This is a genomic window from Metallosphaera javensis (ex Hofmann et al. 2022) (assembly GCF_022064045.1).
GTDB lineage: Archaea > Thermoproteota > Thermoprotei_A > Sulfolobales > Sulfolobaceae > Metallosphaera > Metallosphaera javensis.
The window spans coordinates 1-57375 of sequence record NZ_JAKNCW010000015.1 but is presented as its reverse complement, the minus strand read 5'-3'; the positions used below and the strand labels follow the sequence as shown (position 1 = coordinate 57375).

The following is a 57375-nucleotide window of genomic DNA, read 5'->3' as shown; positions in this document are numbered from 1 at the left end:
TCCTCCTTGAGAAGCTCGTACCAGTATTAAAACAGAAACGGGAACATCTCGTACGTGGTCACTAGGTTCTCGTCGTACTTCCCCAAATCCCTCGTGAGGGTGTCCGGATAGCACAGAATTCGGCTTATTTTGATAGAAAAGTATAAATAAATAAGTTGAATTAAGTAGTCATCTTAATTCCATGGAAGGCCCAGTAACTTCACGTGATTCATGGCACCTTAAACTAATGCTTTGCTCTGATTCGGCGAAAACCTCGAAACTCAATGACTTCTCGTTGAATTTTTCTCAGTCTGGACAGTCTCTCGTGTATCTAATCTTCTCGGAGGGTTGCTATCATGGGTACTATACATCTTTAAGGTTAGCTCTTCAGAAACTCCACAAACTATCCTTTCTTATCTGAAAATAAGATTCGCTTTGGTTATCATTTGAACGCTTCAATCTACACAGGAGCTCAAAAATAGAAGACCAACCTTGAATCAATATAGAAAATAGGCATCCATTTTACACATAAGGGTTATAAGTATTCTGTAATCAAATATAGTATGCTCCTACCAAGAAAAAAGAGGACCAAGTATGATATAGAGTACGATATACTTACCGCGTGTAAAAACGGTATAAGGAAGACCGCATTAATGTATAAAGCTAATTTAAGTTATGAATTAGCAAATAAGTATATTTCTAAACTTAAAGGTCAAGGGTATATTAGCTTTGATGGAATCCTTTATCATACAACTGAAAACGGCCTGAAGCGACTTGAAGATCTAGAGAAGTTCCGGAAAGCAAGGGAAGAATTTCAGCAGCTATCTGAGAGTCTGAGGAAATCGTCTTATGAAATGCCTGAAGAAGATACTACGAAGAAGGGAGGCAAGTTTTTTGGAAGAGACAGAAAAAAAGAGGGGAGTCACAATATTCACCAGGGATAATCGTCGTATAACTGAAAATGACCTGAAGCGATTTGAAGATCTAGAGAGGTTCTTGAAAGCAAGGGAAGAGTTTAAGCAGGTATCTGAGAGGTTGAGGCAATTGTCTTACGACGTTGATAAGCGCAGAGAGGAGAAGGACCATCATAACACTGACTAGGGAGAATAATGTTTTTTCAAGATATTTCGATTATCATTTTTATTATCACAATTCTCTTCTCGCTAGTAGTGATAAAGGTCTATTGGGATTTCATAGTATATCTGCGAAGGATAAGGGAAAAATACAGGATGCTGGCTATAGCCAATTTCATTGACGAAGTAAGTAAATTCTTCACAGGCAACACTGCAGATCTCCTTGAGGAAGTTCTAGTCTTCTTTAGAATAAAAGGGGGAAAGGTGGAGGCCAGGGAAGTCGCCGATACGGTATATAATAAAATTGGCCCAGTAATAAAAGAAATTGAGACACTCCTAAATTCAGCTAAGGATACATACAAACTTGAAATTGTCGAGAGAAGGGTAAGGGATATTATGTTTTTCTTCGTTACACTTTCCAGTTTATCCATACTTTTCTCTGGATTTATAACGTTATATCCAGGTTTAATCGAGGGTGTCAGCAATACAATATTCCTTTTTTTCGAGTCTCTTCTATTCTTATTTTTTATTATAAGTTATGTCTTTATTACTAGAGAAATTTCGCAAATAAGAAGAGAGCTTAAGCAGATTAAATAGAGGCTTACGGACACTTACTACAGCAATTGGAGAACTGAAGGTACAGTCTTAGTCGTCATATCCGAGGTCATCATCCCGTGGAAAATCTGGTTGTTTTACGTTACTTTTCATTCTAACTATTCTATCATAACCCCAGGCCCATGATAAGAAGGTTTCTTAGACTGTACCATAGTGTCGTCATGTCAGAGTATTTTAATAGTGGAGCTAGGTATAAAGTCACTGTATCACAGAATGAAACTATACAACTTTGACATAGTGCCGTCAAACTTGCATAAATTTGTTTTACGGCTTCACGACTTCGCATCGAACTCCTTAAACCTTAAAATATGCCAATATGATGACACTATGAACTTTGACAAGTATAACCACGACAATGATAATACGTCTGTTTGACTAATCATTTACAATCGGGATAGAAAATGAGGATTGGATCTTCTATATAGTCAGTGGAGACTACCCGAAAATGCCCACCTTTCTAGTTTACAATAGATTGAATATTACCCACAGGAGAACCTACCTTAGACAAAACCGATTAAGCCACTGAAATGTCCTGGTTTAGACTATTATTGTAACAATGCTAAACAAATATGGCAAGGTTTTTAATGAATAGAAACCATTTTATTATGTGGGTCCACTCAGTGAGTTAGAAGGAAGGGAGTGCAAGGTAACTCGATGTTTCGCTAAGGTTAGGAGCACAATTAATTATCTCCGCTACCTCTTTAGTAATCTCATTAGTTTACAAGAAAATAGGTATAACGGCAAGGAAAAGATATTCTTACCCTCACGTTACATTAAAACTCATTTGTTAATTTTCCCCAGGTGATCAAGGTGCTTGTAAACGAGAGAATCCAGGTAGACCAATCAATTAGAAGGTTTCTAATGAAGCCTGAGTTCGTCGTCCCTCTCACATTCCACTTTCACCTGGTTAAGAATGACGGAAAGCTTACCGCCCTCTTTTATCCCAGTGAGAAACCTCAGGAGTTTTCTATCTTTGAGTTTCACCAGAAATTCCTAGTTAATCTAAACCTTTCCTTCAACGAGTATCTATACACTTTCAATAATAATAAAGGAATAATTTACAGGATCAGGTTCATTGGCACCTCCGGTTTCAGAAACTTGGATATCTCTGTTGAGGTTGAAAGGAATGGTCCCATGAAAAGGCTTCCCATAACTGAAGATCATCTACTGCAACATGTAGTGGCTAACCTTAGGCAGGTCGCGGACTAGTTTTCGCGAATTACGTTTCAAGTAGTGGATGGTTATCTTACACTCTCTGGACTTTGGAGACTGAAATGTAAGCAAATGACTACCACAGTAAATCCTTTCAATCAAACTAAGTTTCCCATGATAGCCCTCTCTTCATGAACAAAAAGATTAAACCATTGGACCTAGTTCAGTTTGTTGTGTATTTCACGCTAAAGACTAGTGTGTGGAGTATTTGAATGAATCACGTCAGGATAAGGCTTGGATGAGCCATGGTGTCTCGATAGATAAGGGCTTAGTTTTCAGAAAATCCACACACAGTTAAAGACTCCTCAAATACACAACAATGTGGGGTTAGCCAACCATTGCACCAGCTGGTTATTAGGCCGAAAGGAAAAATCTGTAACATCAAATTTAAAATAATGGTTAAACTTGTCTTCTCGGTCCTACTCCTCCTGTACTCCATTAAACATCTTCTTAAGCGACTCAGAATTATTCTTAATCACCTTGACACTCTTACCGTCACTATAGACCAAGAACTTCTTTCCAACCTTAATTCTTGGCCTATCCACAAAGATGGATTTTCCGCACTCTATCTCCTTACAGATCTCTATCTTCCCAATCATGAGCGAATCTCCTTCTGCATCATAGGGTATCCCTGTATCGTCTAGGACTCGCTTCATGGTTTCTAGGGAGTCTTCCACATCTCCTGGGATCATCTCACTGAGCTTCCTTCTCAGATATTCTTCCTCCCTCTCAAGTAAATTCAATCTATTCAAGAGTTGTAAAGTAACCGCTCCCTTAGGTGTTAGGCGTATTATCCTGTTCTCCTCTTTGACGAGATCAGCGGACTCCAATAAGGAGAGATACTTCTTCAACAGGTCAAAGCTTATTCGGGCCCCTATCATCAGATTTGTCTTTCTTATTCCATCGCGGGCCAACTCTAGCATATCCCTGACGATATCATGGGTTGTCCTTTTCTTCGCCATTAGTGATCACTTACTTCCTTACGTATTACCCAATTATAAGGATTGTGCACAAATATCCAGCGTAAAGAAGGTATTTCGATTTACCCTTTGAGCACCTCTATGGCTAGAATTTCTATGTTCGTCCAAAAGGTTTCCTAAGTTTTACCTGCGTGCAAGAGACTACTAATGATCCTGACGACTGAGCTCTTGCAATTTTGCTTACCATCTGGACAGGAGATTCAGGGAAATTATACTTTAAAATCCATAAAATATTATTCCATTTTTTATTACTGCTTACAGATCTGTTACCACTGTCGTTATTGCTCTCAAAAGTTATAGGGTGATTCAAAATCTTATGAATTTTCAGTGAAAATGAAAGGTATGAACTGTATAACGTAAAGCCAAGACTATGCCTTACTCTTAATGGAAACATTTTTCAGTATCTAGAAATTAAATGAAATCATGCTTGGTCCGTGACCGGCTAAAAAGAGGAAAGCAAACCTGTTCTAAACACGTGTAACGCCCTCACAGCATGTTGAGGTTCGCATGGTTTAAGTGAATTTCTGATATCACAAAAGTTACTCAGAACAAGCACACTACACATGAAGATCATAAGGCTTCTCCAATCTAGATAGTAAAGTTTTTCGCCATCAACTCATAGAGTAAATAATGGAAAGGCCTTCAAGCCATAAGATTTTCCTGGCAAGACTTCTTCACAGGTTATACCTTGAAGGAGAAGTGAAGAAGGACGTGATTGCTGGGAGGCCAAATAAACATCTTGACGACCTGATTAAATCATTGGCACAATTAGGTGTAATTGAGATACGGGATGAGAAGATAGTTAAGGGTAAGGCATATGAGCTAGGTAGTGAAGTTCTCTTCACTTACACTGTCCACAAGGTCTCCATGTCCGAGAAGGGGGACAGGAGCTATAGAACTAAAAAGGAGTTTGTTTCTCTAGTTCCCATCTCCACTAGGTACCACGCTATACATAGGTATCACTACACAAAATCACCCAAGGTCTTGAGATTGGGCAAGGTGAAGATTGTAAATTACATTCACGAAAGGAGAGTTACAGGCAGATGGGAGATAGTAGAGAGAAGTCAGAACGTGGAACTTCGCATAAATTTCGATCCCCCTCTTGAGCCCGGAGAGTTTGTAAGTTACGGTTACTCAACTTGGGATGGTAGGTACTATGGGACGACTGTGGAGGAACTGAGGCGAAAATACAACATAGACTTTTCATCAGAGGGAGTAGCGGTGACCAGTCCTACCCTCTACGTCAAGTTATCAGTATCCTTACCATGGAAACCGAGAAGTGTTGATGCATATACCACGATGAGGAAACCAGATAATACGCTCGTTTTTAGTAAGATTGACCAAGATCACGTGTTTAGAGGTGATCTCAACATGTTCACCCTTGAGATGAAAAATCCCGGCATGAATATGTACAGCATAAGATGGACTCCTCCACACTAGTCCGGACTTCTATGACTATTCTGGAATCACTTAAGCTTTCTAAAGGTAAGTTAGATTAATCCATAATGTGTTAAGGACCGATAATTCGAAATCATGTAGTATTAATTCCGTCTCTTCCAACATATGTAAAATCCCAACGCAAAGAGCATTGATCGGGAACCATTAGCTAACTGAAATATAGATCTATTTATTTACAAAAACTCCATACATATGTCTTTTCGTCTGATATCTAAGCCCATTGGCTCTCATTTTTCCGAAAATTCCAGGAAGACGTTTTCACAGGATGGAAACTCACCAGTTTGTGAAGTTGTAATTAAGGTAATGTGACTCTTACCAATTCTTGAATTGAAAGGAAATTTGCTACGTTAGTTAAAAGATACTCTACACACTAGGAATCCTGTAAAATAACGACACTTTCAATCAGACGCTATAAAGGGATTCATGCTTAGGTTACGTCGGAAGGCTGGCATGCAGTGGAAGACATCTTGATTAGTCCCTCCGTATTAACCACTTTCTAGTACCATGAGTCTTCACCAACTCTTGAAGAGATTTATCTCCTGCCACATCCATTTTTCTCAAATAAATCTATTAAGGATTAGTGTGTGGATTTTCTGAAAACTAAGCCTTATCCATCGTGACACCATGGCTCAGGTAAGCCTTAATCCTGATGTGATTCATTCAAATACTTCACACACTAATCAAGGATGAACATAATCAAGATGATAATAGCAGGATAGTCATCTCCCAAATCAAAAGCATTACCAACCTCTAACACTCCCACTGGCATGAGCTTCAACACTGGTCCAATCGCAGATAGAACGGTCGATATGTCAAGGAAAGTCTTGGGACTTCCCTGGCTTATTCTACGTTCATAAATGAAGAAAAGAATCGATATGATAACACCTAAGATTAGTACTAGGAAGTCATTCGATGCGTTCAATAATCCATCACCCATCTTATCGTAACCTGATACCGAACATAACAGAAATATCTCTTACTAGCTCATCCTTATCTCAGTTATCTCACTACTTTAATTTAATTTCTATTTTCCCATTTGTCCACACTGCAATCTCCCTTTTCTATTTATAAGTTTTAATCCTAACTAAGTCTGTACTGTGCGACCTTAAAAGAGGAAGTTCTCATTAGTCTAATTTAACGAAGGTGAAGTTAAGTACAATCTGTCCTTATAAAGATTTTTGTACACATGTGCAAAAGGTTTCACCGCCTGGAAATGCATAGCAGAATCTTTCATAAAAATGAAATGAGTAAGTCCCGTTACAGTAATCAAGATCAATATAACATCTGTGAAAACACAACGCATCCACCTTCATGTGTAGAACACCTGAAACATTGGACCCAAACTTACCTGAGATTACGGCATAACTAATTAATGCCGATCAATCGTATCTTATACTCGTTAACTAGATATTTCCACGCAATTGAAAATAGAATCTCAAGAACGGATCCCTAAATGTGAAATTGACCGTCTCTACCCATTATTTGATTAAGATTTTGATTTTGATGTTAATCAGGGTAAGTAAATTCTGTGAGTAAACGACAGATCAAAATCCAAGTAATGTTTTTAATCGAAAACACAGTATTATCCTCATGAATCGGGATCAAATTGCCTTGATTAATGCCTTCATGGACCTTGAACCGGTGTTCTCTGAACCTCTCATTGCCTCAGGGAAGATCCTCTGCTCCAATGGTCACATTAATGAGGCACTTCACCTTTTCAGGAGAGCCCTAGTTATAGATCCGGATTCTGAGGAGGCTCTACTTGACATGAATTTATGCCTGAATGAGAATAGGAGAGAGAACGAGCAAGTTCACACAAATGATTGGATAAAAAGATTGATGAAACTACACAGCCTAAACTCGCTAATAACATGGATATCGCAAAACTACAAAAACTCGAACTTTTCAACAGAATTCTTGAGATTACTTGATTTACAAATTGAGAAAACTAGGAATACGGACGAGTATCCCCTTCTCTTGCTTTTCAAGGGGCAATTCCTCTTAAACCAGTCATATCTACGTTTGGTGGATAGGGACTATCTTAGGGAGGCGGAAAGATATTTTGAAATGGTAATTGACCAAGGAATTAAAGAAATCTCTACTAGAGCGTGGAGAGCCATGGCCGAGATTAACTTTCTCTTGGTTAGGGAGGATTTAGCTTTAGAGTATTCGTTGAAGGCCCTTGACGAGCTATATTCGTATACCTTTCTCACACGGGCCGTCATACTCTGGAGGCTAGGGAATAAAAGCGAGGCTATTGAATACGTGAACGACGGAATAAGAATAAGGAGCAGGAATTATCAGGTTACCACAGTCGACGAGGAGGTGAGGAGTTATATAGCTGAGGCACTGGACAACCTTCAGGAATCAGGAAGGCAGGATTTTAGAACAGAGATGAGGAAATGGGAATTGAGCTCCTACTATCTCGGATACTGTCCCAAGCACAGGGAGTTAAAGCCATATTTTACAGTTCAAAAGAGGGGCGGAAGTAAATCGCTGAAAGTCACACACTACGTTCCTGGAAAGGGTGAGAGAATCGAACATAGGTGAGGGGAGGGACCTGACTTTATACCCTTGTGCCGAGTAAATTTCATCGGTATTACATCCTCATGATTGATGATCATTTTCCTCTTGACCTCTGTTCATGTGGCGTCTAATAAGCGAGGATCCAGCCATTGTTCGGTCGGGTCATGGTAGATCATAGGCTATGTCTAGATTACAGAAAATCCACTTCATGCGTCCTTTTCGATAAATCGTATACTTTTACATTGAATCTTTCAATAAGGTCAGCATACACTCCTTTAACATTACATGCTCTTTTTAAATCGCTATTGGACCGTATAACGATATAGTATAGTTTATATTTGTTCTTTCACCAAATAGTTATATATTGGTAACTAATCAGTAAAAATCAAACAAACACTTGCCGATTGGGAAGGTTGTATGCCGAGCCTGGAAGTCTTTCCCGTAAACTGCTGATCGCGTGGTAAAATAGTTTTACTAGAAGTGCGGGAAAAATAAAATTTATTTAGTAGCAGATGACTCCAAGTTGAGGAAAAGGAGTCTAAGGCAATTTAGTCGTAATTTCGTCCTGATTATTACTGGATTTTTCATGAGCTCTATCCAATAAAAACTTTTATAGGTTTACCATGAAGAGTTTTGACACTTTTCTAGAGTTTATCCAGCCTCTAGATTAATTACTAGTACTCACAAAATATTTCTGGCCTTAATGCATAAGTAGTCTCCCCTATCATATCCTGGAGTGGGCCTCTCCATCTCACTGTTGGAGTATTTGGGATGCCTCGTCAAGGTTTGCATTATCCCAATTTCTTCGAATCCTGCATTTCTTAACAATGACCTTACCTCGTCCACTGTTTGCCATTTGGCCTCCTTAACGAACTCCAGAGGATAGGGAAATTGGGGTGAGACGCCTTCAAGTTTCTCCCAACCCAGGATTGAGGCGAGTCTGTAAAGCAATCCATACGAACCTTCACCCGTCACCCAGCACAGTATGAGGTGGCCATTCTCTCGCAGGACTCTTTTGGCCTCGAGCAAAGCCCTCAATGGATCCTTAAGATAATGAATTACTCCATTCATGAGCACAGTATCATACTTTTCCTGAACGGGTAGTTCCTCGGCGTAACCCTTCCTCACGTTGAGTCCCCTGGCCTCAGCAATTCTCCCCATCTCCGAGGGCTCCACGCAGTCATTGATCACTATTCCCCTCTCTCTCAGTAGGGTCTCGAAGAGTCCACTGCCGCAACCCACGCTGAGCACTCTCCCCTCTCCCCTGAGCATTTCCTCCACGAGCAAAAGCTCTGACATTAACACGTTCCTGTTCTTGGTAAACCAGGAATCGTATTCCTCAGCGAACTTGTCGAAACTTGACATGATATAAATTGGGTAATAACCAGGTTATAACCATTGTGTCATATTATTGGGACGGAAACTCAGATGGGGTAGTACGTACCCAACCAAGACGCTGATACGGTGTGGATGTCCTGCGTTAACGAGGTGAGGGCGAGATGGCTAACTTGTGAGGACAAGCTAATCCTTATATAATTAAATAATTACATGATTACATGTGGGTCACACTACCATATCGGTTAGGGAGGACACAAAGAGGAAGCTGGAGCTCATAAAAAGGAAGCTGGAGATTAGCGAGGGAAGGACCCTGAACTGGGACGATTTCTTCAGGGAATTGCTCAGGGGCATGGACTCAGAGAAGGAATCCATTGCACTGAACGATGACGAGGCCAGGATCCTTCTAGAACTCACCAGAGAGGGAAGGAAGTCGTGGAGAGCGAGAAATGTTTGGACACGAACGCATTAATCCTTGTTTACAATAAGGGCCTCAAGGACAGGTTCGCAGGTAGTAACACCACTTGTATATCACTTTTTGAATTTTTGAGAGGTATTTCGTTTCTGGGAAAAGACGTTGAAGGGTTTAAGAGGGACGTAGAGGAGAACTTTCAGATCCTGTGTCTGGACAACGAATCCATCCTTATTGCCTCAAGGATTTACGCTGAGCTCCGCAAGGAGGGATACCTGATTGACGATCCTGACCTGATCATAGGTAGCATCTGCATATCCCGGGGCAACACCCTCGTTACAAACAACGTCCGTCACTTTTCCAGATTGAGGAAATATGGACTGAAAATTGTTAAAGCGAGCGAGATACTATCCTGACGCTCACTTCGCCTCAGCAACCACCTCCTTCATGGGTTTGGCCTGGAACCTGTAGTTCTTCACCGTCATGGCTATCAGCAGGTTGAGGATCGCCATACCTATTCCCACGGTGAAGATCAGGTTGAAGGCCGTGGAATTCGGCAGAATCTCCACCATGTAGGTACCGTCGAAGGGCAGAACGAATGCCCCCTGGTAGCTGGACATTATTGAGGTGGTGATCACGGGACCCACCGCGCTCCCTATATTCCTGATGAGAGTGTTCATACCTATCCCCACACCCCTGTCCTCCGGGGGAAGGGAGACAGAGATCATGTTAACAATGGGTATCATGAGGCACAGGAGGCCCACCATGCCCACCACGGTGTCCAGTGTAACGTCCAGGGGAGTTGCCCTGTTCACTATGAGGAGATAGAATCCCAGCATCATCACCAGGGAACCCGAGGCTATGATGGGCTTGGGACCAACCCTGTTTATCATTCTTCCAAGGAGGGGCCCAACCACGAACATGACCAGTGTTGAGGGGGCCAGTGTGAGACCGGCGGAGATTATATCCAGATCCAGCCCGAAGGGATGGGGCAACTGAGTGTAGTAGATGATCCCGTAAAACAGGGCCAGGATCATGATACCTGAGATCAATCCCGCAACGTTTGCAACCATCACGTTCCTTATCTTAAGGAGTCTCAGCTCGATGACAGGGTTCTTGACTCTCTGCTCATACCATCCAAAGAAACCCAGGAAGGCAATACCTGGAACCAGGAGGGAGAGCGATTGAATTGAGAACCAGCCCCAGCTGGACTCCTGCGTCAAGTAGATGAGAATGAGCGTGACCCCGGCAGTCAGGGTTCCGAACCCCACGTAGTCTATCACCGCCTTCTTCCTAACCCCTGTCTCTGGCACCAGTTTGATCGCGGCGAAGAGCAGGATCAAGGAGATTATGAAGGCTATGTGGAACGCGTACTGCCAGCCAAGGTCCTGGTCAATGAAAGCTCCTACCACGAGGCCCAGCGCGGTCCCAATCCCCATGGTACCGCTTATTATCCCCTGTGCGGTCGCTATCATTTCAGGTGGAAGGATGTCTGTAATGATTGCCAAACTCAGGGGGAACATGGCGAAGCCAAGTCCCTGAATCGCCCTGGCCGCAATAAGGAAATAGATGTTGGGGGAGAATCCTGCCATGACCACGGCGAAGGTGTAGAATACCATGGATAGGAGATACACTCTTCTTTTTCCGTAAAGGTCTCCAAGTTTACCAAATACAGGGGACACCACTGCCCCCACGATTGTGAACGCTGAGGTAACCCATGCCACCAGGGTCTCTGTTGTGCCAAAGTCCTGCTGAATCTTGGGGACAGCCGGAACTACCATGGTCTCAACGTAGTTAATTAGGAGGGAAACTGAAATCAGGATAATGAGAGTCTCCTGTGCTTTCTTATCCATAGGATTTGCCAGATGCTCACGTATTAATAGTTTTCGATATATCTTTTTGACAGGATGAGGGCGCGACAATGGAGAAAGTAATTGTAAATTATGCTGAATGGAAAGTACGTAAACTAGCTACCTGAAACAGGACTTTAAATGATCTGTTTCATCCTCTCTTCCTCTACTGAAAATTATAGGAACAAGGTAAAATTCCATTTATTGGTTCGATCCTCGTACTACAATTTATCATTGAGATATTTACATTTTCAACTCATGTAAAATCGCTTTACCAACCTCCATATCGTTCGCTGTCCAAAATGGAAAATGGACTAGTAGATTACCCTCGATCTTCATTCGGCTTGTTAACAGGAATAAATCAATCACTCGCCAACAATTCTTATAACCTAGTTTATAACCACTTTATATATGACACAAATTCTCCAAGCCAGAAGCGGTAATATCACGGAGGAAATGAGAAAGGTTTCGGAGATTGAGGGAATATCCCCTGAAAAGATAAGGGATAGGGTTGCCTCAGGGAGGATAGTAATTCTCAAAAATGCGATAAGGAATCTGAAAAGGTACACCGCCCTAGGAGAGGGACTTTCTACCAAGGTAAACGTGAACATTGGGGCGTCCACAGATCACTATAACGTGGAGGAGGAGCTTAGGAAGGTGGAAATAGCAAATAGGTATGGAGCTGACTCCATCATGGATCTCACGGACGGCGGTGACATAGACTCCCTGAGAAGGATGGTGATAGAGCGTGCTGAGATGCCCGTGGGAACGGTACCGATTTACCAGGTTTATTACGAAATGGTAACAAAGAGAAAGTATGTGATTGATTTCACACCCGACGATCTGTTCAGAGTTATCAGGAGGCAACTAAGTGACGGCGTTGACTTCATCACGGTTCACACGGGAGTTACTTTAGACCTATCCAAGAAGCTGATGGAGAGGAAAAGAGTGGCGGGAGTTGTAAGTAGAGGTGGAACCATAATGGCTGCATGGTCCCTTCACAATCAGCAAGAGAACCCGCTTTACTCGGAATTTGACTACCTCCTGGAAATTGCAAGGGAATATGACGTCACCTTGAGCCTCGGAGATGCCCTCAGACCCGGTGGGATCGCAGACGCTCATGACGAATTTCAGGTTGCGGAACTTGTGAACAATGCCAGGTTGGCCAGAAGGGCAAAAGAGAAGGGAGTTCAAGTAATGATCGAGGGGCCAGGACATATGCCCCTGGATCAGATAGAGATGGATATTAGACTTGAGAAGGAACTTTCTGGAGGAGTTCCCTATTATGTACTGGGGATACTACCCACTGATGTGGCAGCTGGTTACGATCATATAGCTGGAGCCATAGGAGGGGCTATAGCTTCGGCCCACGGTGCAGACATGCTGTGTTACCTGACCCCGGCTGAACACCTTTCCTTACCCACCCCCGAACAGGTAAAGGAGGGACTCATAGCGTTTAAGATAGCTGCCCATGTAGGGGACATAGTGAAGCTTGGGGAGAGGGCTAGGGAGAGAGACAGGGAGATGAGTCTAGCCAGGTCATCTCTCAACTGGTTAAAAATGTTCTCCCTCACCTTTGACCAGGAGAGGGCAAAGCAGATATATACGCAGTACAAGGAAAGACCCCTGGGTTCCTGCACCATGTGTGGAGACCTCTGCGTTTACCTGGTTTTACCAAGAGTAACGGAGAAGTTGGAAAAAGGGAAATCGTTATAGCGCCGTTTGTTTCAAGACCTTTCCAACTAAATCTTCAGCATTATCCTTCCATCCCTGCCCTCCAAATTAAGTGCCCTGAGGGCCTCGGCTGCCTCCTCTAGAGGGTATTCCCTGTACACCTTTACCTTGCAATCTGAACACAACTCCACCAGTTCGTGGAGCTCTGCCCTGGTTCCACCTGTAGTTCCCATGATCTCAGCGTGTGCTGAATAGATTCCTGACAGGTTCACCTTGACCTCTGCTCCAGTCAAGGTGCCAAAGAGGACCAGTTTACCCTTTGCCCCCAGCACACTTATTGACGAGTCCCAGGCTGAGGCCCCAAGGGAGTTAATTACCACGTCGGCCATCCTTCCCTTCGTCGCCCTCTCCACCACTCCCCTCACGTTGGAGTAATCTGCAATCTCGTCAGCTCCGAAATCCTTAAGCCAAGATTTTCTGGATACCGCGACCACCTTTGCACCCATTTTCTTGGCCAGCTGAACCGCGAACATGCCTGTGTTCCCAGAGGCACCGAACACCACAACAACCTTACCAACTCTAACGCCTGCCTCCATTAACGCATGGTAGGGGGTGAGTGCTGCAACTGGCAAGCTCGCTGCCAGGGACGAATTCAGTTCCACTTTCACCACGTTTTTCTCCGGTACCAGCATCTTCTCAGCCCAGCCTCCCTGAGTCACCACGCTCACTATACCGCCGTTCCTGCACAGCATCTCATTGCCATGGAGACACATGTCACAATTACCGTCGAATACCCTGTTATAGACCACCACCCTATCCCCGGGCTTCACGCTTTTCACGTGATCCCCCACCCTCTCCACTTCTCCGTAAATCTCCGCCCCTGGGATGTGTGGCATGGGCCTCACAGGTATTCCCACCACCACGAAGTAGTCTATGGGGTTTACCCCGGATTCCATTACCCTTATTACAACATCATGTGATCCCGGTTCGGGATCCTTAACCTCACCTACCTTCAGGTTCTCCAATCCAGATTTCTCAAATAGAATAGCTTTCATAAGTAAAGTATTAGCTCGCTGAATAGTTAAAACTTTCCTTGCTATATTTGTTAATAACGCCATTTTCCCAATCCAGTTATGAAGGGAAAGTGGCATAGCTCGGTTTATTGTGTATTTCACGTCAAAGGCTCCTTGAATACATAACAATTTAGTAGTCCGGGAAAGGTAACAGGTTCAATTTAACACGACCCTAAAAACCGTGATACATACACTAACACATGAAAATGACAATACTCGTGGGGATAGTTCTGATAGTCTCCATCTCCGTAATCACGGCATTGCTCTTGACGCATCTACCCAACCGGGTTCCAGTTCCCTCGAACTCCACCCTCAACCTCAACGTGACCACTCTCGTTCCGGGAATTTACGCTCACAGTGGAGATGTCTGCCTTGTGTATTTTAGACCCTTTCAGACCGTGATAATAGAGGGTCAGAGTTATACCCCGGAGAATCAGGGACCTCCCAACGGGGTGTTCAAACTTCAGAATGAGACTCCCCTGGTTCTCAGGGGAAACATCACCATAGAGGTGGTTATAGACAACGTACCGCAGAACGTCACTCTCCCTGTCTTCCTCGAGCCTGTGGGGGTGCAACCTCACGGCATATTAACACTGAACACAAATAAATCATGATTTATCTGGATTTTACAATTAGGATAACCCAAAAGAAAGTTTATATAATTTGAAACGAACTATGATTCATGAGAAGTCTTCTGGGATTCTGGTTAACCACAGGGTTTCTGCTGATTGTGTCCGTGATAGGGAGGAGTGCCACGCTCGGTTCAGAGGCCCTTCATTCCATACTGGATGCCCTTGTGGTCACCCTCACGTGGAGGGCATCCAAGATTCTGAATAGAAGGGACGGCAACTACACCTACGGAATGCATAGATTGGAGGTCCTATACTCTCTCCTGAACGTGATCACGGTTGTAGTTGGAGTGGTGATCGGTCTCGCGTTCTCAGTGACCCTTCTGGTTCTGGGTATTCGTGATGATCCCAGGATCGTTATCTTTGCATCCCTCATTGCTCTGGGATTCTCCCTCCTTTCCTCTACTGAGGGAGGGGACGAGATGAGGAAAGGGATTAAATTGCACGCCTTACTTGACTCGATTACGTTCGCTATGGGTGCGCTGGTGGGTTTGATTGTTCTGATGACCGGTGTTCCCATATTGGATCCGCTGGGGTCCATGGCCATTCTGGGAGTTGTGGCATTAACCAGTCTCGGAAACGTGAAGGAGGGAATCTACACACTCATGGAGAGGTCGCCGGTGGACGTGAGCGAAGTGGAGAATACCCTGAGAACCGTTTACGGAACAGTTCACCACGTCCACGTATGGAACATATGCCCGCACATGAGGGTTGCCACGTTACACGTGAAGGAAAGCCCCGTGTTAACTCTCAATCAGATTGACGAGAAAAGGAGAGAGGTTGAGAAAATCCTGAAGGAGAAGTTTGAGATAACTCACGTGACTATCCAGTTTGAGTCCAAGGATGAGGTTGAGCAGGATACTAGGTTTACCCCCGAGAGCTAGGTGAGCTAGTGCGAAATTAATGCGAAATTAATGTAACTTTACTGAGCTCGCCTTTTGTACGATCTAGTCCATGAGGAAGTATCTTGTAGAAAATCTGTTAGAGTATCACGTAGACCCTCAATGCGGAACCGTCCCCAAGGGTCAAATCCACGAAGTAGCTACCCTTGGTTAACTGAAGAGGACCAAAGTTCACCTCAATCACGTTCTGACCAGGACTCAAAATTGAGGGATAAATGGATTGCGCCCTAACCTGCTGATTGAATAATCCCAGCACGGCTGAAGTTATTGCCACGCTCTTAGGGGAATAGAGGGTGAACCTTGCCAGCCCGCTTGCCGAAAGAGATCCAAAGCCCACTTGATAAACTTGTTGAGGAGGTTGTTGAACCTGTTGAGGAATTTGAAAACCGGATCTCACCTTGTTAATCGCGTTGGAAAATCCAAAGTAGAGAAGAATGTATCCCACGAAATCCAAGAAGGGGATAATTTGGAGGATTGAACCTAGCTTAATGAGACCCTCCCCATATCTATTTCCAAGGCTATACTCACTTATAATTACCAGGATGAGCCCTGCGAAGCCTACTAGGGCAAAGACCAAGAGAACCAGGGCTAGCACTGCGAATAACACCAGGGTAGGAGATGGTATAGAGGATGCGGGTGGAGCGGACAATAGAAAGGGCAATTCCACAAACTCGAAAAATAGAATTAACGGAACCCCTATTAGAAGACCAATTATGGCAAACACGATCAAGATGGTGGCCCCTGTCATCCCATTCTTGGTGGGTATATTGATGGTGGATAGCCCCTTGAATCCCTGCCTGGCATAATAGAAAATCAAAAGTTGAATGGCCCCCGCCACCAGCTCGATTACTATGTCGGGTATTAACTGGAACCTAAGCATTCCAGGTGATGGGTGAACCTCACCCCTGTATGCCAGAGTTATGGGAAGGAACACTAAGTAATAGGTCACGGAATATACCACAACCATGACTGAACCAAGTATCCCGAGAAACGACGATGTCTTTAGCTTTGAAAGCGAGTCTATCTCAACCTGACTGAAACTCACAGTTAACTCTTTAGTTGAGATAATTTAAAATTTTTCATAGACTGTCATTAATTAGAGAACAGACGAAAACTGAGAGGGGTAGTGTAAACATGTGTGCATGCGGTTAGTTTGGTTGGACTGATCCTTTTATACGGGCATTCTAGTTAATCCTGTGGATTCCAAGTTAATAATAAGGTTACTTGAGGAGAGACCGAGGTATAGAGGAAACAGGATCACGGAACAGGATCTGAGGAGACTGGCCAGCTTCGCAGAGGAAAATATAAGACTAATGAAAGAGCTGGGATGCTTCAGCCTTGATGGGGAGTTACATTGGAAGACCAACTGTATAGGAGGATATTACTGAGCGTGGAGGAGCTTAGGGGAAGCGAGACAGATAGGTTCCTGAAATTCCTTGCAATAATCAACTCGTTCCTCGAGGAAAGAGGGGAGGGAAGGCTCATCATTGTGGGTGGATTTGCCGCCGAGATCTACTCAGGGAGGAGTTACAGGACGGGAGACGTGGACATTATAGTGGAGGGAAACGTGGAGATGGTTAGGAGAGTTTTATCGAGGATATCCGATATGGGACTCAGAGTAATGCTTCCTAGAATCAGGGAGATCTCGGAGAAGGGAATAGATATAGTCTCCACGGTTTATGACAGGATGAAGGAACCGCTCAAACTTGTTGTGGATAACTCCTACTGGGTATATATAGCTCCTCCTGAGGAGGTAATACTCACGTATCTTGAGGGATGGAAGTTCTGGAAAAGCGAGGAAGACAAGATGAAGGCTGTGCTGGTATACTGCGCGCAGAGAAGTTCCCTGGATCAGGGATATCTTTGGGACGAATCCCGGAGAAGGAACGTTGAGGACTACCTGGAAAAGATCAAGGAGTACTGCTGAGATTCATCGATTCTCCAGGACCTTCTTTACAGGGATAGCTCCCTTGTTAATCAAATCCCTATCTTCACTGATTAAGGTTGATCCGGACTTTCGGCTCAGGTAAAGGTAAACCGCGTCATAGTAAGTCAGCCCCTCCTCTCTGGCTATTTTAAGCACTTCTTGATTTAATCCCACGCTCTCCAGCGACAGGAACTTGAGCACCTGCCTGAATGGTTCCACTAGTTCCCCGTTATCGCTCTTCCAGAGAAAATTGCCTATCTCGTAAAGAACGAGGTCTGCACTACTACACTCCTCAAGAAATGATATGGCCTCCTCCCCCAAGGACAGTATTGCCTCTATTATGGAGCTGGCATCAATCACGTACCTTGCCATCCCTATTCCTGCTCTCCCTGATTATTCGGGTCACGTCCTCTTCCCTTACCTTCAGCCTCCGGGCTATGAGACTGGCACTTCTCCTGGCCTCCTCTCTCTCCCTTTCCTTAACCTCATTTTCCAGCGCCTTCCTCAGTACCTCAGACACGTTAATTCCATATTCTTTCGCCCTCTCCAGCAGTTCTTTCCTCACCTTGGTTGAAACTGTCACCCAGCTCATAACATAACATTGAAGTATGTAGTAAAAAATATTCTTACCCCTAATTCCTACCTGTACATAGCGCGTTGTTTGGTCCACGTTGAACGCATGGAAAGGGTAGAAGATTTAGTCTCCCAGTTTACACATCACCTAGTGACCATTAAAGAAGAGCTCAACAGGATATTATGGACCAGACATGATCTGGAGAACTTCTCTGTCATAATCGCGGATAGATTCAAGGGAGTTGATGAAATCTCCTTCTCAAGAATTAAAGGGATTGATAACACCTACATGTACCTTGACGACGAAACAGTGATTCCGCTCCACAGGGTTATGGAAATAAGAATGAAGGGCAATACCATCTGGAGTAGAGCGACTAGGAAAGGATCTTAAAATCTGGTCTTAGACTAGTTTCTTGAAAGAAGAAAGGACCGAAGAAATACAGCTCTCGCCCAAGTTCTCTATTTCGTCGTGTCCTTAACCAAATCCACATGATCTTTAGAAAACTTCACAGAAGTGGACTTTGTTCCGTTACCCTTGTTAAAATAGAAAAGAAGTTCTTCACCACGACCTCAGGCATAGTCTTCATCAATAAGTACTTCACTACAGATGGTCCAGCCTCAACTACATCTTTTTCCCCATCCCCACAGATTAATGTGAACTCCCTCTGCGCTCTTTATTTCAGATAGTCTCTGACTTAAAATATTTGTCTAAAGCTTTAATAAATATATACTTCGTTCCACAAAGATAAACCCCACAGAGTTTTTAGGCATAAAATATTTATAGTATTAGGGTAACCCTAATTCATGGCCAGCATTTTTACACTGAGAGATCTCGTGAACGACGATCTGAGTTGCAAGAAAGTCCCATCTAGATTTTTCTGCGTCAAGAAAGGGTCTAAAACTATCATTGGCAGGGAGAGTGAGGGAATAATGATATCTAAGGTGGAAAAAGACGTTCTCGTAATAAAGTACATTGATGGGGACCTTGAAACCTATCAGATATTGCGGTACGACGATGATTTACCCATGATAGCTGATGGCCAGCTCAGCCCATCAATTAAGGGGTATCACGGAGCGCTAAGGGAAGTCCTTGAATGTCTCGATAAGGGGAAAATAGAGGAAGCTAGAAACATAACCGTGAAATTGCTTACCAACATTCTAGATGGTAAATTAGTAACTAGGCAATGATAGTGTGGGGCATATCTACTTTCATGGGCCTTATTTTAAGGACATGATGTGTTTGGAATCATCGGAAAAATCTTCCTTGGCGATTCTCGTTGAGGATCTTTTAGCAATGTGTATAGTCTCCACTAATCGCGTGTATGGTAGGACCAACGAAATTACAAAGATAGATCCACAGAAATTAGTTCCTAAAAACTAGTCGTACCTCTATTCGCGATGACTTCCATAGTTCAGAGAACTGAACATTTGTTAGATGCACATGACACCAGCGATAGAGTATGCAGTTCTCTATTTGGACGCGAAGAGACTATTTTACAAATTGGAAAAGGTTATAGAACCCGGCCATAAAAATGTACTTGATCAGACTTGAACTCCTCAATTCCCTAAGGTTTTTGCCCCTAGTCTCTACGGCCTTCTTAAGGACGTAATCCACGACGAAGGAAAAGGGCAATTTCACTATGACCCGATCGTGTTTCCAGGCCTCATAAAGAACTTTGTAGTAATTTTCCGTCTGGGGTAACGGAATAACCACAGCCTTATATTGAAGGAACTCCCGTGTCCTCTCCTCCTCCACGTACACCATCGGGTAGATGTAATTCCTGTTCAAGAGCTTAAGAACTTCAGAATCAAGGGAGTAGAGGCAGGATCCCTGCACGCTGTTCAGAACGGGAGATATCCAGTGGTTCTCGTTCAGATTTAGCGCAGTCCTTATCTTTTCCAGGTCGAAGTTCATGGCTGTAACGGAGCCTATGTTGGAGAAGGTGACTTCCCCAAATTTCCTTGCCTTGATCAGTAGGTCCGTAACCTCGCTCTCATCCCCGTAACTGAGTATGTCGCTGGTTATCAGGTTCACGCGTCCATGAGCGGAAGACTGAATCCTCATCTCCTCCAGAATCACGTTCTCAGGGATCCTTCTACTCCCTCTGTTAACTTCCACCTCTGCGAGACCTGAGGGAGCCCTGATGGCTACAAAATGCTCCGCTCTCCTACCGTGTATCACCCCCTTACCCTTTACTGCCTCCTCAAGACTTTCTTCGGCCTCCCCTATGAGGAGGGAATCAATCCAGTCCCTGTCCTGCAATTGCCACGCCCCCGGTCCACCCACCACTACCTTCAGGGAGTTTCTATCCCTCAACTCCCTTATCCTGGACTCGAACTTCTTGAAGGACTTAACGTAGGGAGGATCTCCCTGCACGATCCTAGATATGGCCTGACCTATTTCTGACCGACCCAGGGGATCGTTCACATAAATTCCCAGGATTTCCTCTCGATACCTATCAAGGTGCTCGGGCTGGACAATCTTGCCTCCCGAGATTGCCTCCACTTTCCTCAACCCGTAGGGAGGATACTTGCTCCTTCTCCACCAGGATCTGAAGGTAGAGGGATCCGCTGAAAGAATCATGCGGGTACAAACTTGGATAGGTGGTAAATAACAATATCCTCTTCACGTAGTTCTGCTCTTTCATTTGACGTAATACGGATGGGCTCGCCAAGTCTAGCTTCAACCCACAAATCCAGAGCAGGAAATCACCTTGTGTTGGAACCTCATGATTTTTTACTCCTTGTCGTACCTTGAATCATGGAATATCACATCTCCAAGATCTCTCAGGTGCCCAGCTCGGAGGTAAAAATCAAGGGATCAAGGGATACGTTCATCCAGTGGTTAGTCACTTCAGATCATGGCGCCCATTACGCGGTTAGAAAGTTCACCATCCTACCTCACGGAAGGATAGGCATGCACGTCCACAAGTACCAGGAGACGGTCATAATCACGAAGGGAAGATGTACCGTATGTGTGGGAGACAAGGTCCACGAGCTCGGTCAGGGCGATTTCATCTTCATAGATAGCGGAGTGAAACACGCGTTCCAGAACAAGGATGACACCCTAGAGTTCTTCTGCATCATAGACTACCCGGATGACATGACCATAACACCCGTGGACGATAACTGTCCACAGGAATAAACAATTTTTAGTATAATGTAAAATTCCCCTTAAAAACTAGAGAAGCTTAATATTTCAGATCTTCACATGATATTATGGACAGGTTAGAGGATAGGAAACCGGATGATGTTCTGGACCTCAGGGGAGAGGCGTGTCCAGAACCCCAGATAGAGATCGTGAAAAAGTTGAATCATATGAAGCCGGGCCAAGTTCTGGAGGTGATAAGTGACGAGGAACCAATGGACGTCACGATCCCCAAGATATGCGAGAGCAGGGGATATCCCTGCGTTTCCGTGAAGGAGGGCACGACTTACAGAATAAAGATCCTTAAGACCAAGTAGGGAAGTTGCAGGATAGGGGCTGGGGAAAGAGGAACGTAAAGAAACCCGAGTAGAAATAAAAAGGTAAGAGGTCTTAGTCGGATATGCCACAGTATCAAATTCTGGGGGATGACCTGCAATACCTAAAGGTACAACTTGCACCTCAGGAAGGGTTTTATGCCGACGCTGGACACATGATAATGAAGAATGCATCAGTGAACCTGCAGACCAGATTGAGGGGAGGGTTTCTCTCGGGGCTTAAGAGAATATTGACTGGAGGCTCGTTCTTCGTCACGGAATTTTATGGACCGGGAGAGATAATACTCTCCGGAATATTTCCGGGAAAGATCGTACCCATACAGTTACAGGGTGGATCTATCTTGGCAGAGGCTCACTCCTTCCTGGGAGCGGAAACCAGCGTCGAGTATGACTCGACAATGGCCAAACTTACCGCTGGATGGCTGGGTGGAGAAGGGCTTTTCCTCGCCAGGTTCAGGGGAGTGGGAAACGTTTTCCTTCATTCCTACGGTGGATTAATCGTGAAGGACCTAGCCCCAGGTGAGACCATACAGGTGGAAGCCTCGCACCTGATGGGCTTCCAGGAAGGAATGAACTATTCCGTCCAGCTGGTTGGAGGTCTGAGATCTGTGTTCTTCGCTCACGAGGGGCTGTTCTTCGTGACCATCACCGGTCCAGGCAGGGTATGGTTACACACTTTGACTGCAGAGCAGTTGGCCAGTGCACTGATCCCCTACCTTCCCACAGGACAGCAGGGAGGAATTGGTATAAACTTCTAGTTTGCTTTTTCTCGCTCCTGCGATATTTCCCCGCCTTATTCAAGGTCGTGTTGTAATTTATCACAGATTGCCGAGTTCAACAAGGAGACCAGCTCCTTTTGGTGCAAGACGTCTGCATGGACCTCTCATGTTCAGCCTCATCTCATGGACTTCAGCAACTCTCCAAGTATCCTCACGCCTTCCACTATCTCGTCTTCCTTGGCGAAGCTGAAGCTCAGCCTGAAGGAGTTTCGTCCCTGGTCGCTGGAGTAGAAGAACTTCTCTCCAGGAATAAACTTCACATCCCTCTTTAGCGCCTCCTTAAGCAATGAGGAAGAGTCTAGCCCTTCTTTTCTGCAGAGCGTGAAGAAACCTCCCTCCGTGTAACTGCATCCAGTATTTGAAGGGAAGTACTCCTCTATGGCATCGAGCATAACGTTCCTCTTCTTCCTGTAAAGGAGCAGGGAGTTCTCTATAATTGAGTCCACTAGATCCCTCCTGAGCATCTCCCCTATAATGAGCTGATCCAGCGTGGACACTTGATGATTTATTTCGCTCTTTATAATGGATAATTTTTCAAGTTCCTTTCCCTCATATCCTATGAAGCCCACCCTGAGCCCAGGGGATACGATCTTGCTGAAGCTTGAGATGTAGATCACCCTTCCTTCCCTGTCCAGCGATTTCAGTGCAGGATATGGGGGATCATCATAGGTAAAGAATCCGTAAATGTCGTCCTCTATAATCTGAAAATTGAAATCCGTTGCCAGCTCGAGAAGATGTTTGCGTCTGTCTCTAGTCATAACCCTCCCCGTCGGATTGTGAACTGGAACTACGTAAAAGTACTTTACCGGATCGGCCCACATTCTGAGAGCCTTCAACCTCTTTTCGAGGACATCCGTCATGGGACCGTGATCATCCCATGGAATAGGATATGCCCTCAATCCCCTGTAACTCATGGTGCTTATGAACCCCTGAAATGTTGGCTCCTCCGAAGCTACCATATTCTGCGAGAAGAGTTCCGAGAGGAGATATATGGCCTCCTTTGCCCCTCCCGTCACGAGTATCTGGTCTTCCTCCAGCGAGAAACCTCTCTTCCTCACAAAGTTACATATCTCCTTCCTCACCTCCTCAATTCCTTCGCTTGGGGCGTATTGCAGGGTTGTTTCGCTCCTATCCCTCAACAGGTAATCCACTATCTCGCCCATACGCTCCCAGGGAAACGTTCTCGGATCGGGTAGTCCTCCACCTATGTTTATTGGCATATCATTTTTCGATAGTGTGAATATAAGTTCTTTTTCATATGTAAGTCTAATACTGAGAGATTTAACATTGTTTTTAATATTCACTCCAACTATATAAGAAGATTTTTACTGCATCATGTGGTGGTCCTGCCGGATGGAAGGACTTACCCTCAGTGTTTAAGCAGAAGGATCAATTTCCTTTTATACTGTTCAATCCATGCTTAAAACATTAAGTCCAACGTATTTTTCTCTATAGGTATAAATTTTCTTTCTTAGGTTAACGGAAGGGACAGTACATGTAGTCAATTTGGTCAACTGGTTCCAGTTCCCTAATATTTCGTCACTGTGGGATAGGACGCACCCAATCCGCGAAACCTCGTCACAACTCGCAGAAACACATAAATTCTCTGCATAATAACAGCTAAACACTGGTTACACACCGTTAAACATAATCTAGTTGATCAAATAGTTAATGATTAGATAGTTAAGTTTTTAACCTCATCCTGCGTCTCTACTTACTTATGAACAAGACAATCATCTTGCTAGTACTCGTCCTTGGGACACTGATGGCTGCTGTGGACGGAACCATAGTTCTCCTGGCACTTCCTCAGATTGCGCAGGATCTACACGCTGACCTTTTCACGGCCATATGGGTCCTTCTGGCGTACCTTCTGGTTACAGCAATCCTCACCACACAAACGGGTAGGATAGGTGACATTTACGGCAGAGCTAAGATGTTTAATCTGGGCTTCGTGATTTTCACTGTTGCGTCGGCCTTATGCGGACTATCTGGTTCAATTTACCTTCTCATAACGTTCAGGCTCATTCAGGGGATTGGCGGAGCCATGATGACTGCGAATAGTGGGGCAATAGTGGCTGATCACTTTCCTCCCAACATGATGGGGAGAGCATACGGTTATACCTCCCTAGGTTGGAACATAGGTGCTCTTCTGGGGATTATTCTGGGAGGTGCACTGACAACTTTCCTGGGTTGGCCCTTCATATTCTACATTAACGTTCCCATTGGAATCATGGCCACAGTGCTAGGAGTGAAGTACATTCAAGATGTTAACAAGGTGAAGAGGGAACTGGACATCACTGGTGCCCTTCTGTTGGGGGCGTCTCTGGTGCTCATCTCCTATTCCTCTATAGTTATAGCCAGTGTTGGGATGGACACGCTGAACCTGGTAATGCTGGTGATGGGAATAGTCCTGGTTGGGGCCTTCATTCTGAATGAGAGCAGGGCTAAAAGTCCAATCATCGACCTCAAGATGTTCAGGTATAGGCTACTTGGTTACTCACTCACCGCCACATTCCTTCAGGCAGTTGGAGGTCTAGCGATTACCTTCCTTCTCATCATGTACCTTCAAGGAGTGAGAGGGTTATCCCCACTTAACGCGTCACTGTTGCTTCTTCCGGGATACGTGGTAGCAAGTTTCCTTGCACCCTACATGGGCAAGTTAACCGATAGGTACGGCTCCAGATGGTTTGCCACAGGAGGAATAGCAATTATCATGTTATCTGTGATCCTGTTCTACCTAGTGCTGACTCCCAACACCCCCTACACCCTGATTCTGCTGATCTCAGCAGTAAACGGTGTTGGATCAGGTATGTTCTGGCCCTCCAACACCAGTGCCATTATGGCCAGCGCTCCTAAAGGATATTTTGGTTCCGTCTCAGGTCTATCCAGGACGCTAGGGAACGTGGGGATCATTCTAAGCTATGTGATAACCCTGTCAGTTGCTGCGGCAGCAATACCCAAGGAGGTTGCCTTTGAAATATTCCTGGGAACCTCTAAGCTTAACGGTGGTCTCTCCTCCGTGTTTGTGGTGGGACTTCACTACGCCTTTCTGATCTCCGCAGTGGTGCTAGCCCTAGCCACCTTCTTCTCATTCCTTAGAGGAAAGGAAGTACGAACCGAGGAAAGGGTGAACTAGAAGGGCCACCTGGGTGGACCACTTATTCCGTGGGAGACGTAAACCTTCTTCACCCTGAACTGCTTCACCTTCTCCACGCTTTTCCTCAGGAGTTCAAAATCCTCGTAGATTGAGGGTAGCCTTAACCCCTTCTTTGTACCCTGCAACATATCACCAACCAGAAGTGCCTCCTCATCCTCCATGTAAAGGGTTATGGAGTCGTCAGTGTGGCCCGGAGTGTATATTACCTGAATTCCGGGGAAGACTTCACCTTCCTTGAGGGTTTCAGCGCCAAAAACTGGAGAAAGCCTAGCGTTAAAGAATGGGGACATTAACGCGAAGCCGATCTTCAGGGCTGTGGAGTGAAGAACGGGTTTCCTACCTATTCCGTTGGTCAGGTACCTCAACCCATTTTCATGTATCAGGTTCCTAGGTATCTTTAGTTCACCTGCACTACCAATGTGATCCCCGTGGGAATGGGTGTAGATGACCGCTTCGATCCTTCTGGAATCCTTTCCCAGACTTGTCACCGCGTTCAGGATCCTGTTGCCGTTTCCCTTAGTTCCTGAGTCCACTAATATTAGCTTACCCCTGACCTCGAGGAGAAATGCCTTTACGAACCTAAGATTGATCTCGTATATCACATGTAAACTTATACATCCTCAGTTTTATTTGGTGTCCTTTGATGGAGATCTTGGCCATCGTGCGAGGCCGGGACGCAGGATTTCTTTAGCATTGGACTAGAGAAAATAAATTCGTTAGATTGAGGATATTGCAGTTTATCATAAAAAATCTGAAAATGTACATGCAAAGGCTGGGAAACCTACAGATTAATGTTGAATGATGGCCCTTGTGGCCCAAAACCTCCAGGGGAAGGTGGCGAAGGCGGCGGGGCTCTGCTATAAAGCACATGGGCAAATTGAAGTATCGATACGTTGTGAACCCAGACTCTACCAGGTCCTGTGATCGTGACGAAGAAGAGTCCTTCTCCTCCCAGAAGCATGGTCTTAAGTCCTCCCACCCTCTGTATACCGTACTGCATTCCGCTATCGAAGGCTAGTAAATGTCCCGCCTCCACCTGTATCTGCTGATTGGGTTGTAGATTGAACGCTGAGACTCCCCCTCTGGCATGAACAAACACGTTACCTTGCCCGGTGAAACTCGCTAGAAAGATTCCCTCTCCTCCAAAGATACCAGCTAAAAGCTTACCAAGCTTTGCCCCGTACTGGACTGTGGACTCCGCAAAAAGGAAAGAATTATGCTCTACACTGAGGCCTTGTCCCATCACCTGAATTGGTATTATCCTTCCAGGGAAAAAGCTTGAAAATTCCACCATTCCAGGACCAGTTAACTCGAGAACGAAGAAGTCGCCTCCAGTCATTTCTCTTTCAAATGATTTTAAAATTCCACCTCTTGCACCCGCATTGATGTTTACTGAGGGATCCTTAGTTACTAAATGTCCTCCTTCACCGTACACCATTTCTCCCGGGTTTAGGAAAACTCTCACGTGTTGCATATCCTTTCCTAGGATACGATATTGCATAAATACGATAATCTTTTTCCAGTTAAAAATCTTTCCTCAAGTAATATAGTTAGTTTGAAAGTAATTTCATGAATTTTTTAAATTATAATAAATTCTTTTAAAAATAAAGAAAATTTTATCTTTTAAAAGTAGATGTTAGTAGAGATCTAAAGCGGTTGGATTAGGGAGGTGAAATAAGAATAATTTAGATCGTGCTTTACAAAAGCTTAAAACGCTCCGATATATGTCTGCAAGGAACAGTTCAATCACCAAAACTGAAATCGCGCAGTGTGTGAAGTGTCCGTTATAAAACGCGCCGAGTTCATTTTCAATTTTAAGAAATAATAAGAGCCATATATGAACTTAATTACAGTACTCAACGTATTAGAGATTGTATTTCAAAGTGCTTTTATTTATGAAAATAGGAAAAAGATGCAGAAAAATGATGCAAATTAACATCTCATAAAAACGAAGGGCCTGATTTTTGAGTTAAAATAGATGGTGATGGTGGTGATGGTGATGTTCCAGCTCCGCACCGCAATTGATGCAGTTCCTAGTACCTCTAGGATTTACAGTACCGCATTGAGGACAAGTGATCCCGTCCTGAGGAGTTGAGGGAAATTGCTGTGGATTCTGAAAGTCTTGTTGATAGGGTTGCTGTTGCTGAGATTGGTCACCCATCCATTGCTGTGTACCTTGTACAGCATTAGTAGGGTATTGATATTGTTGTGCCTGGGAGACAATACTGCCCTGTCCTCCCGTGAAGTCGCATCCACAAATTGTACAATACGTTGCATCATCTGGATTATCCCCGCCACACATAGGACATTTGATCATACACTAGTCTAATAGTTTTAAATATTAAACTTTTCTATTCTTAAAGCGATTAATTATATTTTAAAAGCTAATTTTAGAAAAAGACTTATATTCTTCATGTAAAGATTTTACTCTGTCCTGCCGATGGATAGGGTATTCGTATCTTCATCCCTTACTGTATCTTGATTAACCACTGAATATATATAGATTTTTTATTTAAAAGTCAAGCAATAATTCAAAACTGGTTCTATGAAAAGCCTGTACTTTCATAATGTCGTCAAACTTACATAAATTCGTTTTATGGCTTCGTGTCTTCGCAGTGAATTCCTTGAAACTTAAACTATACCGGCATGACTACGCTATGCGCAGTCCGAAGTATATCATAATGATAATTATATTTAAAATAGACACTTTTGTTTTAAGAGAGGGAACGACGTATTCATTATTTTTATTTCATGCAGGTCTTAGATAGATACTTTTCAGAAAACTCCAGAATATAGCTTATTATTTATCTTCTAACTGAGGGATTCATATGGAAACAAAAAATTATTTAAAGGCAACTGTCCTAGATAATCCCAATTTTCGTAAATCGGCAGGACTTCTCTCCATGATAGCCTTTTCTCTTGGAAACATTATAGGATCAGGTATACTTCTTTTGCCTGCAGTAACTGCCTCCATGGCAGGCGGATTAACCCCCATGATATGGCTAGCAGGTGGGCTGTTGTTACTTCCCCTAGTGCTAGTATACTCCCAACTGGCTAAAATGTATCCAGTAGTGGGTAGCAAGGTAAGATTCGTTAACGTAACTCACGGCAAAGTGCTAGCTTCAACCGTCGGCTGGCTTTACCTCATTGGTACCCTATTTGTGGTTCCCATAGAGGCTGAGGCCTCACTGCAATATCTCTCCTATATCTTTCCATCCCTTTGGAGCAATGGATCTCCAACTCCGCTTGGATACGGTGTCGAGGTGGCACTCGTATCCGTGATCTATTTCCTAGTTTACATGGGAATAAGGACACAGTCTGCTAGTGTCAACGTGATCACGTACGCCAAGCTTGGGATACTTACTCTTTATGTAGGTTTAGTAGGAATATTAGCATTTCACTCTTCTAATTTTAGTATTCCGATTCAATCAAAAACATCAACTCTGCTTGAGGCGATCGCGTTGACCATGTTCGCCTATGGAGGATTCAGAAGCGCAATGGTGTATGCAGGTGAGAGTAGAAACAAGGATCACACTGGAAAGGCTATCCTCATCGCATTTCTGCTATCCATGGCCGTTTATACCCTTGTACCCATGGTCTTTATTGGGTCTCTAACTCCAAGCATACTGGGGCACGGATGGGGTTACGTCTCCAAACTGACTGCGCCTCTCACCCAGAGCGCACTAATAGCAGGTATTCCAGTATTAGGTGCACTGTTCATCATTGATGGCATAATATCTCCCTCAGGTGCCTCCCTTATAGGTGCTGGGGATATCAGCAGGTATATGTACGCCCTGGTGAAGGTGGGGAGTGCACCCAAAATACTTGGAAAGGTTAGCGAAAGGCGCGGAATCCCAGTAGTTCCAACACTCCTGTCATTGATTGCGTCAGTCGTACTTCTCTTTGTATCTCCAACCTTCGAACAGTCCATTGGTTACCTCATAGCTGCTCACGTTCTCGGCTATGCCACTGGACCCATAAGCCTGTTCGTTCTGTCCTCTAGCTAGAACTTCAAGGCACTGTCATTCATAGGATTCATCACATCTGGACTAATCTATACTTGGCTTGGTTTCCCCAAGACTCTGTTTGGAACTCTAATCATAGCCATATCCCTTCTGATCATGTCCGTCATTAATAAACCCGTAAAGCCAGCGTTGTGGTATGCCGGATACGCAACGGCTCTCACGGTAGTGAGCTTTTCTTTGACCAACAGCCTTTACGAAATTCTCGCTACACTTGTTCTGGCCCCAGCGTTCTTCATTTTGGCTATTAAGTCCGCTGAAAGCTCTGGAGAAGTGGAAGTTTAGCCAAGAAACAAAAAAATGACAAGTTAGACTCCTTGCCGTGAAACGTGAGATTTAGTTTCTTTTTATTAAGTTGTTGTATTGACCGAAGAGATTTTATCTTTTCTCCTTTAACATTTATTTTTCGATCATATGATTCTCTAATGATCCCTAAATGTTTCTCACACCTAGGGAACAGGAAAAATTGCTCATAAGTGTGGCAGCCGAGGTTGCCAGGAGAAGAAAGGCCAAGGGACTGAAGCTTAACTACGTAGAGGCCCTGTCCATAATTACGGATTTCGTGCTCGAGAGCGCCAGAGAAGGGAAACCCATGTCTCAAATAATTAAGGAAGCACAGGAGTTGCTCTCTGAAAACGACGTCATGGAAATGGTACCATCAATGCTGGACGTTGTTCAGGTTGAGGCCACCTTTCCCGATGGTACTAAACTGGTTACCATCAGGAATCCAATCCGTGGTGGAGGAAATCATATAATCCCAGGAAAGGGAGAGGTGGAGATTGCTGAGGAGGAAATAGAGTTAGAGGTCACAAACGCGGGGGATAGGCCAATCCAGGTGGGTTCACATTATCATTTCTTTGAGGTTAACAAAGCGCTAAAGTTTGACAGGGAGAAGGCGTTCGGAATGAGGCTGGCAATTCCCTCTGGAACGTCAGTAAGGTTTGAGCCAGGGCAAACGAGAGTGGTCAAGCTGAGGCCCATTGGAGGAGCAAGAAGGATTGAGGGGCTTAACGGTCTCACAGAGGGTAGCCTGGAGAAAAAGGATCAGGCAGTGAGGAGAGCCAAGGAGAGGGGATTCATGTGAAAATTTCCAGAGAGAGATACATAGAGCTCTATGGCCCAACAGAGGGAGACATGATCAGGTTGGGGGATACTAACCTCTATGTCACCGTGGAGAGGGATTTAATCAGGAGAGGTGAGGAGCTAGTATTCGGGGCAGGTAAATCAGCACGCGATGGTCTGGGATTACTTCCCACGGTGAAGGAGGAGGAAGCCATGGATCTCATTATAACGAATGTGGTGGTGATGGACCCTCTCCTGGGAATAGTAAAGGCTGACGTAGGAGTGAAGGATGGGATCATAGTGGGTATAGGTCACGGTGGTAATCCCTTTACCATGGATGGAGTGGACTTCGTGCTTGGACCCTCCACGGAGATAATTTCGGGGGAGGGTTTGATCGCAACTCCTGGATTCATTGACACTCACATTCACTGGGTTGCACCCCAGCAGGTGTATGACGCCATTTCCGCCGGTTTCACCACCCTGATTGGCGGAGGGACTGGTCCAGCTGAGGGCACAAAGGCCACCACGGTTACTCCAGGGTCGTGGAACTTGAGGTTAATGTTATCCTCCCTTGATGAGTATCCCATTAACTTTGGGTTGACGGCCAAGGCCTCATCCTCCCCAGTAAGCATGGAACAGGTCCTTGAACAGGGAGCTTGTGGATTTAAGATTCATGAAGATTGGGGGGCAATGCCCAGGGTAATAGACGAGACCTTGTCCCTAGCTGACCAGAGGGACGTCCAAGTCACCATACACACGGATACCTCCAATGAAAGTGGTTTCCTGGAGGATACTCTTGAGGCCATAGGGGGCAGAACCATTCATGCATATCACGTTGAGGGTGCTGGTGGTGGTCATGCTCCGGATATCATTAAGATTGCAGGCGAACCGAACATCCTCCCATCCTCCACCAATCCCACCAAACCCTTTACTATTCACACCTACGAGGAGCACCTGGAGATGCTCATGGCAGTTCATCACCTGAATCCGAAGGTACCTGAGGACGTTGCATATGCCGAGTCGAGGATAAGGGCTGAGACCATGGCAGCTGAGGACTACCTTCACGACATAGGAGCCATCAGTATGATGTCCTCAGACTCCCAGGCAATGGGAAGGGTGGGAGAGACCGCAATAAGGACATTCCAGCTTGCGCATAAGATGAAAGAACTTGGGCTGGTAAACATGACCGATAACCAGAGAGTATTGAGATACCTGGCTAAAGTGACTGTTAATCCTGCCATAACCCATGGAATATCGGATTACGTTGGGTCCATGACCCCTGGAAAGGTGGCCGACATAGTGTTATGGGATCCCAGGTTCTTTCCGGCAAAGCCGTACATGGTGATTAAGGGAGGGGCCATCTCGTGGGCCTTAATGGGTGAGACCAATGCATCTATCGCTTACGCCCAGCCTGTCATGTATAAGCCCATGTTTGGCTTTCGTAACCCCCTCTCCCTCCTCTTCTCCTCTCAGGATGGAGTATCCAAGGCTGAGAAGGTGGTGCGCAGGAGGGTCGTTCCCGTGAAAAACACCAGAACCATCTCAAAGTCTCACATGAAGCTCAACGACGCTCTCCCCAAGATAGAGGTGGACCCTGATAAATACGAGGTGAAGGTGAATGGGGTCGTGCCCAAGGTGCCACCATCAAAGGAGTTGCCCCTTACCAGGCTATACTTCCTGTTCTAGGTGAGAAGGATGGAGAACGTGGTTAAGGTGAATTCAATCCCTGATGGAGTGAAGGTTCATGACCTAGTAACTGATAGGAGGTCAATTGAGATGGGTAGAGTGAAGGTAAACTTGGAGGACGGGATGCACGTAATAAGCGTGAAGGGGTTAAGGGATGGGGACGTTTTCCTCTTCAAGGATAGGTATTGGAGGCTGGTTCAGATGGAGGAGAAAGTGCTCCACATAAGCCTGACTGATTCGGTGGAAGGTTTCAGGATAGGATTTGCTGTGGGGAACTTGCACATGAAGGCTATGATCTCAGGAAAAGAGCTCTATATCCCGTTTGAGAACCCGAACCTTCCAAACCTACTAGCTTCCTTTAACCCAAGGATAGAGGTGACCAAGTTTATCCCAAATGTGGAGATACCCATAGAGGGGGATGTGGTCCAGTTTGTGGCGGATCATTAGGGCTTTCCATCTCTTCGATAGCTCCCTTCCCCTTGGGAGCTTCAATTACTCATTTGGGGTTGAGGAAGCGTATTATCAAGGCCTTAACGTGGAGGGATTCATAATGTCCACATTCAAGAATGTGATTGAAAGAGGTGACATACCCATAGCTAGGATAGCGTTTGAGGACCCTTGGAGGGCCAATGAGCTCTCAATTGCGTCGAAGCTAACAAGGGAGTTGAGGGAGGCCACAATCAACATGGGAAGATCACTGGCGCTGTTGAACCTGTGCGATGACGAGTTCGTTAACGCGGTGAGGAGGGGGATCAACGGAAGCTATCCTGTGGTCGTGGCCAGATGTTGCGTCTCAATGGGAATTGATAAGAACACCTGTTTAGCCGGACTTGCCTACTCGGAACTCGTTCAGATGGTTTACGCAGCGGTGAGGTTGGGAGCACTAAACTTTCTTGAGGGACAGAAACTGATAACGAGAGTGCTAAATGAGGTATCCCTGGAGGGAGATTTCGAACCCTTCTCTCCAGTTCTAGACGTGATTTCCAAGAAACATGAGGAGAGGGAACCGAAGGTGTTCATGTCATGATTAGGGTTGGGATCCTTGGTCCAGTGGGATCTGGGAAGACAAGTTTAATCGAGTTTCTTGCCAAGGAATACACTGAACGAGGTATCAAGGTGGGGATTCTCACCAACGACGTAGTATCCGCTTATGACGCCATGAGAATATATCATAACCTGGTGGAGAAACTGAGAATACTGCCCAGGGAGAACGTACTGGGTTTAGTCACGGGAGGCTGTCCACACACGGCCATAAGAGAGGATCCATCGCTTAACTTGAGGGCACTTGAGACCCTTGAGGAGAGGGCCAGGCCAGATCTGGTGTTCATTGAGAGCGGAGGCGACAACGTCATGTCAACTTTCAGTTCATCGCTCGCAGACTTCACAATTTTCGTCCTGGATACCTCAGCGGGAGATAAGTATCCGGGTAAGGGAGGTATAGGGATCACTGAAAGCGACCTGCTTGTTGTGAATAAGATAGACCTAGCTCCCTATGTCCAAGCTGACCTGAACAAGATGAGGGAGGACTCGGTTAGGGTTAGAAGGGGAAAGCCCAGCGTGTTCATCAGCCTGAAAACCGGTGAGGGGACTCAGGAACTTGTAAGAGTGCTGGACGAGGAGTTGGGACTTGAGGGGATACCTAGGAATAAGGGATAACGGGGACGGCCTAATCATAGAGAGGGAGGGTGCACTGAATGCCATTCTCACTCAAAACTTGTTAATATTAGTAAACCCCTCAGAGGTCCTAGCCAATGATGACGAACTGGAATATAACATAGAGGTTAGCAGGAGAACGATCACTGACCAAGCGTTTACCAAGGTTCTCTCGGACTCCAACGTTAAAATAAAGTCAAGGGTGAGACTACTCAACTCTAACTATCTGATCCATCCAGTTGTCTTCTATAACAGGGCCAACGTATTGATGGAGAGCGACTTTTACGTCGAGGGAAGTGCCACCATAGTGGAGACGTTCATTCCTGGAAGAAGAGGTAAGGGGGAGAGATTCCTCGAGGGAAACGTAAAGTCAGTGACCAAGGTGTATATAGGGGATAAACTAATGATTTATGACGTTTTTAGAATGAGGAACGGGGATTACCTAGATCCCTGGGTGATGGGTGACGGTTGCCTCTTGACGACGTATCATGTTAGGGAAGGGGATTTCTCCTTCTCAAGGGAGATACTGCCTTTCACCAAAGTTCATCAGAGATGGTCTGATCTCACAAATATTTGGTTTTAAACGATCCACAGATCCCTCTTTAATAGTTGAGGCCTCAAATGTCTCAGCTTCCTGGCGAAGCTTGACCCAACGCTGATTCTATTCAATCTTCTTCCCAGGAAATACTTAAAGTTGTCAAGATTAAGTATAAACATGTGAAAATAAGGAGGATGATTAAGGACCGGACATATAACGAATTTTTATCGGATCCGATTAACCGTAAACTTTTGGAGAAGGTGACCTCTCTTGAGAGCAAGATCCACGATCTGAGCAGACTGGTGAACCTGCAAGCCTATATGGAAGGTTTCACGTTTTACACCTCTTCCAGATACAGGGGCACACCAATAGATGTTATTCCTAGGGTTATCAGTTCAGATTTCTATCTAGAGGTATCAAACTATTTGATCAATAGGACCCTGATCCTTAACCGACTGATAAAGGAGGTCTATCAGGAGAAATCCGTGCCCATACCTGATTGGATAGTTAAGACCACACCCTTTTTCAAACCGGAAATGGTTGGGTTTTCTCCACCGAAGGGAATGTACGTCTACGTGAATGGGGCTGACATAGTGAGAATTAACGGAGAACCGTATATACTCGAAGACAATGTGAGGGTTCCCTCAGGAATAGCCTATGCATATAAGGCCTTTGAGTACGTTCAACGATTCTTATCCGATCTATCCGAAGGTTATGCCGTGAAGGAACCCTCTGGTTTGGAATACCTTTACGAGACCCTTCGCTACGCTAGCGGTAGCAAGGATCCCGTGATAGCGCTCTTAACTGATGGCCCCCTGAACTCAGCGTATTTTGAACACAGGTTCATTTCCGATAGACTGGGCATGGTGCTAGCCGAACCCAAGGATATAGGGGTGAAGCAGGGGGAAGTTGTGGTGAAGACTTTAGATGAGGGAGAGGTACACGTTGACGTGATATACAGGAGGATTGAGGACCTAGATGTCCTCACTCCAGAGTTGATGAAGGCATATCTCCGCGGATGGGTAACCATAGCCAATGCTCCAGGGGTTGGAATAGCAGACGATAAGGCCACCTTTGTATGGATACCATATCTCGCGGAGAGATACGGAATTTCCCTTGAGGGAGTAAGGCAACCGATCACCATTTGCCTTTACGAAAGGGATAACCTTCAGAAGGTGATTAATAACCCGGCCAGTTACGTAATAAAGAAAAGGGAAGGCTACGGAGGAATAGGTCTCTCCATAATGAAGGATGACAGTGTCAGCGTATTGAAGGAGCTAATGAAGGAGTATGAGAACTTCATAGCTCAGGAGGTTCTTGATTTCGACACTGTGGTCTCCGCAGTGGGGGACTCGTTCTACGAGACCTTTGCCGACTTCCGATTCTTCACCTACTACGATAGGGTAGCCACAGCTGTTTTAAGCCGTGTGGGTGTGGTAGGAAGTAGAGTTACAAACAATTCCTCTGGAGGGATGGTGAAACCGGTATGGATTACAGGGTAGTGTACCGAAGCATATATGAATACGAGGCAGACGTAATCGTGAACGAGAATACCACTAGGATAGTACCCTACGATGGTGATAATCAACGCCTTCTTGAGCACAAGGTAGATTCCATTCCACAAGGGTACAAGACATATTTTAGGGATATCTTCGATAACATAGTTTACAGAATAAAGGTCACGGAAGTTCACAGGAGACTGGAAATCTATTCTGACAGCCTAGTTAGGGTAGACGCCAAGGCCATAAGAGTTGACTACGGTTTTCCATTTGATTATGGATTCAATCAATTTCTCTTGCCCACAAGGCTTGTGGATCCCGAGCCCTTCCAAAAAATTGCCATTGAGCTGACAAAGGGAGCCAAGAGCTTAGGCGAGGTGATAGAGTCTATCGTGGAGTTTGTCAGGGGAAGAATAAAGTATAGCCCTGGAGCTACGGATGTCAATACCACGGCTTACGACGCATTCAAATTGGGTAAAGGTGTTTGCCAGGATTACACTCATGTCACCCTTGCCATTTTAAGGGCGTTGAAAATCCCAGCTAGATACGTCATGGGAGTTGTTAATGACACACCGAGGGCAACACATGCATGGGTGGAGGTAATGATGCCAGACGGTACATACGTTGACGTAGATCCGACTAGGAACAGATTTTACAATTTGGGTTATGTAAAATTCGCCATTGGAAGAGACTTCACTGACGTTAGTCCCGTCATTGGGAGCTTCGTGAGCTCTGGTAGAGGCCAACTGAAGAACGTCTTGGTTGAGGTGAGGAAAGTTGCTGACTAGGAGCATTGCCTATAGAATTTACTGGGCTGGAAGGTACTTGGAAAGGATCGAGAATATTGGCAGAATCTCGATCATTGCAATAAACAGTGGGATTAGCCTGGATTCCGTGGCCAAGGGATACGGATTGGAAGGCCAGAAGGAGCTTTTCGATTACATCAGAACCTCTTTCGAGTATCTCAGGGAAAATATAAGGAGCTTTGCGGGAGAGAGGCTGATGATTGAGGTCAATGAAATGGAGCTGAGGATTAATTCATCCAAGGAGGACTTGCTGGGTTATTTTAACGGTATCATCTCCAGTACTGTGAGTTTGGGAAACGCTTTGGAAAGCTATTTCAATGATAGAGGTTCCACTTTAAGGGTGAGATCACAGCAGGAAAATCAACCTGAAGGAGAGTAAAGAGCGGTGTAGTTAAGTCAAGAACAAGACTTAACCGTGTAATATCTCCATAGCCTTTATCCTATAAGATTTCAGAACACCCTTTTCTAGGTATCTTTCAATGATCACAAGTACTCCCCTAAATAGACCGTCCTGATACTGACTGCCTGGGTTGGCTATCTTAGTATCTCCAATCTTATCTGTGGAGGGTGATTCGTGAATGTGTCCATGTAGACCCAATAATGGTTGATATTTCTCTATTATATCTCGAACGGCCTGCGAACCCACATGAACTCTTTCCCTTTCCTTGTTCAATGCTAAATCCAGTTTCGTATTGAAAGGAGGAGCGTGCACATTGAGAATAGTCTCCTTAGGCTTGACCTTCTCCATTAACTTCTCTAATCTAATGTAAAGTGTGGAATCTGGAACTTCTCTATGCGTTTGAAAAGGTGTGGGATTTACGAAGCCCTCGCAAATCATTGTTAGATCACCCAATTGCACGATTTTCCCTTGACAAGTTTCAATATCGTATGATTTTAGTATCGAATCGAGCTCTAGAGGATCATCGTTGCCTAAATTCCATATCACGCTGAAGTTGGCGTACTCTGCTTTTTCCCTCTGAATTTTAACCCATTTGTCTACTTGTGCCTCCAATCTCTCGAGTACAACCTTCCTAAGAGCTTCTTTGTTATTTAGCACATAGTCAAATTCTTCCTTTGTTATTATTAGCGGCATTTTTCCTGTCTGGATGAAGTTTTCATGAATAGTCTCCAAGCTGACCCTTTTACCATCAAGGAAATAGCTTCCCCCATCACTCATAACAGGGAGAAAGTCCTTCGAGAACATATCCCCTCCATAAACTAAGTATGTTGCACCATAGATTTTGGCGGCATTTAACGACTTCCTAAAAGCTGTTTCCGATCCATGTATATCGCTTGTAAAGAGTATTTTCGTTTGATAAGGCATGATCTCTATACGTTTAAACTAAATTTAAGCTTTAAAGAAAAAAATCAAAAAATAATATAAAGTAATGACAGATTTGACTCTTGTAAACATTAAAAGAATAAAGATACTCCATGTTTCAACTAAACATCTTTAAAATAAACCATGTGGATGATCAAGTAGTTTCACCATCGTCTGTAGCTCGGTGGAATTGGATGAGAGGGTGGTGAATTTTTTCTCTTTCAAATTTTGATTAGATATTTCGAGGATCATTTAAAGAACGTCAAGGTAGACCCTAAATAGACCTGTTCAAAAGGAAGCTATCCTATTATGAACTGGTTTCCCTTCACTTTACCGTCTTCGAGTAGAATTAGTGTTGAGTGCAAAATTCCCTGATTAAATTCGCTTCCCGGATTGATTATGACGGTCTTACCTATCTTATCGAAAGCTCTAGACTCATGAATATGCCCATGGATCCCCAACATAGGTTGGAATTCCTCTATGATTTTTCGTACAGATTTAGACCCTACGTGAGTCATAACCACGTCTCCTCCCTTGACTACCGGTTTCAAATCAGGCGATAACATGGGTGCATTGTCCAAGGAGGTATTATAGGGTGGAGCATGAAAATTGAATATGGCTTTCTCTGGTTCGGAGATCTTCTCTGCCATCCTCCTTAGGTTGATCATGAGTTCTTCCTCAGACATTTCCCTAGGTGTTTTCCATGGAGTTGGATTCACGTAACCAAAGGAGATCATTTCATGACCTCCTACCTCTATGATATTACCCTCACTCTTCCTCAAGATATCACTCTGATCAATAATATCAAAAAGGAATGATGGATCGTCATTACCTAGATTTACAAAAATTGGAATGTTATTGCCTCTCAACTTCTCCTCAGCGATTTTAATCCATGTTTCAAGATTTTCCCTCATTTTTTCATTAAATATTTCCTCAAGTTTAGTTTTGTTTGATAGAAGTTCGTCATATTCTTCTTTCGACAAGATAGTATAATAGATACCTTTTCTTTTGAAATCAACAATTACGTTCTCCAGAGAACCCTTGGCGATCTCCTTTCCATCCACTAGAACGTAGCCATTTCCCTTGTCAATAATAGGAACTAGGGACTTGCCCGCTATATCTCCTCCTATTATGAGTGAACTTACTTTTTGCATTAACCCTGCGTTAATGAATTTTCTGAAAGCTGTTTCCGATCCGTGAAGATCTGACGTGAACAGAACTTTCGTCTTTTTCCTTTCACCTACGCTCTCATTATTTCCCTTTCTCCTAAATAGAGGCATGGATCGCTTAATTCTTAATAGATTAAAAGGTTTGTTTGTAAAAATCTATAAAATAAAGTATGGTAACCTCAGGAAGATTATCTAAAAATTAAAATGTTTTCTTGGCAACACGACAGACAATAAAAAGTTCGTAGTTGTACGGGTGTCTGCAGAAACTTAAGAGTTTTATTAAAAAACTTGATAAATACCCAGTTAGTAAAAAGATTAACATGATAAATACACGAACCGTTATCGCCCTATTGACCAGTAGAAGGTCAGTTCAATCTTGGATCATGTCCTCAGTATTTTTGAACCGGGAGAGTCATACACCTTGGACCGCTTCTTTCCCCTCCTTCCTTAATTATCTCATTTCCCTTGAATGTCACAACCTCTATCCCGGCTTCTTCCATCAGCTTATTGGTTAGTCTATTATGCTCGTACGCTATAATCTTGTTCTTTCCAACAACAATGATGTTACTTGCTAAGAGCCAATGTTCCCTCTCTTCGCTATAATATTCAGCGTTACCTATATTTACTACTCTCAAGTCCCTGCCAAGGAAATCTTTCATTACTTCACTGAGAACCCTGTTATCCCGAACAACCTCATTTCCCTTGTAAAGGTAAACCTTCGATCTATCCAAGAGGGACTTATAGTAAACTATAACATCCTGAGCTGGTACTCCCATAACTGTATCTAAGTGTCCTATTCCCTTGTTAGGATGAAGCTCTGGGGTATCGAGTTTCACTAGTATCGCCTCATCTATTTCTCCTATCTCCTTCAATTTAGGAATAACAAAGCTTAATCCCAGTCCGCTACTTCTAGTTCCAAATCCCATGAGCAGTCTTCCGTCCAGAGGAAAGAAGTCTCCTCCCTCAAAGTAGCCCTTTTCTGTCCTCAGTGTAAACTCTGGTTTCAATATCTTGGTAAACACTTCTGGCTCTCTCCTCCTGGATTCCCATCTCATCTTACCAGTCACATATGTTCGCCCTATAGCCATGCCTGGGTCTCTGGTAAACATTATATTTACCAGAGGCTTTACGCAGAACTCCTCATTTTCTGGAACTAGGACCTTAGCTTCTAAACTCTTAGCCTCCAGGGCAGTAAGCCCTGAAATTACTACATCGCTTAACTGCTCCTTGTCCAAGGACTCTACATCTATTTCGCATTCACTCGAGGCTGTCACCAAGTCCATTAACTCCTCTACTTTTAGCTTCCTGATCTCCTCTCTCAAGTTGATAATCTCGGCCCCGTTCTCCTTCAACTTTTTCACGAACTCGTCGTGTTCTAACCTTAACTCCACGGGGTCTGGGATCTCCGCGTATTGAAGTTCGTATAGCGTTTTAGGTGTTAACCTAGTCTTTTCGTTACCCGGAGTTGCCACAACCACCTTTCTCAAGGGACTGTACTCGGCTTTAACTTGGATTTGAACCATTATTGGGTCAGATGTGAGATGGTTTAAATTAATTCTTGTCGGATTCCCAAAAATTATACAATATTAAGGATGGAACTAGAAAATGATCCTTAAAAATAATTTGCTAAAAGAAGAGCTACAACTATTAACTATCAAATGAAATTACTTGGATCATCCATGATTAAAAAGTCAGAAAATGATTCCATTTTAGAGGTCAAAGACTGGAGATTCTAACGGGATAACTGAAAGTTTTTTAATTCAATTTATCGTTGATTAGACCTCTACTAAGTATTTTTAATATTTTCATTTATACTTCTAAAAAATTTTTATGATGAATTAAGAAGACCTTATAATGCAGATACCAAGATTTGAGTTCATGGCGAGTGGAAAAGAAGATCAAAAGATATCAAAGGGTTCCCTTTTTGCCAGGGAATCCTCGGGGTTAGTCAGAGAGATAAACTGGCTAACCGCCATGTTCATCAGTATGGGCTTCATAGCCTTCTACGTTCTCCCAATTTCCTACCTATCAGGCCTATCTGTTTCCCCCAACGGACTTGTGGTAATCGGTGCACTACTGAGTTGGATAGTTCTGCTCCCTCACGGTTATTTATGGACTAAGATAAGTGAAAAGTTTCAGAGAACAGCTGCAGATTACGTGTTCGCGAGCAGAGTATTGCATCCGGCAATTGGGGTAGGAACGGGTTTAGTCTTCGGCATATCTCAGATGATATTCGACGCTGCCATAGTTTATGATGGTGTTGGTCAACTACAGACTGGATTTTCCGCACTAGGAACAAATTTTGGAGGTTCCTTCACCTCAATAGCCACAACCCTAGGAGATCCCTTCATGATTCTCGCGATCGGAGCAGTTACGTTCACAGGCGTAATTGCAATAAATATCTTCCTACCCAAATACACAAATCAAATAATGGGAGGAATAACAATTATTGCTCTCATAACGTTCGTTTTAACAGGTATATTGATGCATTACGTTACCCCCACGTCCATAACCTCAGCTGGGTATGACTATAGCTCCATAGTAAAAGCAAGCTCTTCTGCAACACCTCTCTTTAGCAATCCCGTCTTAGCCACAATTGGTTTAATGGTATTTACAGCGAGCTTCCTTCCTTTTGTCAACGGAGCCACTTCTGTGGCTGGGGAGGTCAGAGGGGGAAGTAAGGCGTTCAGAATAGGGGTACTCGCTGCACTTGTAGTGGCAGGTTTATTGATAACTTTCTTCATTTCGTCTTCCGTTAGCACCCTCACCTCTAGCTTCTTTATAGGGGCAGGAGTCTTGGGGACAAATTATTCCAACTTATTAAATCCCATATTTGATGTAGTTGTGAGTTTCAGAAACTTACCGCTGGATCTCTTACTTGTAATAGGGTCCTACTTCTGGTACCTTGCCATAATGTTCGCTGTTGCGCTCTTCGTGTCCAGATATTTCATGGCTGTAGCCTTCGACAAAGCTCTGCCAACAGTTGTCTCATATGTTAGCGAGAGATATCACTCCCCTGTAGTCGCGCACCTGATCGATGAGGCGATAACCATAGGCAGCCTCACCGTAATTACTGTAACGCCTCTCAGTTCCGCCTTCTTTTATGGTATGGACACGGCGGACGCCATGGCCTTGCTGTTCGGTTTCATTGTGGTTATCCTAGCGTCCATTGTGGCGTTGATTAGGAGAAACGGGCTGGAACTCAAGGGGAACAGGACTGTGATACTAGGGATATCCATTGCCGACCTGGTGGTAATGAGCATATACGGTTTCTATTGGTTTGGAAATTCTACTATTTACCTAGGAATAACCATGAATCCACTTACTTGGTCAATAGTCGCATCTCCTTTCATTGCTGGGATTATCATTTATTTCGTAATGAGGTGGTACAGATTGAGAAAAGAGGGTATTGATATCAAATACTCGTTCCAAGAAATCCCACCGGAATAATGAAGAATTTTTTAATAACCTCTATTAACTTTTCCGTAGCCTCGCGACATTACCATAATTCCTGCCATGAATTGACATTGGCTCAAACCCTATTTTCTTAGCTGTTATATAACTTAAAGCAATGGAAACCAACGATATAACAGAAATTGAGAAATACCATTATAAAATAGATAATATTTAAACTATACTAACTCAGGTCAGGAAATAACCTGATATCTATTTAGTTATTACGTCCCCAGACTTAAAGAAAAGATGGAAAGTTTTCGAAAACTTAATCTTACTTTTAAAATGCTTTCATCAGGAATAGTCAGTATATTTTTTAGCTATTTATCAAGATCCCTCTCGAGAAAAAAATGAGAAAAATCCTGATCGGAATACTCGTAATTCCTCTCCTGTTAAGTTTAAGTGTTTTGGGAGCCACAAACTCCACTTTACAACAGTTGAACTCAACAGTAGCAGCTTTGGCTAACCATACAGCAGATTACCCTGCGGTGGCAGTTCCCTCCTGGTTAGATACAGGAAGCAACGCGTGGATGCTCACTGCGGCCACGTTCGTTGGACTTCAAAGCGTCCCAGGTGTTGCGCTTTATTATGCTGGTTTATCCAAGAAGAAGTACTCCATAAACAGCGCGATGATGGTCTTCTACGCCTTCGCTGCGGTCCTAGTGGTGTGGATGATAGCGGGTTACAACTTCGGATTTGGTAAGCCCCTCCTTGAGATTAACGGTTTCGGAATTCTAGGATCTCCGACGCCCGCGACTGCCGGGCTTTATGAGGGATCTCAGACCATTTACGGTCCCGGAAACACTCCGCTGGATATCCCCACCTCTACGTACATCTTCTTCCAGTTTGTGTTTGCTGCAATCACTCCTGTACTTCTGGCAGGAGGAGTTCTAGAGAGGATGAACTTCAAGGCATGGATGGTGTTCGTGCCCCTATGGTCCCTCCTAGTTTACAGCCCGGTTGCGTACTGGCTTTTCGCAGGAGGCTGGCTGAACCAGCTGGGTGCTGTGGACTTCTCTGGCGGATACGTAATCCACGTGGACGCTGGTGTAGGTGCCCTAGCGGCAGCGCTGGCCGTAGGTCCCAGGATGGCATCGGAGAGGAAGCTGGAGGCGCACAGCTTACCCCTCATACTGGCTGGTGCAGGATTGATCTGGTTAGGATGGGACGGATTCAACGGCGGTGACCCTGGAGGATCCACCATAGACGCAGCAATTGCTGTCCTCAACACCAACATCGCCACGGCTGTAAGCGCCATAACCTGGATGCTCATGGACATGAAGTTCTTTGGTAAGCCATCCCTCATAGGTGCAACCTCGGGCGCAATAACTGGGTTGGTGGCCATAACGCCAGCGGCAGGCTACGTGAACGGAGTTTATTCCATGTTAATAGGTATAGCCTCCGGCTCTCTGCCCTGGCTTGCCCTGTACAAACTGGAACCCAAGCTGAGGGTTGATGACAGTCTAGGTGTGTTCTCCACTCACGGCATAGCTGGAATAGTGGGCGGAATACTTACAGGTGTGTTCGCTGATCCCAACGTGACCAAATACGTTGACCCGGCCCTCGTTGGAGCACTGTACGGAAACGTGGCACAGGTGGGGATACAGGCACTGGGTGCACTGGTGGTATTCGTATATGACTTCGCGGTCACATACGGACTGCTCAAGGCCATAGGGCTCTTCATACCGTTGAGGGCGCCTCCAGAACAACTCAACGTTGGAGACTACGCTATGCACGGAGAGAGGGCCTATGCAGAGGCAGTGGTTGAGGGAAAGGGAGAGGAGATAAAGGAGGAAGTCAAGGAGAACAAGGAGGAAAAGAAAGACTAACCATTTTTTATGGACAATTTCATTCCTTTTGTTTTATCTCCTGTTCCAGAAACTCCCTGAGAACCACGGCATTGTTTCTTTCCCTATCCCTGGCGGAGAAAAGGAGAGTGACGTCGTGATCTCTTGCAATTTCCACTAGCTCTTTTGTGGCGGGATTCCCTCTCAACTCCTCAAGGTATCTCCTCCTGAACTCCTCCCACTTATCCGGCTCGTGATTGAACCATTTTCTAAGGCTGTCCGAGGGAGCAACGTCCTTAAACCATTTATCAATCTTCACAGAATCCTTCTTGAGGCCCCTGGGCCACAGCCTGTCCACCAGGATCCTTATCCCGTCGTCCCTCTCCACCTCATCGTAAACCCTTTTTATCTTTATCATGATAGATGGTGATGCCTAAGACGCTAAAAAAGATTAGTCATGGATACCAAAATCGAGCTGATTGTTTAGTTTCATAGGAGGAAGATATAATTAAGCCTCGCAGAGTTCAACATATCTTCATAACATCACTGGGGCTTACACAGAACACTACCATTGTGGTCATAAGGTTTGTTGTATATTTCGTATTGTGAGTTAACCCCTGGTATAACATCTTGTTTTCCTTAAAGCATCACTGAAAATGATGACTCTATTTTGATTATATCATATAGATCAACTAATTCCGATTCTTAATGGAAGCCTGAATGACTCGGAATTAAGCCTAACCTATGATTTCGTCTAGTTTCTTTGCGTTTTTTGTTTTTCCTAGTAATTCCTCATCGTAGGTGATCAGAGTGAGATTGTTTTCTTCAGCTACATAAACGTATGCGCTGTCGTAAAATGTTAAGTCCCTCTCAATTGCTATTTTTAATACCTTAACGTAGTCAATCTTGCTTATCAAATTGAATTTTTTTATTATATTTAGGAAATTTTCCATTGTTTCTACAGGGTCTTTTATTTTATTGCTAATTTTACTATCTTTCCATAAGACATTACCGATTTCATAAACTGTTAAATCCAAGATGTAAATGTTAGAAAGGAAGTCGAAACTTATTTTTCCCTTTAGTAATTCCATAATAAACGGATATAACGCTGAAGTATCGAAGAGATATTTATCTTTCATCTCTCGTTTCTCTCACGAGTTTTATCCACTCTTGTATTTTAACTTCCTTCATGTTTTCCACTATTATTTCTGCTGATTTCCTTATTTCCTCTTCTTCTCTTTTCTTTATTTCCTCTCCCAGGGCTTTTTCTACCACTTGTCTTATATCTATTCCTAATTCCTCGGCTTTCTCCTTTAACTGTCTTTTGACTCTAACAGAAATTACGTCAGACACAATTTTATATACGTTACTTGCGTATATAAAAATTACGTATACCTGAACACTGCTTATCATTGGAGCAGTTGACCGCATTGCAGTAATCTTTTGTCATTACTGCTTACTTTCTTGTCCTTGCAGAGTCAGTCTAAAAACGTTGAGAGAGTGCCCATCCCATAAAATTCGGCTTATTTGATTAAGAAGCAAAAAATAGTTCTATCAAGCTTGCAGGGCCATTCAGGTTTTCATTGTAAATTATAATTAGTTAATCTATAAGAGACAATTAAAATTGATCTATCATTTTGGTAATGCTTTAGGGGAACATGATGCCATCATGAGCAAACAACGATGGACCCGTAACAACTTCTCCTGGTTACATGTTGTGTTCCCCGTGTTTCCTAAGCACTGGCCCACGAACATGTTAAGGAGATAGAGAAGCTCGCGATGAGGGAGGTCAGCCTGGGGTGAGGGGTAAGAAGCTGAAGAGGAAGTATAGGAGTTGTGAGTTCTTGAAGGTTTCTCGATCGTGATGAAAAGCAGAAGGGCTGGGTTCGGGCTCAGGTGCATGAGCGTGAGGTCAATCTTGGCCTTAGCAGAATTTGGCGTATCTTCATTGATACACCAGAATGAAGATGCTATGTGCATCAGTAGTTTTGATTAATTTTCATCCTCTAATTTAGGTAAAAATTGGGCTCTGGAAAAATATACAAAGTATTAACGCTCAGGATGAAGAGACACAAAATTATTAAACATAGCTTACTATTTTTACTATATGTCAATTAAGCATCTCAGAGTAGATATTGAAGTAAACAAGCCCCTGGTAGTAACTCAGGACATAATTGAAAAATCTGCGAGGGAGGTCTTCAATCTAGATCTGCACCCTGTACTGATAGACAAAGATAACGTCGTTATTGTATCACTAAGACTAAATCGTGATAGTCCTGTAAAAGGGATGGACACAAAGAGATGCGAAGATTTTCTTCCCTTTATCTTTAAACTGATCAGGGATCTATCGTTAGCCTGGCAAGTGGTAAGGTTGTATGAGACTGTGACATATGAACCCGAGGGTGCAGTTGCAGATGGTGTAGTTGGAGGGACTGTTGGATCAACATCAAAGAAACCCGAGGTAGTTCTGCTCTTGGCTGTATTTGGAGGATTGGTAGGGTATCTATTGGGAGATGTGAATGAGAGGTTATCCAAAGACCTTTGCGAGTTCAGAAATATGGATGGAATTCCGGTAGTATATCATTACGCAGATTTATTGAATTACTAACAGTGGTATCTTAATGCCCTCGGATGATATCAAAAGGTCCTTAAATTCGGCTGACGAGTACTCTTTATTTTACATCAAGAGGAAGGAAAATCCTGATTACCGGCATTTTAATCTGGCTAATACTCACTGAGAGTTCCCTTCCTTCTAGACCTGTTGAAGGAGTAGAGATAGAACCCGCCTCCAAGAGGTAAAAGAACAGCGTTGAATAACAGAAGTACCTCCACAATACCCAGTACTCCTCCTATTCCATAACCCTCCAGCATGGTGAATCTGAGACCCTCAAGCGCCCAGGTCAGGGGAATTGCCAGGCTTATGTCCTTTATCCAGCTGGGCAACACGGTGACTGGAAATACCGTCCCTGACATCAGGGTTGTAAACGTGGAGAAGAAGAAGGAGATGGGGTTCCCCTGTTTCACAAGCATTGTGAAACCAGCGGATATCATGGAAAGCCCAAGGGCTGAAGAGAGGAGTAGCGCAAACACAATCAAGGTAGAAAGGACGTTCACGTGGAAGTCAACGTGAAGTAACTCCCCAATACCCAGGATAACTCCCGCATTCACGGAGTTGATGGTGAAACCCCACAGTGCCGAGTAGATCAGGAAGGAGAGAACCCCACCCTCTGACAGTACATAATACTCTATTGTCCCATACAACTGTTCGTTCCTGAGCCTCTGGCTTATGGTGGTTATGGTGGAGGAAACGTATCCCTGAAACGCGAGACCTATCACCACAAACGCTGTATAACTGGATATCCCGAAACTCTCAAGCTCCCCACCCAGAGAGGTGCCAACGAAGTAGTAAGTGAAAACGGGAAGTATCCACGAAAGGACGTTGAGCACCATCTGCGTCTTGTAACTGCTCCAGATCCTGAAGCCCCTCAGGTAAATGTACGCGTATAACTTGCTCAGGACGCCCATCTTCTCCACCCTCCACCCCCTCTGGATCTGTTGGTCGTGGAATCGACCTCGTCGGTGAGCGAAACGAAGACGTCCTCAAGAGTCGCAGGTTCCCTGCTCACCTCATCTCCCTCAACATTCATGTTCTCAGGAACTCTCAGGATGAAATATTGATCTGAGAGGCTCACAATATACTTCCTCAACCTAGAGTCCGGCATCTTTGTTCTGACAAGCTTCATTGTTCCCACTCTCTCCTTCAGCTCCCGTGGTGAACCGCTGGCTATCAATTTCCCCCTGTTCAGTATCACCACCCTGTCGGCCAGATCCTCGACTTCAACCATATTATGCGAGGTCATCAACACTGTCCTGTTCCTGCCCAGGGATTCCACAAGCCTGCGAAACTCCCTGGACGAGATAGGATCCATTCCCAGGGTGGGTTCATCCATCAGGATCACGGGAGGGTCGGTGATCAGTGCCCTGGCGAGGGCAAGCTTTCTGGCCATCCCCGTGCTATACTTCATGTAGGGAATATCCTTCCACTCCAAGAGACCAACCATTTCAAGGAGCTCCTTGGCCCTGGATCTGGCCTCGCTTAGTGAGAGACCCCTAATGGAGGCGAAGAACATGAGATTCTCCATTCCCGTAAGCCTGTAATAGAAGGCCCTCTCGCTCACCGTCATCACTCCGAGCAGTTTTCTGACAAGGTTGGCCTCCTTGACCACATCATGATTCTCCACCCTCGCCTCTCCAGCATCCGGAACTATTAGCGTGGAAAGTATCTTGATTAACGTGGTTTTCCCTGCCCCATTGTGTCCCACAAGCCCGCAGATTTCTCCCTTCCCCACCTGAAAGGATATCTCGTCCAGGGCACGAATTTCCTTGCCCTTAACGCGAAATGTCTTGGAGATTTTATCCACTTCAATCACTTCAGAATCGCCTCCATCTCCTCGAGTATCTTAACTAGCCTCTCCTTAAGATCGGGGGTCAACAGATCCCTGTTATCTAGGAGATATCTCACGTTGTATTCCAGATCACCCAGGGCAACCTCCAGACTGCCCTGGGGAGAGAGCAATCTCCTGCCCCTCTCCGTAATTGCATAATACCTCTGCGATTTCTCGTTCCTGGTAACGGCTATGAGACCCTCGCTCTCCATCTTATCGAGGGCGGGATAAACCGCGCCAGGAGACGGCCTCCAGATACCCTGGGTCACCCTCTCTATTTCCCTCATTATCTGGGCTCCCGTCATCTCGCCCCGGGACTCCAGGAGAGTGAGAATCAGGTTAGCAAGACCTCTCCTTCTGTGCCACTGGCCAGTCATAGATATCAATATTGATATCGGAAATATTAACCCTTATTTAGACTCCTCAGGCCTCAATACCATGTCCTGACAATCCGCGAGTTCTTCATGCCCTCCTTGAAGGCTACGTAAGTGATCAGGAAACCTATAGCTAGGGCCAGTGCGGCAATTGCAATAACGTCCACCACTGAAAAGTCGCTGCTATCAATGGATCTCCTTACGCTCTTCCAAGCTGAGAAGAATCCAGAGACGTACTCCCACGCGTCGAAAACAGTGGCCACAGCATCGTAAATGGTGATGAAACCAGAGGTCCAGCTATGGGTTCTTGAGAAGGCCATGGCTGAGGTTACGGTGGCGATGATTCCCCAGATTATGAACGTGAGGCCAAAAAAGAGGAAGCTGAAAGAGAAGAGGAAGGTGAAGGTGGAGAAGGATAGATAACCCAGATAGCCCAGGATCAGGGTCAGGGTAAGGAGGACCATGTAACCCATTGGGAGGAAACCTCCAAAGAAGTAGAAAATTGCACCAAGGGTTCTCCTGGCCCTATAGGTCTGTCCGGCGTTGTAGCTATTCCACAGGGATATCAGAATATCTATGACGATGAAGATGATTGAGATTATGAGCCCAAGATTCATGGGCCGAGATTCATGGTGAAGAATAAAAAACTGATCCAATTGCATCGTGGTGCTCTGTAAGATCATTGTTCTTCACCCCAAGGTCGGAGTTGCGGTGTCAATTATTTTCCAGTTGGGACTGCACCTTACCTGAGGCAAGTTCAAAGATATTTTCCACATAGTTCAATCTAAACCAATGGCCGATGTACCGAGAACCACGTTCGTCATAGGGCGGATTTTACGGACATTCAAAACTAAATAGACTATATAGAACTATGAGGAATATGAAGTTATATATTGATTATATACATAATTCTAAAAATAGTATAGAGTCCAAGCGCTATCATGAAAGATTTATTCAAGCCTCTAGACGAAAAGAAACTTTCCTTTTTTCACTTCAAGTCGCTAATAACCACCGGGATGGGAGTTTTCACGGATGGGTACGACCTATCCTCAATAGGTATTGTTCTCCTGCTAGTTTTATCAGAGTTCGGGGTAACATCCAAGAGTCCTGACTACGTATCCATCACCGCTGGGATCTCGGGATCGGCTCTCGCCGGTGCTGCCGTGGGAGCCATAATATTTGGCATCCTTTCTAACCAGGGTAGGAAGAAGTTTTACGGAATAGATGTGGGCCTCATGACCTTGGGTGCCCTCCTGCAGGCCTTCGTGACCGATCCAACACAGCTCATTATTGTAAGGTTTCTCCTGGGCTTGGGCGTAGGTGCCGATTATGTTTTATCACCCATGATCATGGCTGAACATGCCAACGCGAAGGATAGGGGTAAGATAATTGCCCTGGGATTCGGTCTGTTCTGGGGATTTGGAGCTACAACGGCTGCAATCCTGTATCTTGCTCTTCAGGCAGCTGGAGTTCCACCATCCCTTATCTGGAGAATCGTGCTGGCTGCTGGAGCCATACCCTCCGCGTCAGTAATCTACCTGAGAAGGAAAATTCCGGAAACAGCCAGGTTCCTGGGTAGAATAAAGGGAGATGTGGAGGGGGTTAAGGACGTTATAAGGGAAGTTACGGGAACTGAAGTTAACCTGAGTTCTAAGATAAAGGATGAGACCAGCTTCACTCAGTACATCAAGAGAAATCTGGGTCTTTTCATCTCGGCCATTATCCTATGGTTCCTGTTTGACATTGTTGCCTATTCGGGAATACTGTTCGGTCCTAGCATAATTGCGAACAGTTTGGGAATAAACTCGGGAGTGTTTCAGCTTTTGATTGAGGGAGGATTCACCGTACCAGGGGGAATTATAGCGCTCTCCCTAATTGATAGGGTTGGGAGGAAACCCTTGCAGGTTATAGGATTCGTGGTGATGGCTATATCGCTGGTGTCCTTTGCCTTCTACAAGAGTTATGCTGGAGCAACGTTCTCCCCTGTGTTAGCCTTCTTCCTGTATGGACTGCAGAACCTGGGATCTCAAGCAGGACCCGGATCCGTTTCTGCATCAGGTATACTTGGTGTGGAGCTGGCCCCAACCAAGGTGAGAGGGCTAGTTCAGTCTCTCACGGTGGCGGGAGGAAGAATAGGGGCAACATTGACCTCGTTTGTGTTCCCCTCGCTTTTCCAGCACTACGGAGAGTCGTTCGCTGTGTACTTTCTAGCTACCATAGCGGCAGTAGCAGCAGTGATCACATTCGTAGCAATACCCGAAACCAAGGGAAAGCCTTTAGAGGAGTCCTCAAACGAAGTAGTGATAAGTTCGTGAGGACTCCCTGAAACTTCACTTTTTCCCCAATGCCGGCTTCTCATTTAGGAAAGGGTAGCGTGTGAAGTCTCTGTCAAGTGACGTGTCCAGTTCTCTTTCGATTTGGTATTCGTAGAACCCTACAGGCCCTTAATTACAATAACCCTACACACAAGGAAAGGGTAATAATTTACAGGACCGGTAAATTCTTCTTGAGTTGGCTTTTGAGTTGGTAACGAGCCCAATCCTAATAGAAACTTTAATTGAGTCTGACTAATAATTAATCATGAAGACTGAAGTTAGATTGGGGAAAAAGTGTACGATCAGGATTCCGAAGGGAATAGTTGAGGAACTGGAGTTAAAGGAGGGATCGAAGTTCATTCTCAGGGTTAAGGGGGATCAAATAGTTCTTAAACCCATCAGGGACCCCGTATGGCTAGCACTTCACGGCGAGAAATTTGCCACCATCACCCATGAAGATGTGGAAAGGATCAGCACTGAGGAACAGTCCAGAGTTGAAAGGAAATAAGAATACTGCTGGACGTCAGCTTTAGAGCCTGCTCAGTTTGTTATGTAGTTCCAGGTTAAAGACTCCTTAAATGCACAACAACATGATGTAGCCCCAGCTTTATCCTGCCCATCCTGGGGGTTGAAGTTAGGAGAACTAGGAAGTTGCTGGAAAGGATATCTTCCCCCGAGATTTTCTACTCTGAGCTCTCACTCCTGGAATCCCTATGGGTACTCAAGAAGCTTAGCAGGACAGGAATGAAGGTCAACCCTAGGAGGGTTAGGGAGGGGCTCATTAGCCTCAGGTCTTTTAGAAGGGCAAGAACACCCTTAAGTGCTTTCCATAAAGCGTGGAAAAGCCGTGATAGGCATAACGACGCAATTGACCTTGTACTCTATTACACTGCCCTATCTCTTGGTATGAAGTTCCTGACTCTTGACTTAGAACTGGAGAAGCTAGATGACAAAAACGTGATAATACATAATCTTCCCAGCTAGTTCAAAATAGACGTAAAGAAATTAAAAACCGCCAGTGCGGTTGGTCTGCTACTCCTCTGTTCGGCCGTCATATCCTTGAGGAATCTCACCACCGCGGAGTCCAGCCCGACAGTTTCAAGAGGAGCATAGTCCCTTAGCCTGTATATTGACCTATCTATCTTCTCTCCCTGAAGCATTCTCTCCATGGAGGGGATCATGGGATCATTTAGGTACCTCCTCGTTAACAGGAAATATGCCATAGCTCCCAGGGAATATATGTCGTCCCTTGGATCAATCCCTCCCTGCCTGGTGGAGGCTAACTGCTCCAGAGAGGAGTACTCCAGGGTGATACCGGGAGGAATCCCTCCAGCTTTCACCGCAGAACCGAGGTCGGCCAGCTTGGGGTTAACCTCCCTTCTCCTCATCCTCTCGTAGATTTCACCCGCGGTGGGAGGCGGTTCCCTATCCAGAAGAACGTTTGTCGGTTTCACGTCGCAGTGAACGTAACCCTTTTCGTGGATCTTGATCAAACCGCTGGAGATCCTAGAAATTATGAGGAACACAACCCTCTTCCAGGAGTCCGAGTAAAATAGCGCGTCGTCTCTAACCAGTTTACCCACTGATCCACCTGCCATGTACTCCATGACTATCATGGGAGGGTATTCCAGGTAGTACCTGGGCTCAATCAGAGCTTTTCTCAAGGTATCCCTATCCAAGTGGACTCCCACAAGCTTAACAAGGTAAGGTGAGTCGCTGAGGTCAAGGAGGGCGCTCTGCTCCTTGAACAGGTTATCCAAAACGCTGATTACATTTCTGGTGAGACCACCGGAAGGGGACTGCACTAGCTTTGGCACCTTTAACGCAACAATACCTCCAGGGGAGGAGGCCTTCAGGACATAACTGAATCCTCCCTCACCCAGAACACCCTCCACCCTGTACCCGTAGAGATCCCTTCCAACCCACACTTCTGGATCCCAGCGGTCCAGGGATAGGGTCAAATCCACATTCATAACTGATCTCTTGCAGATCCCTGAGATGCATACCTCAACTTCAGCCACTCCCCCACGAGTTAGATCAACCCTATACTCTCCTGGACCTATGTGCGATGGTACAAGGGGGTTACCATCCACCTTCACATTGATCATATCTGGTTCCTTAGAATAACCTAAAACCTGAATCAGGAGATAATTTTTCTCCTGAACTAGAGAAACGTCAAAGTCCACAAGAGGTACTTCCTCGGTCTTTACGACTGGTATCCCCCTATAGCTCGCCGTCACAACCAGTTTATGGATGCCCTTAGGCGAGCTTAACTTGCAGATATAATTTCCACGGGAACCTGTGGGTAGACATGAGACCAGCTTTCCATCCCATGTAACCATGAACCGATCTACGTCGACTGGCACCTCCGCGAACAGAAACCTCTCTGAAAACGAGATGTGAATGGTGACGTCATAAAGGTTCCCAACTTTCCTTGGGGTCCAGCCGATCCTTGATATCAGCACGTGATAAAGTTGGACCAAGTTAAATTTAGCCTTATGCCGTGCTCTCCACCGTCGTATTCCTCACTTCGTTAAGATCGTGAAGGGGCCTAAGAACCTCCCTGAGTATTTCCGTGTCGCCCCTCAATATACGTACGGCCTCAAAGGTGGAGATCTCTATCTTGGTTATGGAGTCAGATACCCTTAATCTCCCTGAGTTGGTTAACACGAACTTACTTCCCACCGTATACTCCTTTTTCTCGTGCTCCACTGTCCTCACCTCAGAGAGTAGATTAACCTCATCATCGCTTTCCCTGTCATCGTTCATGAGCTTAACCTGACCCAGCACTGCCTGCCCATCCTTTATGAAAAATATCCCCACCACCATGAACTTTCCGTTGGCCTCAACCCTCTTCCCCCTGGGATGAACGTAAGTGATACCCATCTCTTTACCTTCCGCGGATAGGATCTCCCTCAGTAACTTCTCCATCTCCCTGGAGTCCTCTTCAGGGTTCTTCAGGGAATGGGAACTCCTCAACCTCTCCTTGAGGCACTCCAGGTTCTCCCCGCACTCCCTCTCAAAGTTCTCTACCTGCGACTTCATGTACTGTAACATGGAGCTAACCGTGTTTAGCTCTCCTCCACTCCACAGGGAATAGATGATGGGGAAAAGATCCTCTGCGAGGGGGTGACAATAAGCATCTATTATCTCCTTTATATCATCCTGAGTTAAGACGGTATCAAGGGAGACCCTGCTTTCGTCCAGCCTTCTCCTCACAGCCAGGTCTGTGACCCTGCTGTACGAGTCCGTGGGAATGGCCATTATCACGGGAATGCCAAGGCCAGCGTTTATAAGCCTGTGAATCTTGGGAATGTGGGAATCCCTAACCTCATCCACGAGAAGATTCACCTCAGTGAGGGTCTTGAGGTCCATGAGGAATCTCAGCATTCCGTCGAAATCCTTCGTGTAGTTTAGGCAGAACAACCTGAGGTGAAGATCGTCGTACTTGTTGCAGACCTTGAGTAACCAATCCTCAAATTTTACGCTCATCAATCTCTTGAGGAAACCGTAACCCAGTTTACTACCCTTGCTCCTGAGAGCGGGTAGGACCAGTTCCCTGACCCTGAATTGGTCAACCTTTCCCCAGAACTCATCCTCAATCTCCGCCTTACTTGCCAGATCGAGGAAGAAGGTGAAGCCCTGTGCTTCCTCCTGGGTCTTTCTGAGAATGGTGGTCTTCCCCATTCCAGGTTGCCCTATCACTGTGGCTACATCCTTGTTCTTAAGGGCGAGCAGGGTCTTCTCTAGGTATCTCCTGTAGGTGGGACCGGCTAGGACTACGTTCCTTGCGTTCCAAGTGGTTACAGTGACCTTTGGTACATTGCAAATCATGTTCTTACCTCTTCTTCTTCACAATTCCGTAAATGGAACCCTTTCTCACGTACCCCTCCTCTCCACCTGCAATCAGATCATAATGGTCCTCTATGTGATCGCGGAGTGCGGAGTAAAACTCTTCCTTTCCAAGGCCCATTTCCACGCGAATTGCCTGCAGATGGGCGTAACCCAGGTTGTCCCTCACCCTTTCATAGATCTCGTCAAAGGAATCCGCCCTTGCCTTACTTCTCTGAGAGAGGGACTCGTGAAGTTTCCTGACCTCATCCCTCAGGCTGGAGATCTCCAGGAGTACCAGGTCCAGTTTGTCCAGAGAAGGCTCATATCCCTTACCTCCCTTTATCTGGACCGATCTAATCCTTCCCTGATCTTCAAGCCTCTTAAGGACCTCGTGAAGTTGATCCTCCTGAAATTTCTTCTTCAACTTGGATAATGTAACCGGTTTGCCGTCGTAAAGCCTCTGAATCTCCTTGAGCACGTCACTGTCCTGAAGCATGATAGATAGCTTCACGGAAATATCTTAAATACCGGGGTACGTGGTATTACTACCTGAGGGGTTGTGAGCACTATTTCTTGACGGTCTCAGGTAATCCAAGAACAGAACCCAGCACCAGAATTGACGAGACCAATAACGATATTCCCAAGTCATCCTTCAGTCCAAAGGGCATCAATAGAACTAGACTGACCCCGAATCCTCCTCCCACGAGCCTACCAAGGAAAAACACCACGTTGGTTCCTGTGGCCCTAATTTCGGGAGGGAAGATTTCGCTCATCCAGATTCCAAAGTAGGCAAAGAAGGAGGATCCCACCATGAGCATGATGAGGGATATACTCAGTAGAGTAGAATTGAGGGTGAGCAATATTGCCAGGGAGAAAAGAATTGATATCCCTATGAAGAGAAAAGTGGTCCTCTTCCTTCCTATCCTGTCAGAGATTCTGCCAGCCAGAGTAAAGGCTATCATGCCAACCAGCAACGCGATGGAGAGCACCAGGAAGGCGTTAAGCTTGAGGGAAGACAGTAGGGTGAAAGAGAGTGAGACCAGAGGTACCACAAAGAGAAAAGATCCTATGGCAAACAGGGAACCCAGAATCACTATCCTGAGAACGTTAATCCTGCCAGTACTGGATCTACTTTTCCACTTGGATTCGGGGATCAGAAACCAGAGTACAAATGAGAGTAACGAAGCTAGCCCCAATGTTAGAAAATAGGTGTCTAGGTTTGTGAAAAGGAATGCCCATATCAGACCCAGGAGGCCTCCCATGAAGTATAACCCTTGCATGATACTCCCCACAAATCCCCTGTACCTGGGAGGGGAGAGCTCTGCTGCATATGCATAACTGATACCGTTTTCTCCGTTAACCCCAAACCCAATGAGAAACCAGATGGCGTAAAGTAGTGACAGGTTCCTTACAAGGACGTTCAGTAAAAGAGGGAACGTGAACAGTGCAATGGAAACTAGAAGGGAAAATTTCCTGCTCCATCTATCTGCTAAAATAGACAGTGCGACTCCTCCTATGGATCCACCTATCCAGCTCAAGGGAACCGTGAAATAGACTCCCTGACCATAGACGGAGGAGATGGAAGGTAATACGAAACTGATTGAGTAAACGGAGAGAGCAGCAAGGAGAAAGATCAAAAGGAGAGAGATGATAGCCTTCAACATAATGATATAAAGAGATGGCGAGGAAATAAGTTTGGTGAGCTACCCCGCCCTGAACGGTACTCCCCAAATTCAGTTTATGAAAAAATCACTAGAGCTTTATTTTAGACTGG

At 44.9% G+C, this 57375-nt stretch carries 62 protein-coding genes; 35 read left to right on the top strand and 27 right to left on the bottom strand.

Annotated elements, in window-relative coordinates:
• Nucleotides 1–542: 542 nt before the first annotated feature.
• The 3 genes from L3N51_RS09590 to L3N51_RS09580 all read left to right on the top strand — a co-directional run bounded on the left by L3N51_RS09590 (nt 543) and on the right by L3N51_RS09580 (nt 2876).
• Nucleotides 543–923, top strand: a complete 381-nt coding sequence (locus tag L3N51_RS09590; RefSeq protein WP_238026932.1) for a winged helix-turn-helix domain-containing protein — start codon at nt 543–545, stop codon at nt 921–923.
• Nucleotides 924–1148: 225 nt separating this feature from the next.
• Nucleotides 1149–1649, top strand: a complete 501-nt coding sequence (locus L3N51_RS09585) for a hypothetical protein (RefSeq protein ID WP_238026931.1) — start codon at nt 1149–1151, stop codon at nt 1647–1649.
• A gap of 828 nt (nt 1650–2477) precedes the next feature.
• Nucleotides 2478–2876, top strand: a complete 399-nt coding sequence (locus tag L3N51_RS09580) for a hypothetical protein (protein WP_238026930.1) — start codon at nt 2478–2480, stop codon at nt 2874–2876.
• 422 nt (nt 2877–3298) lie between these two features.
• Here L3N51_RS09580 and L3N51_RS09575 read toward each other — a convergent pair whose 3' ends face one another.
• A complete protein-coding gene (locus L3N51_RS09575; protein WP_238026929.1) occupies nt 3299–3841 on the bottom strand; it encodes a winged helix-turn-helix domain-containing protein in 543 nt (180 codons plus the stop codon).
• Nucleotides 3842–4489: 648 nt separating this feature from the next.
• Between L3N51_RS09575 and L3N51_RS09570 the strand changes: the two genes are divergently transcribed.
• Entirely contained in the window at nt 4490–5299 is an 810-nt protein-coding gene (locus L3N51_RS09570) for a hypothetical protein (protein WP_238026928.1), read from the top strand.
• 694 nt (nt 5300–5993) lie between these two features.
• Here the strand turns inward: L3N51_RS09570 and L3N51_RS09565 are convergent.
• Nucleotides 5994–6254, bottom strand: coding sequence for a hypothetical protein (locus L3N51_RS09565; RefSeq protein ID WP_238026927.1), 261 nt, complete (start codon nt 6252–6254; stop codon nt 5994–5996).
• Nucleotides 6255–6907: 653 nt separating this feature from the next.
• Between L3N51_RS09565 and L3N51_RS09560 the strand changes: the two genes are divergently transcribed.
• Complete coding sequence (locus tag L3N51_RS09560; protein ID WP_238026926.1) at nt 6908–7867, top strand: tetratricopeptide repeat protein; 960 nt, start codon at nt 6908–6910, stop codon at nt 7865–7867.
• 657 nt (nt 7868–8524) lie between these two features.
• On the opposite strand, the gene L3N51_RS09555 is transcribed toward L3N51_RS09560, so the two are convergent.
• A complete protein-coding gene (locus tag L3N51_RS09555; protein WP_238026925.1) occupies nt 8525–9208 on the bottom strand; it encodes a class I SAM-dependent DNA methyltransferase in 684 nt (227 codons plus the stop codon).
• A gap of 193 nt (nt 9209–9401) precedes the next feature.
• Between L3N51_RS09555 and L3N51_RS09550 the strand changes: the two genes are divergently transcribed.
• Both L3N51_RS09550 and L3N51_RS09545 read left to right on the top strand, forming a co-directional pair.
• Nucleotides 9402–9650, top strand: a complete 249-nt coding sequence (locus L3N51_RS09550) for a VapB-type antitoxin (RefSeq protein WP_238026924.1) — start codon at nt 9402–9404, stop codon at nt 9648–9650.
• Nucleotides 9632–10006, top strand: a complete 375-nt coding sequence (locus L3N51_RS09545; RefSeq protein ID WP_238026923.1) for a type II toxin-antitoxin system VapC family toxin — start codon at nt 9632–9634, stop codon at nt 10004–10006. The genes L3N51_RS09550 and L3N51_RS09545 overlap by 19 nt, the downstream gene beginning before the upstream one ends.
• A 3-nt stretch (nt 10007–10009) precedes the next feature.
• Here the strand turns inward: L3N51_RS09545 and L3N51_RS09540 are convergent, their stop codons facing one another.
• Nucleotides 10010–11443, bottom strand: a complete 1434-nt coding sequence (locus tag L3N51_RS09540) for an MFS transporter (protein WP_238026922.1) — start codon at nt 11441–11443, stop codon at nt 10010–10012.
• A 408-nt stretch (nt 11444–11851) separates the two neighbouring features.
• Between L3N51_RS09540 and thiC the strand changes: the two genes are divergently transcribed.
• Nucleotides 11852–13156 carry a phosphomethylpyrimidine synthase ThiC gene (thiC, locus tag L3N51_RS09535; protein WP_238026921.1) on the top strand — a complete coding sequence of 435 codons (1305 nt, stop codon included), beginning with the start codon at nt 11852–11854 and terminating at the stop codon, nt 13154–13156.
• 26 nt (nt 13157–13182) lie between these two features.
• On the opposite strand, the gene L3N51_RS09530 is transcribed toward thiC, so the two are convergent.
• A complete protein-coding gene (locus L3N51_RS09530) occupies nt 13183–14169 on the bottom strand; it encodes an alcohol dehydrogenase catalytic domain-containing protein (protein WP_238026920.1) in 987 nt (328 codons plus the stop codon).
• A 218-nt stretch (nt 14170–14387) separates the two neighbouring features.
• Here L3N51_RS09530 and L3N51_RS09525 point away from each other — a divergent pair, with 218 nt between their 5' ends.
• Both L3N51_RS09525 and L3N51_RS09520 read left to right on the top strand, forming a co-directional pair.
• Nucleotides 14388–14801: a hypothetical protein gene (locus L3N51_RS09525; protein ID WP_238026919.1), complete on the top strand. Its 414-nt coding sequence runs from the start codon at nt 14388–14390 to the stop codon at nt 14799–14801.
• Nucleotides 14802–14869: 68 nt separating this feature from the next.
• Nucleotides 14870–15700, top strand: coding sequence for a cation diffusion facilitator family transporter (locus L3N51_RS09520; RefSeq protein ID WP_238026918.1), 831 nt, complete (start codon nt 14870–14872; stop codon nt 15698–15700).
• Between the two features lie 97 nt (nt 15701–15797).
• On the opposite strand, the gene L3N51_RS09515 is transcribed toward L3N51_RS09520, so the two are convergent.
• Entirely contained in the window at nt 15798–16763 is a 966-nt protein-coding gene (locus L3N51_RS09515; RefSeq protein ID WP_238026917.1) for a DUF973 family protein, read from the bottom strand.
• Nucleotides 16764–16914: 151 nt separating this feature from the next.
• Between L3N51_RS09515 and L3N51_RS09510 the strand changes: the two genes are divergently transcribed.
• Both L3N51_RS09510 and L3N51_RS09505 read left to right on the top strand, forming a co-directional pair.
• Entirely contained in the window at nt 16915–17106 is a 192-nt protein-coding gene (locus L3N51_RS09510; protein WP_238026916.1) for a hypothetical protein, read from the top strand.
• Nucleotides 17073–17645 (top strand): hypothetical protein, encoded by a 573-nt coding sequence (locus L3N51_RS09505; RefSeq protein ID WP_238026915.1) that lies wholly within the window; start codon nt 17073–17075, stop codon nt 17643–17645. The genes L3N51_RS09510 and L3N51_RS09505 overlap by 34 nt, the downstream gene beginning before the upstream one ends.
• 3 nt (nt 17646–17648) lie before the next feature.
• Here L3N51_RS09505 and L3N51_RS09500 read toward each other — a convergent pair whose 3' ends face one another.
• Nucleotides 17649–18017: a type II toxin-antitoxin system VapC family toxin gene (locus L3N51_RS09500; protein ID WP_238026914.1), complete on the bottom strand. Its 369-nt coding sequence runs from the start codon at nt 18015–18017 to the stop codon at nt 17649–17651.
• Nucleotides 17998–18237 carry a nucleoporin Nup84/Nup107 family protein gene (locus L3N51_RS09495; protein ID WP_238026913.1) on the bottom strand — a complete coding sequence of 80 codons (240 nt, stop codon included), beginning with the start codon at nt 18235–18237 and terminating at the stop codon, nt 17998–18000. Before L3N51_RS09495 ends, L3N51_RS09500 begins: the two co-directional genes overlap by 20 nt.
• 87 nt (nt 18238–18324) lie before the next feature.
• Here L3N51_RS09495 and L3N51_RS09490 point away from each other — a divergent pair, with 87 nt between their 5' ends.
• Complete coding sequence (locus tag L3N51_RS09490) at nt 18325–18609, top strand: DUF504 domain-containing protein (protein WP_238026912.1); 285 nt, start codon at nt 18325–18327, stop codon at nt 18607–18609.
• A 413-nt stretch (nt 18610–19022) separates the two neighbouring features.
• On the top strand, nt 19023–19406 hold the full coding sequence (locus L3N51_RS09485) for a hypothetical protein (protein WP_238026911.1): 384 nt from the start codon (nt 19023–19025) through the stop codon (nt 19404–19406).
• A 301-nt stretch (nt 19407–19707) separates the two neighbouring features.
• On the opposite strand, the gene L3N51_RS09480 is transcribed toward L3N51_RS09485, so the two are convergent.
• Nucleotides 19708–20802: a hypothetical protein gene (locus L3N51_RS09480; protein WP_238026910.1), complete on the bottom strand. Its 1095-nt coding sequence runs from the start codon at nt 20800–20802 to the stop codon at nt 19708–19710.
• A gap of 174 nt (nt 20803–20976) precedes the next feature.
• On the opposite strand from L3N51_RS09480, the gene L3N51_RS09475 reads away from it, so the two are divergent.
• The 3 genes from L3N51_RS09475 (at nt 20977) to L3N51_RS09465 (ending at nt 22459) form a co-directional block, all read left to right on the top strand.
• Entirely contained in the window at nt 20977–21363 is a 387-nt protein-coding gene (locus L3N51_RS09475; protein ID WP_238026935.1) for a cupin domain-containing protein, read from the top strand.
• A gap of 74 nt (nt 21364–21437) precedes the next feature.
• On the top strand, nt 21438–21683 hold the full coding sequence (locus tag L3N51_RS09470; RefSeq protein ID WP_238026909.1) for a sulfurtransferase TusA family protein: 246 nt from the start codon (nt 21438–21440) through the stop codon (nt 21681–21683).
• A gap of 83 nt (nt 21684–21766) precedes the next feature.
• On the top strand, nt 21767–22459 hold the full coding sequence (locus L3N51_RS09465; RefSeq protein ID WP_238026908.1) for a TIGR00266 family protein: 693 nt from the start codon (nt 21767–21769) through the stop codon (nt 22457–22459).
• A gap of 137 nt (nt 22460–22596) precedes the next feature.
• On the opposite strand, the gene L3N51_RS09460 is transcribed toward L3N51_RS09465, so the two are convergent.
• The gene (locus L3N51_RS09460) at nt 22597–23700 is read right to left on the bottom strand and encodes a PLP-dependent aminotransferase family protein (protein ID WP_238026907.1); all 1104 of its coding nucleotides are present in this window, start codon (nt 23698–23700) and stop codon (nt 22597–22599) included.
• 500 nt (nt 23701–24200) lie between these two features.
• Here L3N51_RS09460 and L3N51_RS09455 point away from each other — a divergent pair, with 500 nt between their 5' ends.
• A complete protein-coding gene (locus L3N51_RS09455) occupies nt 24201–25616 on the top strand; it encodes an MFS transporter (RefSeq protein WP_238026906.1) in 1416 nt (471 codons plus the stop codon).
• Here the strand turns inward: L3N51_RS09455 and L3N51_RS09450 are convergent.
• The 3 genes from L3N51_RS09450 to L3N51_RS09440 form a co-directional block, all read right to left on the bottom strand.
• Complete coding sequence (locus tag L3N51_RS09450; protein WP_238026905.1) at nt 25613–26239, bottom strand: MBL fold metallo-hydrolase; 627 nt, start codon at nt 26237–26239, stop codon at nt 25613–25615. The genes L3N51_RS09455 and L3N51_RS09450 overlap by 4 nt on opposite strands.
• 179 nt (nt 26240–26418) lie before the next feature.
• Nucleotides 26419–27138 carry a TIGR00266 family protein gene (locus tag L3N51_RS09445; RefSeq protein ID WP_238026904.1) on the bottom strand — a complete coding sequence of 240 codons (720 nt, stop codon included), beginning with the start codon at nt 27136–27138 and terminating at the stop codon, nt 26419–26421.
• Between the two features lie 548 nt (nt 27139–27686).
• Nucleotides 27687–27917, bottom strand: coding sequence for a hypothetical protein (locus L3N51_RS09440; protein ID WP_238026903.1), 231 nt, complete (start codon nt 27915–27917; stop codon nt 27687–27689).
• Nucleotides 27918–28465: 548 nt separating this feature from the next.
• Here L3N51_RS09440 and L3N51_RS09435 point away from each other — a divergent pair.
• The 11 genes from L3N51_RS09435 (at nt 28466) to L3N51_RS09385 (ending at nt 37282) form a co-directional block, all read left to right on the top strand.
• Nucleotides 28466–29644, top strand: coding sequence for an APC family permease (locus L3N51_RS09435; RefSeq protein ID WP_238026902.1), 1179 nt, complete (start codon nt 28466–28468; stop codon nt 29642–29644).
• A 114-nt stretch (nt 29645–29758) separates the two neighbouring features.
• Nucleotides 29759–29944: a hypothetical protein gene (locus L3N51_RS09430; protein ID WP_238026901.1), complete on the top strand. Its 186-nt coding sequence runs from the start codon at nt 29759–29761 to the stop codon at nt 29942–29944.
• A gap of 151 nt (nt 29945–30095) precedes the next feature.
• The gene (locus L3N51_RS09425) at nt 30096–30743 is read left to right on the top strand and encodes an urease subunit gamma (protein WP_238026900.1); all 648 of its coding nucleotides are present in this window, start codon (nt 30096–30098) and stop codon (nt 30741–30743) included.
• Entirely contained in the window at nt 30740–32407 is a 1668-nt protein-coding gene (gene ureC / locus L3N51_RS09420) for an urease subunit alpha (protein WP_238026899.1), read from the top strand. Before L3N51_RS09425 ends, ureC begins: the two co-directional genes overlap by 4 nt.
• A 9-nt stretch (nt 32408–32416) precedes the next feature.
• Entirely contained in the window at nt 32417–32854 is a 438-nt protein-coding gene (locus tag L3N51_RS09415; protein ID WP_238026898.1) for an urease accessory protein UreE, read from the top strand.
• On the top strand, nt 32838–33434 hold the full coding sequence (locus L3N51_RS09410; protein WP_238026897.1) for an urease accessory protein UreF: 597 nt from the start codon (nt 32838–32840) through the stop codon (nt 33432–33434). The genes L3N51_RS09415 and L3N51_RS09410 overlap by 17 nt, the downstream gene beginning before the upstream one ends.
• A complete protein-coding gene (gene ureG, locus L3N51_RS09405) occupies nt 33431–34063 on the top strand; it encodes an urease accessory protein UreG (RefSeq protein WP_238026896.1) in 633 nt (210 codons plus the stop codon). Before L3N51_RS09410 ends, ureG begins: the two co-directional genes overlap by 4 nt.
• On the top strand, nt 34035–34643 hold the full coding sequence (locus L3N51_RS09400) for an urease accessory protein UreD (protein WP_238026895.1): 609 nt from the start codon (nt 34035–34037) through the stop codon (nt 34641–34643). Before ureG ends, L3N51_RS09400 begins: the two co-directional genes overlap by 29 nt.
• A 215-nt stretch (nt 34644–34858) precedes the next feature.
• Entirely contained in the window at nt 34859–36100 is a 1242-nt protein-coding gene (locus L3N51_RS09395; protein ID WP_238026934.1) for a circularly permuted type 2 ATP-grasp protein, read from the top strand.
• Entirely contained in the window at nt 36085–36885 is an 801-nt protein-coding gene (locus L3N51_RS09390; protein ID WP_238026894.1) for a transglutaminase family protein, read from the top strand. Before L3N51_RS09395 ends, L3N51_RS09390 begins: the two co-directional genes overlap by 16 nt.
• Complete coding sequence (locus L3N51_RS09385; RefSeq protein WP_238026893.1) at nt 36875–37282, top strand: alpha-E domain-containing protein; 408 nt, start codon at nt 36875–36877, stop codon at nt 37280–37282. The genes L3N51_RS09390 and L3N51_RS09385 overlap by 11 nt, the downstream gene beginning before the upstream one ends.
• Before the next feature lie 30 nt (nt 37283–37312).
• Here L3N51_RS09385 and L3N51_RS09380 read toward each other — a convergent pair whose 3' ends face one another.
• The 3 genes from L3N51_RS09380 to L3N51_RS09370 form a co-directional block, all read right to left on the bottom strand.
• On the bottom strand, nt 37313–38227 hold the full coding sequence (locus tag L3N51_RS09380; protein ID WP_238026892.1) for a metallophosphoesterase family protein: 915 nt from the start codon (nt 38225–38227) through the stop codon (nt 37313–37315).
• 296 nt (nt 38228–38523) lie between these two features.
• A complete protein-coding gene (locus L3N51_RS09375; RefSeq protein WP_238026891.1) occupies nt 38524–39504 on the bottom strand; it encodes a metallophosphoesterase family protein in 981 nt (326 codons plus the stop codon).
• Between the two features lie 278 nt (nt 39505–39782).
• Nucleotides 39783–40916: an arginine deiminase family protein gene (locus L3N51_RS09370; RefSeq protein WP_238026890.1), complete on the bottom strand. Its 1134-nt coding sequence runs from the start codon at nt 40914–40916 to the stop codon at nt 39783–39785.
• Between the two features lie 331 nt (nt 40917–41247).
• Here L3N51_RS09370 and L3N51_RS09365 point away from each other — a divergent pair, with 331 nt between their 5' ends.
• Entirely contained in the window at nt 41248–42843 is a 1596-nt protein-coding gene (locus L3N51_RS09365; RefSeq protein WP_238026889.1) for an APC family permease, read from the top strand.
• 353 nt (nt 42844–43196) lie between these two features.
• Complete coding sequence (locus L3N51_RS09360) at nt 43197–44675, top strand: ammonium transporter (RefSeq protein ID WP_238026888.1); 1479 nt, start codon at nt 43197–43199, stop codon at nt 44673–44675.
• 19 nt (nt 44676–44694) lie between these two features.
• Here the strand turns inward: L3N51_RS09360 and L3N51_RS09355 are convergent, their stop codons facing one another.
• The 3 genes from L3N51_RS09355 to L3N51_RS09345 all read right to left on the bottom strand — a co-directional run bounded on the left by L3N51_RS09355 (nt 44695) and on the right by L3N51_RS09345 (nt 45986).
• Nucleotides 44695–45051, bottom strand: coding sequence for a DUF488 domain-containing protein (locus L3N51_RS09355; RefSeq protein ID WP_238026887.1), 357 nt, complete (start codon nt 45049–45051; stop codon nt 44695–44697).
• Nucleotides 45052–45370: 319 nt separating this feature from the next.
• A complete protein-coding gene (locus L3N51_RS09350; protein WP_238026886.1) occupies nt 45371–45772 on the bottom strand; it encodes a type II toxin-antitoxin system VapC family toxin in 402 nt (133 codons plus the stop codon).
• Nucleotides 45762–45986 carry a type II toxin-antitoxin system CcdA family antitoxin gene (locus L3N51_RS09345; RefSeq protein WP_238026885.1) on the bottom strand — a complete coding sequence of 75 codons (225 nt, stop codon included), beginning with the start codon at nt 45984–45986 and terminating at the stop codon, nt 45762–45764. The genes L3N51_RS09350 and L3N51_RS09345 overlap by 11 nt, the downstream gene beginning before the upstream one ends.
• Nucleotides 45987–46740: 754 nt before the next feature.
• On the opposite strand from L3N51_RS09345, the gene L3N51_RS09340 reads away from it, so the two are divergent.
• Nucleotides 46741–47241, top strand: coding sequence for a hypothetical protein (locus tag L3N51_RS09340; protein ID WP_238026884.1), 501 nt, complete (start codon nt 46741–46743; stop codon nt 47239–47241).
• Nucleotides 47242–47357: 116 nt separating this feature from the next.
• On the opposite strand, the gene L3N51_RS09335 is transcribed toward L3N51_RS09340, so the two are convergent.
• The 4 genes from L3N51_RS09335 to L3N51_RS09320 are packed head-to-tail and all read right to left on the bottom strand — an operon-like array spanning nt 47358 to nt 50069.
• Nucleotides 47358–48158 carry an ABC transporter permease gene (locus tag L3N51_RS09335; protein WP_238026933.1) on the bottom strand — a complete coding sequence of 267 codons (801 nt, stop codon included), beginning with the start codon at nt 48156–48158 and terminating at the stop codon, nt 47358–47360.
• The gene (locus L3N51_RS09330; protein WP_238026883.1) at nt 48146–49063 is read right to left on the bottom strand and encodes an ABC transporter ATP-binding protein; all 918 of its coding nucleotides are present in this window, start codon (nt 49061–49063) and stop codon (nt 48146–48148) included. Before L3N51_RS09330 ends, L3N51_RS09335 begins: the two co-directional genes overlap by 13 nt.
• The gene (locus L3N51_RS09325) at nt 49060–49455 is read right to left on the bottom strand and encodes a PadR family transcriptional regulator (RefSeq protein WP_238026882.1); all 396 of its coding nucleotides are present in this window, start codon (nt 49453–49455) and stop codon (nt 49060–49062) included. Before L3N51_RS09325 ends, L3N51_RS09330 begins: the two co-directional genes overlap by 4 nt.
• Before the next feature lie 53 nt (nt 49456–49508).
• Nucleotides 49509–50069 carry a hypothetical protein gene (locus tag L3N51_RS09320; protein WP_238026881.1) on the bottom strand — a complete coding sequence of 187 codons (561 nt, stop codon included), beginning with the start codon at nt 50067–50069 and terminating at the stop codon, nt 49509–49511.
• A gap of 324 nt (nt 50070–50393) precedes the next feature.
• Here L3N51_RS09320 and L3N51_RS09315 point away from each other — a divergent pair, with 324 nt between their 5' ends.
• The 3 genes from L3N51_RS09315 (at nt 50394) to L3N51_RS09305 (ending at nt 52751) form a co-directional block, all read left to right on the top strand.
• Nucleotides 50394–51767: an MFS transporter gene (locus L3N51_RS09315; protein ID WP_238026880.1), complete on the top strand. Its 1374-nt coding sequence runs from the start codon at nt 50394–50396 to the stop codon at nt 51765–51767.
• A 265-nt stretch (nt 51768–52032) separates the two neighbouring features.
• Nucleotides 52033–52275, top strand: coding sequence for an AbrB/MazE/SpoVT family DNA-binding domain-containing protein (locus L3N51_RS09310; RefSeq protein WP_238026879.1), 243 nt, complete (start codon nt 52033–52035; stop codon nt 52273–52275).
• A 101-nt stretch (nt 52276–52376) separates the two neighbouring features.
• Nucleotides 52377–52751 (top strand): PIN domain-containing protein, encoded by a 375-nt coding sequence (locus tag L3N51_RS09305; protein ID WP_342765759.1) that lies wholly within the window; start codon nt 52377–52379, stop codon nt 52749–52751.
• On the opposite strand, the gene L3N51_RS09300 is transcribed toward L3N51_RS09305, so the two are convergent.
• The 4 genes from L3N51_RS09300 to L3N51_RS09285 are packed head-to-tail and all read right to left on the bottom strand — an operon-like array spanning nt 52748 to nt 57265.
• Nucleotides 52748–54232, bottom strand: coding sequence for a protein kinase domain-containing protein (locus L3N51_RS09300; protein WP_238026877.1), 1485 nt, complete (start codon nt 54230–54232; stop codon nt 52748–52750). The genes L3N51_RS09305 and L3N51_RS09300 overlap by 4 nt on opposite strands.
• 31 nt (nt 54233–54263) lie before the next feature.
• A complete protein-coding gene (locus L3N51_RS09295) occupies nt 54264–55601 on the bottom strand; it encodes an ATP-binding protein (RefSeq protein WP_238026876.1) in 1338 nt (445 codons plus the stop codon).
• Nucleotides 55602–55605: 4 nt separating this feature from the next.
• Nucleotides 55606–56112, bottom strand: coding sequence for a hypothetical protein (locus L3N51_RS09290; RefSeq protein ID WP_238026875.1), 507 nt, complete (start codon nt 56110–56112; stop codon nt 55606–55608).
• Nucleotides 56113–56167: 55 nt separating this feature from the next.
• Nucleotides 56168–57265, bottom strand: coding sequence for an MFS transporter (locus L3N51_RS09285; RefSeq protein ID WP_238026874.1), 1098 nt, complete (start codon nt 57263–57265; stop codon nt 56168–56170).
• Nucleotides 57266–57375 lie beyond the last annotated feature (110 nt).

Bases quoted from the DNA above. Each gene is read 5' to 3' on its own strand.
- L3N51_RS09390 (WP_238026894.1), top strand. From the start codon at position 36,085: ATGGATTACAGGGTAGTGTACCGAAGCATATATGAATACGAGGCAGAC.
- L3N51_RS09460 (WP_238026907.1), bottom strand. From the start codon at position 23,700: ATGCCAATAAACATAGGTGGAGGACTACCCGATCCGAGAACGTTTCCC.
- L3N51_RS09425 (WP_238026900.1), top strand. From the start codon at position 30,096: ATGTTTCTCACACCTAGGGAACAGGAAAAATTGCTCATAAGTGTGGCA.
- L3N51_RS09565 (WP_238026927.1), bottom strand. From the start codon at position 6,254: ATGGGTGATGGATTATTGAACGCATCGAATGACTTCCTAGTACTAATC.
- thiC (WP_238026921.1), top strand. From the start codon at position 11,852: ATGACACAAATTCTCCAAGCCAGAAGCGGTAATATCACGGAGGAAATG.
- L3N51_RS09435 (WP_238026902.1), top strand. From the start codon at position 28,466: ATGGAAACAAAAAATTATTTAAAGGCAACTGTCCTAGATAATCCCAAT.
- L3N51_RS09285 (WP_238026874.1), bottom strand. From the start codon at position 57,265: ATGTTGAAGGCTATCATCTCTCTCCTTTTGATCTTTCTCCTTGCTGCT.
- L3N51_RS09315 (WP_238026880.1), top strand. From the start codon at position 50,394: ATGAAAGATTTATTCAAGCCTCTAGACGAAAAGAAACTTTCCTTTTTT.
- L3N51_RS09340 (WP_238026884.1), top strand. From the start codon at position 46,741: ATGTCAATTAAGCATCTCAGAGTAGATATTGAAGTAAACAAGCCCCTG.
- ureG (WP_238026896.1), top strand. From the start codon at position 33,431: ATGATTAGGGTTGGGATCCTTGGTCCAGTGGGATCTGGGAAGACAAGT.
- L3N51_RS09380 (WP_238026892.1), bottom strand. From the start codon at position 38,227: ATGCCTTATCAAACGAAAATACTCTTTACAAGCGATATACATGGATCG.
- L3N51_RS09495 (WP_238026913.1), bottom strand. From the start codon at position 18,237: ATGAGCTGGGTGACAGTTTCAACCAAGGTGAGGAAAGAACTGCTGGAG.
- L3N51_RS09525 (WP_238026919.1), top strand. From the start codon at position 14,388: ATGAAAATGACAATACTCGTGGGGATAGTTCTGATAGTCTCCATCTCC.
- L3N51_RS09485 (WP_238026911.1), top strand. From the start codon at position 19,023: ATGGCCAGCATTTTTACACTGAGAGATCTCGTGAACGACGATCTGAGT.
- L3N51_RS09480 (WP_238026910.1), bottom strand. From the start codon at position 20,802: ATGATTCTTTCAGCGGATCCCTCTACCTTCAGATCCTGGTGGAGAAGG.
- L3N51_RS09360 (WP_238026888.1), top strand. From the start codon at position 43,197: ATGAGAAAAATCCTGATCGGAATACTCGTAATTCCTCTCCTGTTAAGT.
- L3N51_RS09320 (WP_238026881.1), bottom strand. From the start codon at position 50,069: ATGAATCTTGGGCTCATAATCTCAATCATCTTCATCGTCATAGATATT.
- L3N51_RS09520 (WP_238026918.1), top strand. From the start codon at position 14,870: ATGAGAAGTCTTCTGGGATTCTGGTTAACCACAGGGTTTCTGCTGATT.
- L3N51_RS09540 (WP_238026922.1), bottom strand. From the start codon at position 11,443: ATGGATAAGAAAGCACAGGAGACTCTCATTATCCTGATTTCAGTTTCC.
- L3N51_RS09295 (WP_238026876.1), bottom strand. From the start codon at position 55,601: ATGATTTGCAATGTACCAAAGGTCACTGTAACCACTTGGAACGCAAGG.
- L3N51_RS09575 (WP_238026929.1), bottom strand. From the start codon at position 3,841: ATGGCGAAGAAAAGGACAACCCATGATATCGTCAGGGATATGCTAGAG.
- L3N51_RS09465 (WP_238026908.1), top strand. From the start codon at position 21,767: ATGCCACAGTATCAAATTCTGGGGGATGACCTGCAATACCTAAAGGTA.
- L3N51_RS09415 (WP_238026898.1), top strand. From the start codon at position 32,417: ATGGAGAACGTGGTTAAGGTGAATTCAATCCCTGATGGAGTGAAGGTT.
- L3N51_RS09375 (WP_238026891.1), bottom strand. From the start codon at position 39,504: ATGCCTCTATTTAGGAGAAAGGGAAATAATGAGAGCGTAGGTGAAAGG.
- L3N51_RS09430 (WP_238026901.1), top strand. From the start codon at position 29,759: ATGTCCGTCATTAATAAACCCGTAAAGCCAGCGTTGTGGTATGCCGGA.
- L3N51_RS09440 (WP_238026903.1), bottom strand. From the start codon at position 27,917: ATGATGCAACGTATTGTACAATTTGTGGATGCGACTTCACGGGAGGAC.
- L3N51_RS09530 (WP_238026920.1), bottom strand. From the start codon at position 14,169: ATGAAAGCTATTCTATTTGAGAAATCTGGATTGGAGAACCTGAAGGTA.
- L3N51_RS09355 (WP_238026887.1), bottom strand. From the start codon at position 45,051: ATGATAAAGATAAAAAGGGTTTACGATGAGGTGGAGAGGGACGACGGG.
- L3N51_RS09570 (WP_238026928.1), top strand. From the start codon at position 4,490: ATGGAAAGGCCTTCAAGCCATAAGATTTTCCTGGCAAGACTTCTTCAC.
- L3N51_RS09370 (WP_238026890.1), bottom strand. From the start codon at position 40,916: ATGGTTCAAATCCAAGTTAAAGCCGAGTACAGTCCCTTGAGAAAGGTG.
- L3N51_RS09555 (WP_238026925.1), bottom strand. From the start codon at position 9,208: ATGTCAAGTTTCGACAAGTTCGCTGAGGAATACGATTCCTGGTTTACC.
- L3N51_RS09470 (WP_238026909.1), top strand. From the start codon at position 21,438: ATGGACAGGTTAGAGGATAGGAAACCGGATGATGTTCTGGACCTCAGG.
- L3N51_RS09335 (WP_238026933.1), bottom strand. From the start codon at position 48,158: ATGGGCGTCCTGAGCAAGTTATACGCGTACATTTACCTGAGGGGCTTC.
- L3N51_RS09500 (WP_238026914.1), bottom strand. From the start codon at position 18,017: ATGGCAAGGTACGTGATTGATGCCAGCTCCATAATAGAGGCAATACTG.
- L3N51_RS09490 (WP_238026912.1), top strand. From the start codon at position 18,325: ATGGAAAGGGTAGAAGATTTAGTCTCCCAGTTTACACATCACCTAGTG.
- L3N51_RS09350 (WP_238026886.1), bottom strand. From the start codon at position 45,772: ATGAAAGATAAATATCTCTTCGATACTTCAGCGTTATATCCGTTTATT.
- L3N51_RS09365 (WP_238026889.1), top strand. From the start codon at position 41,248: ATGCAGATACCAAGATTTGAGTTCATGGCGAGTGGAAAAGAAGATCAA.
- L3N51_RS09560 (WP_238026926.1), top strand. From the start codon at position 6,908: ATGAATCGGGATCAAATTGCCTTGATTAATGCCTTCATGGACCTTGAA.
- L3N51_RS09445 (WP_238026904.1), bottom strand. From the start codon at position 27,138: ATGCAATATCGTATCCTAGGAAAGGATATGCAACACGTGAGAGTTTTC.
- L3N51_RS09590 (WP_238026932.1), top strand. From the start codon at position 543: ATGCTCCTACCAAGAAAAAAGAGGACCAAGTATGATATAGAGTACGAT.
- L3N51_RS09455 (WP_238026906.1), top strand. From the start codon at position 24,201: ATGAACAAGACAATCATCTTGCTAGTACTCGTCCTTGGGACACTGATG.
- L3N51_RS09325 (WP_238026882.1), bottom strand. From the start codon at position 49,455: ATGACTGGCCAGTGGCACAGAAGGAGAGGTCTTGCTAACCTGATTCTC.
- L3N51_RS09310 (WP_238026879.1), top strand. From the start codon at position 52,033: ATGAAGACTGAAGTTAGATTGGGGAAAAAGTGTACGATCAGGATTCCG.